Source organism: Aquabacter albus (assembly GCF_040049275.1).
In the GTDB taxonomy this organism is placed as follows: Bacteria; Pseudomonadota; Alphaproteobacteria; order Rhizobiales; family Xanthobacteraceae; genus Aquabacter.
Genome location: NZ_JBDZDT010000007.1, coordinates 340,708 through 398,211 on the forward strand (window position 1 = coordinate 340,708; position 57,504 = coordinate 398,211).

At 66.5% G+C, this 57,504-nt stretch carries 51 protein-coding genes (2 of these 51 cut by a window edge); 39 read left to right on the forward strand and 12 right to left on the reverse strand.

Annotated features, from left to right (window positions below):
• From ABLE91_RS19655 to ABLE91_RS19705, 11 genes are all read left to right on the forward strand, one after another.
• Positions 1-283 carry the 3' portion of an acetolactate synthase 3 large subunit gene (locus ABLE91_RS19655; protein WP_348933560.1) on the forward strand. It extends 1,478 nt beyond the left edge of the window, so only the last 283 of its 1,761 coding nucleotides appear in the window; its start codon lies off the left edge, out of view; it ends in the stop codon at positions 281-283.
• 124 nt (positions 284-407) lie between these two features.
• Positions 408-923, forward strand: a complete 516-nt coding sequence (ilvN, locus tag ABLE91_RS19660) for an acetolactate synthase small subunit (protein WP_348933562.1) — start codon at positions 408-410, stop codon at positions 921-923.
• A gap of 62 nt (positions 924-985) precedes the next feature.
• Entirely contained in the window at positions 986-1,309 is a 324-nt protein-coding gene (locus ABLE91_RS19665) for an AbrB/MazE/SpoVT family DNA-binding domain-containing protein (RefSeq protein WP_348933564.1), read from the forward strand.
• On the forward strand, positions 1,290-1,631 hold the full coding sequence (locus tag ABLE91_RS19670) for a type II toxin-antitoxin system PemK/MazF family toxin (RefSeq protein ID WP_348933566.1): 342 nt from the start codon (positions 1,290-1,292) through the stop codon (positions 1,629-1,631). Before ABLE91_RS19665 ends, ABLE91_RS19670 begins: the two co-directional genes overlap by 20 nt.
• 40 nt (positions 1,632-1,671) lie before the next feature.
• The gene (gene ilvC, locus ABLE91_RS19675) at positions 1,672-2,691 is read left to right on the forward strand and encodes a ketol-acid reductoisomerase (protein WP_348933567.1); all 1,020 of its coding nucleotides are present in this window, start codon (positions 1,672-1,674) and stop codon (positions 2,689-2,691) included.
• Positions 2,692-3,223: 532 nt separating this feature from the next.
• Positions 3,224-4,732, forward strand: coding sequence for a UbiA family prenyltransferase (locus ABLE91_RS19680; RefSeq protein ID WP_348933569.1), 1,509 nt, complete (start codon positions 3,224-3,226; stop codon positions 4,730-4,732).
• Between the two features lie 56 nt (positions 4,733-4,788).
• Complete coding sequence (locus ABLE91_RS19685; RefSeq protein ID WP_348933571.1) at positions 4,789-6,090, forward strand: FAD-binding oxidoreductase; 1,302 nt, start codon at positions 4,789-4,791, stop codon at positions 6,088-6,090.
• A complete protein-coding gene (locus ABLE91_RS19690; protein ID WP_348933572.1) occupies positions 6,087-6,839 on the forward strand; it encodes an SDR family oxidoreductase in 753 nt (250 codons plus the stop codon). The genes ABLE91_RS19685 and ABLE91_RS19690 overlap by 4 nt, the downstream gene beginning before the upstream one ends.
• Positions 6,840-6,846: 7 nt before the next feature.
• Positions 6,847-7,773 carry an NAD-dependent epimerase/dehydratase family protein gene (locus ABLE91_RS19695; RefSeq protein WP_348933574.1) on the forward strand — a complete coding sequence of 309 codons (927 nt, stop codon included), beginning with the start codon at positions 6,847-6,849 and terminating at the stop codon, positions 7,771-7,773.
• Between the two features lie 4 nt (positions 7,774-7,777).
• Positions 7,778-9,064 carry an NAD(P)/FAD-dependent oxidoreductase gene (locus ABLE91_RS19700; protein WP_348933575.1) on the forward strand — a complete coding sequence of 429 codons (1,287 nt, stop codon included), beginning with the start codon at positions 7,778-7,780 and terminating at the stop codon, positions 9,062-9,064.
• A gap of 1 nt (position 9,065) precedes the next feature.
• Positions 9,066-9,470 (forward strand): GtrA family protein, encoded by a 405-nt coding sequence (locus tag ABLE91_RS19705; protein ID WP_348933576.1) that lies wholly within the window; start codon positions 9,066-9,068, stop codon positions 9,468-9,470.
• A gap of 22 nt (positions 9,471-9,492) precedes the next feature.
• Here the strand turns inward: ABLE91_RS19705 and ABLE91_RS19710 are convergent, their stop codons facing one another.
• From ABLE91_RS19710 to ABLE91_RS19720, 3 genes are all read right to left on the reverse strand, one after another.
• Positions 9,493-11,226 carry a hypothetical protein gene (locus ABLE91_RS19710; RefSeq protein ID WP_348933577.1) on the reverse strand — a complete coding sequence of 578 codons (1,734 nt, stop codon included), beginning with the start codon at positions 11,224-11,226 and terminating at the stop codon, positions 9,493-9,495.
• A gap of 166 nt (positions 11,227-11,392) precedes the next feature.
• On the reverse strand, positions 11,393-13,741 hold the full coding sequence (locus tag ABLE91_RS19715) for a hypothetical protein (RefSeq protein ID WP_348933578.1): 2,349 nt from the start codon (positions 13,739-13,741) through the stop codon (positions 11,393-11,395).
• Positions 13,742-13,843: 102 nt separating this feature from the next.
• On the reverse strand, positions 13,844-14,368 hold the full coding sequence (locus ABLE91_RS19720; RefSeq protein ID WP_348933579.1) for a DedA family protein: 525 nt from the start codon (positions 14,366-14,368) through the stop codon (positions 13,844-13,846).
• 382 nt (positions 14,369-14,750) lie between these two features.
• On the opposite strand from ABLE91_RS19720, the gene ABLE91_RS19725 reads away from it, so the two are divergent.
• Both ABLE91_RS19725 and infA read left to right on the forward strand, forming a co-directional pair.
• Positions 14,751-16,328, forward strand: coding sequence for a DEAD/DEAH box helicase (locus tag ABLE91_RS19725; RefSeq protein WP_348933580.1), 1,578 nt, complete (start codon positions 14,751-14,753; stop codon positions 16,326-16,328).
• Positions 16,329-16,463: 135 nt separating this feature from the next.
• The gene (gene infA / locus ABLE91_RS19730) at positions 16,464-16,739 is read left to right on the forward strand and encodes a translation initiation factor IF-1 (RefSeq protein ID WP_127089831.1); all 276 of its coding nucleotides are present in this window, start codon (positions 16,464-16,466) and stop codon (positions 16,737-16,739) included.
• 199 nt (positions 16,740-16,938) lie between these two features.
• Here infA and ABLE91_RS19735 read toward each other — a convergent pair whose 3' ends face one another.
• Positions 16,939-17,262, reverse strand: coding sequence for a hypothetical protein (locus ABLE91_RS19735; protein WP_348933581.1), 324 nt, complete (start codon positions 17,260-17,262; stop codon positions 16,939-16,941).
• Between the two features lie 234 nt (positions 17,263-17,496).
• Here ABLE91_RS19735 and ABLE91_RS19740 point away from each other — a divergent pair, with 234 nt between their 5' ends.
• The 3 genes from ABLE91_RS19740 to ABLE91_RS19750 are packed head-to-tail and all read left to right on the forward strand — an operon-like array spanning position 17,497 to position 20,193.
• Positions 17,497-18,342 (forward strand): ABC transporter ATP-binding protein, encoded by an 846-nt coding sequence (locus ABLE91_RS19740; RefSeq protein ID WP_348933583.1) that lies wholly within the window; start codon positions 17,497-17,499, stop codon positions 18,340-18,342.
• Entirely contained in the window at positions 18,339-19,151 is an 813-nt protein-coding gene (locus ABLE91_RS19745; RefSeq protein ID WP_348933585.1) for an ABC transporter permease, read from the forward strand. The genes ABLE91_RS19740 and ABLE91_RS19745 overlap by 4 nt, the downstream gene beginning before the upstream one ends.
• A gap of 19 nt (positions 19,152-19,170) precedes the next feature.
• Positions 19,171-20,193, forward strand: coding sequence for an ABC transporter substrate-binding protein (locus tag ABLE91_RS19750; RefSeq protein ID WP_348933587.1), 1,023 nt, complete (start codon positions 19,171-19,173; stop codon positions 20,191-20,193).
• 450 nt (positions 20,194-20,643) lie between these two features.
• On the opposite strand, the gene ABLE91_RS19755 is transcribed toward ABLE91_RS19750, so the two are convergent.
• Together ABLE91_RS19755 and ABLE91_RS19760 are read right to left on the reverse strand one after the other, a co-directional pair.
• Positions 20,644-21,135 carry a CinA family protein gene (locus tag ABLE91_RS19755; RefSeq protein ID WP_348933589.1) on the reverse strand — a complete coding sequence of 164 codons (492 nt, stop codon included), beginning with the start codon at positions 21,133-21,135 and terminating at the stop codon, positions 20,644-20,646.
• Positions 21,132-22,310: a bifunctional 2-C-methyl-D-erythritol 4-phosphate cytidylyltransferase/2-C-methyl-D-erythritol 2,4-cyclodiphosphate synthase gene (locus ABLE91_RS19760; RefSeq protein WP_348933591.1), complete on the reverse strand. Its 1,179-nt coding sequence runs from the start codon at positions 22,308-22,310 to the stop codon at positions 21,132-21,134. The genes ABLE91_RS19755 and ABLE91_RS19760 overlap by 4 nt, the downstream gene beginning before the upstream one ends.
• 215 nt (positions 22,311-22,525) lie before the next feature.
• Here ABLE91_RS19760 and dusB point away from each other — a divergent pair, with 215 nt between their 5' ends.
• The 18 genes from dusB to lpdA all read left to right on the forward strand — a co-directional run bounded on the left by dusB (position 22,526) and on the right by lpdA (position 44,834).
• A complete protein-coding gene (dusB, locus tag ABLE91_RS19765) occupies positions 22,526-23,581 on the forward strand; it encodes a tRNA dihydrouridine synthase DusB (protein ID WP_348933592.1) in 1,056 nt (351 codons plus the stop codon).
• A complete protein-coding gene (locus ABLE91_RS19770) occupies positions 23,578-24,702 on the forward strand; it encodes a two-component system sensor histidine kinase NtrB (RefSeq protein WP_348933594.1) in 1,125 nt (374 codons plus the stop codon). Before dusB ends, ABLE91_RS19770 begins: the two co-directional genes overlap by 4 nt.
• 7 nt (positions 24,703-24,709) lie before the next feature.
• Entirely contained in the window at positions 24,710-26,152 is a 1,443-nt protein-coding gene (gene ntrC / locus ABLE91_RS19775; protein WP_348933595.1) for a nitrogen regulation protein NR(I), read from the forward strand.
• Between the two features lie 79 nt (positions 26,153-26,231).
• Entirely contained in the window at positions 26,232-28,433 is a 2,202-nt protein-coding gene (locus ABLE91_RS19780; RefSeq protein ID WP_348933597.1) for a putative bifunctional diguanylate cyclase/phosphodiesterase, read from the forward strand.
• Between the two features lie 179 nt (positions 28,434-28,612).
• The gene (locus ABLE91_RS19785; RefSeq protein WP_348933599.1) at positions 28,613-30,832 is read left to right on the forward strand and encodes a sensor histidine kinase NtrY-like; all 2,220 of its coding nucleotides are present in this window, start codon (positions 28,613-28,615) and stop codon (positions 30,830-30,832) included.
• A 4-nt stretch (positions 30,833-30,836) separates the two neighbouring features.
• Positions 30,837-32,198, forward strand: a complete 1,362-nt coding sequence (gene ntrX, locus ABLE91_RS19790) for a nitrogen assimilation response regulator NtrX (RefSeq protein ID WP_348933600.1) — start codon at positions 30,837-30,839, stop codon at positions 32,196-32,198.
• Positions 32,199-32,424: 226 nt separating this feature from the next.
• The gene (trkA, locus tag ABLE91_RS19795) at positions 32,425-33,801 is read left to right on the forward strand and encodes a Trk system potassium transporter TrkA (protein ID WP_348933602.1); all 1,377 of its coding nucleotides are present in this window, start codon (positions 32,425-32,427) and stop codon (positions 33,799-33,801) included.
• A gap of 10 nt (positions 33,802-33,811) precedes the next feature.
• Positions 33,812-35,230 (forward strand): hypothetical protein, encoded by a 1,419-nt coding sequence (locus ABLE91_RS19800; RefSeq protein WP_348933604.1) that lies wholly within the window; start codon positions 33,812-33,814, stop codon positions 35,228-35,230.
• A gap of 14 nt (positions 35,231-35,244) precedes the next feature.
• Positions 35,245-36,105 (forward strand): D-amino-acid transaminase, encoded by an 861-nt coding sequence (locus tag ABLE91_RS19805; RefSeq protein WP_348933606.1) that lies wholly within the window; start codon positions 35,245-35,247, stop codon positions 36,103-36,105.
• A gap of 145 nt (positions 36,106-36,250) precedes the next feature.
• A complete protein-coding gene (gene hfq, locus ABLE91_RS19810; RefSeq protein WP_348933607.1) occupies positions 36,251-36,508 on the forward strand; it encodes an RNA chaperone Hfq in 258 nt (85 codons plus the stop codon).
• A gap of 6 nt (positions 36,509-36,514) precedes the next feature.
• A complete protein-coding gene (hflX, locus tag ABLE91_RS19815; protein WP_348933609.1) occupies positions 36,515-37,903 on the forward strand; it encodes a GTPase HflX in 1,389 nt (462 codons plus the stop codon).
• A 268-nt stretch (positions 37,904-38,171) separates the two neighbouring features.
• The gene (locus ABLE91_RS19820) at positions 38,172-38,489 is read left to right on the forward strand and encodes an FtsB family cell division protein (protein WP_348933611.1); all 318 of its coding nucleotides are present in this window, start codon (positions 38,172-38,174) and stop codon (positions 38,487-38,489) included.
• A 166-nt stretch (positions 38,490-38,655) separates the two neighbouring features.
• Complete coding sequence (gene pdhA, locus ABLE91_RS19825) at positions 38,656-39,681, forward strand: pyruvate dehydrogenase (acetyl-transferring) E1 component subunit alpha (RefSeq protein WP_348933613.1); 1,026 nt, start codon at positions 38,656-38,658, stop codon at positions 39,679-39,681.
• A 31-nt stretch (positions 39,682-39,712) separates the two neighbouring features.
• Positions 39,713-40,042, forward strand: coding sequence for a hypothetical protein (locus ABLE91_RS19830; RefSeq protein ID WP_348933614.1), 330 nt, complete (start codon positions 39,713-39,715; stop codon positions 40,040-40,042).
• 5 nt (positions 40,043-40,047) lie between these two features.
• Positions 40,048-41,445, forward strand: coding sequence for a pyruvate dehydrogenase complex E1 component subunit beta (locus ABLE91_RS19835; RefSeq protein ID WP_348933616.1), 1,398 nt, complete (start codon positions 40,048-40,050; stop codon positions 41,443-41,445).
• 12 nt (positions 41,446-41,457) lie between these two features.
• Positions 41,458-42,825 (forward strand): pyruvate dehydrogenase complex dihydrolipoamide acetyltransferase, encoded by a 1,368-nt coding sequence (locus tag ABLE91_RS19840; RefSeq protein WP_348933618.1) that lies wholly within the window; start codon positions 41,458-41,460, stop codon positions 42,823-42,825.
• Between the two features lie 19 nt (positions 42,826-42,844).
• Positions 42,845-43,426: a nucleoside 2-deoxyribosyltransferase gene (locus ABLE91_RS19845; protein WP_348933619.1), complete on the forward strand. Its 582-nt coding sequence runs from the start codon at positions 42,845-42,847 to the stop codon at positions 43,424-43,426.
• Positions 43,419-44,834 (forward strand): dihydrolipoyl dehydrogenase, encoded by a 1,416-nt coding sequence (gene lpdA, locus ABLE91_RS19850; protein ID WP_348933620.1) that lies wholly within the window; start codon positions 43,419-43,421, stop codon positions 44,832-44,834. Before ABLE91_RS19845 ends, lpdA begins: the two co-directional genes overlap by 8 nt.
• Positions 44,835-45,003: 169 nt before the next feature.
• Here the strand turns inward: lpdA and ABLE91_RS19855 are convergent, their stop codons facing one another.
• Together ABLE91_RS19855 and pabB are read right to left on the reverse strand one after the other, a co-directional pair.
• Entirely contained in the window at positions 45,004-45,789 is a 786-nt protein-coding gene (locus ABLE91_RS19855) for an aminotransferase class IV (RefSeq protein WP_348933622.1), read from the reverse strand.
• Positions 45,786-47,177 carry an aminodeoxychorismate synthase component I gene (gene pabB / locus ABLE91_RS19860; protein ID WP_348933624.1) on the reverse strand — a complete coding sequence of 464 codons (1,392 nt, stop codon included), beginning with the start codon at positions 47,175-47,177 and terminating at the stop codon, positions 45,786-45,788. Before pabB ends, ABLE91_RS19855 begins: the two co-directional genes overlap by 4 nt.
• A 181-nt stretch (positions 47,178-47,358) precedes the next feature.
• On the opposite strand from pabB, the gene ABLE91_RS19865 reads away from it, so the two are divergent.
• Together ABLE91_RS19865 and ABLE91_RS19870 are read left to right on the forward strand one after the other, a co-directional pair.
• A complete protein-coding gene (locus ABLE91_RS19865) occupies positions 47,359-48,126 on the forward strand; it encodes an AzlC family ABC transporter permease (protein ID WP_348933626.1) in 768 nt (255 codons plus the stop codon).
• Positions 48,123-48,467, forward strand: coding sequence for an AzlD domain-containing protein (locus ABLE91_RS19870; RefSeq protein WP_348933628.1), 345 nt, complete (start codon positions 48,123-48,125; stop codon positions 48,465-48,467). The genes ABLE91_RS19865 and ABLE91_RS19870 overlap by 4 nt, the downstream gene beginning before the upstream one ends.
• 36 nt (positions 48,468-48,503) lie before the next feature.
• Here the strand turns inward: ABLE91_RS19870 and ABLE91_RS19875 are convergent, their stop codons facing one another.
• Positions 48,504-50,489, reverse strand: coding sequence for a PhoX family protein (locus tag ABLE91_RS19875; protein ID WP_510181976.1), 1,986 nt, complete (start codon positions 50,487-50,489; stop codon positions 48,504-48,506).
• 440 nt (positions 50,490-50,929) lie between these two features.
• Between ABLE91_RS19875 and ABLE91_RS19880 the strand changes: the two genes are divergently transcribed.
• Positions 50,930-51,475, forward strand: coding sequence for a tripartite tricarboxylate transporter TctB family protein (locus ABLE91_RS19880; RefSeq protein WP_348933630.1), 546 nt, complete (start codon positions 50,930-50,932; stop codon positions 51,473-51,475).
• Positions 51,476-51,484: 9 nt separating this feature from the next.
• Complete coding sequence (locus tag ABLE91_RS19885; RefSeq protein WP_348933631.1) at positions 51,485-53,020, forward strand: tripartite tricarboxylate transporter permease; 1,536 nt, start codon at positions 51,485-51,487, stop codon at positions 53,018-53,020.
• An 89-nt stretch (positions 53,021-53,109) separates the two neighbouring features.
• Here the strand turns inward: ABLE91_RS19885 and glnA are convergent, their stop codons facing one another.
• Positions 53,110-54,519 (reverse strand): type I glutamate--ammonia ligase, encoded by a 1,410-nt coding sequence (glnA, locus tag ABLE91_RS19890; protein WP_348933633.1) that lies wholly within the window; start codon positions 54,517-54,519, stop codon positions 53,110-53,112.
• Positions 54,520-54,566: 47 nt separating this feature from the next.
• Positions 54,567-54,905, reverse strand: coding sequence for a P-II family nitrogen regulator (locus ABLE91_RS19895; protein WP_127089799.1), 339 nt, complete (start codon positions 54,903-54,905; stop codon positions 54,567-54,569).
• A 210-nt stretch (positions 54,906-55,115) separates the two neighbouring features.
• Between ABLE91_RS19895 and ABLE91_RS19900 the strand changes: the two genes are divergently transcribed.
• Positions 55,116-56,609, forward strand: a complete 1,494-nt coding sequence (locus ABLE91_RS19900; protein ID WP_348933634.1) for an NAD(P)H-hydrate dehydratase — start codon at positions 55,116-55,118, stop codon at positions 56,607-56,609.
• 243 nt (positions 56,610-56,852) lie between these two features.
• On the opposite strand, the gene ABLE91_RS19905 is transcribed toward ABLE91_RS19900, so the two are convergent.
• Positions 56,853-57,504 carry the 3' portion of a multicopper oxidase family protein gene (locus ABLE91_RS19905; protein ID WP_348933636.1) on the reverse strand. 617 nt of this gene lie beyond the right edge of the window, so only the last 652 of its 1,269 coding nucleotides appear in the window; the start codon falls outside the window, past its right edge — the gene reads right to left on this strand; its stop codon occupies positions 56,853-56,855.

A 57,504-nucleotide genomic window follows, 5' to 3' on the forward strand; every position in this document is an offset into this window, starting at 1 on the left:
GCGCTACTCCCACTCCTATTCGGAGGCGCTGCCGGACTTCGTGAAGCTGGCGGAGGCCTATGGCGGGGTTGGCATGCGCTGCGAGAAGCCGGGCGACCTCGACGCGGCGATCGCGGAGATGATCGACGTGAAGCGCCCCGTGATCTTCGACTGCATCGTGGACCAGCAGGAGAACTGCTTCCCCATGATCCCGTCGGGCCGCGCCCATAACGAGATGATCCTCGGCGACATGGCGGTGGATCTCGACGAGGCCATCACCGACGAAGGCAAGATGCTGGTGTGAACCGGCTGAGGCTTTTTTGAGCCGTCATCCCCGGGCCCGACCCGGGGATCTCCCCGCAACGGAGGGAGATGGCCGGGTCAAGCCCGGCCATGACGATCTTCCTGATCCCTTCCAGAGACCTCCCATGTCCCATCCCCCTGAACGCATCGAACGGCACACGCTCTCGGTCCTGGTGGACAACGAGCCGGGCGTGCTCGCCCGCGTCATCGGCCTGTTCTCCGGCCGCGGCTACAATATCGACAGCCTCACCGTGTCCGAGGTGAGCCACGAGGGACACCTCTCGCGCATCACCATCGTCACCACGGGCACGCCCATGGTGATCGAGCAGATCCGCAACCAGCTCGACCGCCTCGTGCCCGTGCATCGCGTGAGCGACCTCACCGTGGACGGCACCTCCGTGGAGCGCGAGCTGGCCATGGTGAAGGTGCGCGGCACCGGCGATGCCCGCAGCGAGGCGCTGCGCCTTGCCGAGGCCTTCCGCGCCCGGGTGATCGACGCGACCACCGAGAGCTTCGTGTTCGAGATCACCGGCAAGTCCGACAAGATCGACCAGTTCGCTGTGTTGATGACGCCGCTCGGCCTCGTGGAGGTCTCACGCACCGGCGTGGTCGCCATTTCCCGTGGCCCGGAGGCCATGTGAGGCTTGCGCCGGCAAACAGGCGCGGATATACCGCCGGATATACATTGGATGAGGTCCGGACCGTGAAGGTCAAGGTCGCGAAATGGGGCAACAGTGTCGCCGTACGGATTCCGAAATCCGTGGCGGACGACCTCGGCTTGCGCCCGGGTTCGATCGTGGACCTTGAGCGCGAGGGCACCACCGTCGCCATCCGGGCCGAGCCCGAGGTCAAGATCCCGCGCTATCGCCTTGAGGATCTCGTCGCCGAAATGAAGAGGCTGGGGCCCGAGAACGAGCCCGAGACCCTTGAGTGGGGGCCTGATCGCGGTGATGAAATCATCGATGACGACTATTCGCGTGGCTCCCTAAAGCCGCCCAAAGACGATAATGCCACTCGCCGCCGGTGATATTGCTTGGGTCGAGCTTGACCCAGTTCTTGGAACTGAGCAGGCGGGCCGGCGGCCCGCTCTGATCGTCTCCATGAATCTCTACAATGAGATATCGCGCCGGGTTTTGGTTTGTCCGATCTCATCCCGGTTGAGGGACTGGCCTTACAACGTTGCACTGCCAGAAGGCATCCGAACCAAGGGTGCGGTCCTTGTCGATCAGTTGAGGACGGTTGATCACGCAGTCCGCGTGTTCGGTGTCATCGAGCGGGCACCGCCATCGGTGCTCGCCGAAGTTCAGGGACGCCTCGCCACCATCCTCGGCATCCCCGTTTCACCCTGATTTCCACCCTCTGAAGAAAAACGCCCAACAGGAGAGAATGATGCGCGTTTACTATGATCGCGACGCCGACCTGAACCTCATCAAGGGGAAGAAAGTGGCCGTCGTCGGCTATGGCAGCCAGGGCCACGCCCATGCGCTCAACATGCGCGACAGCGGCGTGAAGGACGTGGTCGTGGCGCTGCGCCCCGGCTCCGCCACCGCCAAGAAGGCCGAGGCCGAAGGCTTCAAGGTGATGAGCCCGGCGGATGCCGCCAAGTGGGCCGACGTGGTGATGATGCTCACCCCGGACGAGCTCCAGGCCGACATCTACAAGGAGAGCCTGCACGACAACATGAAGAACGGCGCCGCGCTGCTGTTCGCCCATGGCCTGAACGTGCACTTCAACCTCATCGAGGCCCGCAAGGATCTCGACGTGCTGATGATCGCTCCCAAGGGCCCCGGCCACACGGTGCGCTCGGAATATCAGCGCGGCGGCGGCGTGCCGACCCTCATCGCCATCGCCCAGGATTCCTCCGGCAATGCCCATGACCTCGGCCTCTCCTATGCCAGCGCCATCGGCGGCGGCCGCGCCGGCATCATCGAGACCACCTTCAAGGAAGAGTGCGAGACCGACCTGTTCGGCGAGCAGGTGGTGCTCTGCGGCGGCCTCGTGGAGCTGATCCGCGCCGGCTTCGAGACCCTGGTCGAGGCGGGCTATGCCCCCGAAATGGCCTATTTCGAGTGCCTGCACGAAGTGAAGCTGATCGTCGACCTCATCTATGAGGGCGGCATCGCCAACATGAACTACTCCATCTCCAACACCGCCGAATATGGCGAGTACGTCACTGGCCCGCGCATCATCACGCCGGAGACCAAGGCGGAGATGAAGCGCGTGCTCGGCGACATCCAGTCCGGCAAGTTCACCCGCGACTGGATGCTGGAGAACAAGGTCAGCCAGACCTCGTTCAAGGCCACCCGCGCCAAGGCGAACGCCCACCAGATCGAAGAAGTGGGCGAGAAGCTCCGCGAGATGATGCCCTGGATCAAGGCCAAGGCGCTGGTGGACAAGACGAAGAACTGAGCGACGTCCGATACCAGAGCCCAGCCGCCTGCCAGCGGCTGGGCTTTTTCTATTTGGGCTGAACCCCCTGATCACCACCCGGAGAGCCCGGCGGTGGGATGACGGGCGTGGTGCCGGTATCTGGAGCCGGCTTCGTCATCCCGGGATCGAGGTTTTGCGTTGGTGGAATGACACCGTCATTTCGCTTGAGGCTGTCGCTGAGGCTGTCGCCGGGGCGAGAATTGGGGACAGTCGGGCCGGGAGCGTTCGGCGGTCTCGTTTCCGTGCCGACCTGTGCCTGCGCGGAAAGCGGCACGATCAAAGCGAGGGTGGCGATTACAGCTGCGGCGTGGACACGTGTCATTGTCGACCTTCCTCGGACGCTTTTTCGGGACTGTCTTTCCCCCGTTGAGCCAACCCCTCGGTTCCACTGTGGTTCCAACCCGGCCGGACATCCCGCGCCGAGGTGGTGTACCCGCTCGCCTTGTGCCGTCAGGGCCGCGGTGCAATAAGCGCCCTGCGGCAGGGGGCGTCGCGCAGAAATGGAAGTGCCGTGGATCGCTTGACTTCTGAGGTTGGCGGGCATGCTGGCGCGGGGGCAGACCATTCCCGCCGTGCGCAGCAGGATCCTGCCGCGATCATGTCTGATCCTCCTCTGGCGGTGGACCTCGACGGTACGCTTACGCCTTCCGACACGCTGCATGAGGGTTTCCTCGCCTGCATGAAGGGGCCGTCGCGGGAGATGCTGGGGCTTTGGGAGCCCCTGCGCGCCGGGAAGGCGGCCTTCAAGCGGACGGTGGCGGGGCGTGTCGACTTCGATGCGGCGCTGCTCCCGTACAATGAGGAATTGCTCGCCTGGCTTCGTGCCGAGAAGCGGCGCGGGCGGCGCATCGCCCTCATCACCGCAGCGGACCAGTCGATCGCCGAAGCGGTCGCCGCCCACCTCGGGCTGTTCGACGAGGTGCGCGGCTCCGAGGGCGAGATCAACCTCTCGGGTGTCCGCAAGCTTGCCATGATCAAGGCCGTCCTGGGGGAGCGCTTCGCCTATGCGGGCGACGGGTCCGTGGACCGGCCCATCTTCGCCGCGGCCGAGAAGGTCGTGCTCGTGGGGGATGTGGCGCGGCTTGAGCGGATGCTCCCCGCTGGCAAGGCCATCGAGCGTCGCTTCCCGACCCGGCGCGCGGGCCTGCGGACTTGGCTCCACGCCTTCCGCATCCAGCATTGGGCGAAGAACAGCCTGGTTTTCCTCGCTCCCATTCTCGGCTTCCAGCACGCCACGTCCTGGACGGCTGTGCAAGCGGTGATCCTGTTTCTGGCCATGGGCGTTCTCGCCTCGGCCACTTATGTGGTCAACGACCTCCTGGATCTGAGCGCCGACCGGCAGCACCCGCGCAAACGGTTCCGGCCGTTCGCTTCGGGGGCCATCCCGCCCCGGGACGGCGTGCTGGCGGTGGTGGCGCTCATGCTCCTCGCCGCCGGCCTTGCGACCCTGCTGCCCGTCGCGGCGAGCGGGGCGCTCGCGGCCTATGCCGTCGTCACGCTGCTCTATTCCTTCCTGCTGAAGCGGCAGCCGATCATCGACGTGTTCATCCTTGCGGGGCTGTTCACGATCCGGGTGTTGGCGGGCAGCCTGCTCCTCGCCGCAGCCGTCTCTCCCTGGCTGCTCACCTTCTCCATGCTCTTCTTCCTCGGCCTCGCCATGGTGAAGCGCTATGCGGAGCTGAACCGCGTAGTGCAGGCGGGGGGCGTGGAGGTCGTGGCGCGGGGCTATACGGCGCGGGACCTTCCGCTGCTGCTGGCAGCGGGCGTCGCGTCCAGCTTCGCAGCCATCGTGATCTTCATGATCTATTTGATCAATGAGCAGTATCCGAGCGGGATTTATCGCCATCCCGCCATGCTGTGGGCCATGATGCCCGTTGCCCTGATCTGGGTTCTAAGGGTGTGGCATCTGACGGTGCATGGGCGCATGAGCGAGGATCCTGTGGTTTTCGCACTGAAGGATCGCGTTTCGCTGGCCCTCGCCGCAGTGGCCTTCACCGCGCTGTTGCTGGCATGGATGTGAGCACGGTCAAAAAAACTTACGGGTCGTGGGGCGGAGTGCTCCGTGCCGAGCATGACGTGCTTTTGCCCGCGACGCCGGATCGGGCCGCCGCCGTTTTGCCCGGGCTCCCGCTGAGGAGCGCCATCGCGCACGGCTGCGGCCGGTCCTATGGCGACGTGGCACTCAATCCCGGCGGCACGCTCATCGACATGCGCAGCCTCGACCGCTTCGTCGCCTTCGATGCCGGCACGGGCCTCCTGACGTGCGAGACAGGCGTCACGCTTGCCGACATCCTCGCCGCCATCTCCAGGCCGGCACCGGACGGCTCTGGCTGGCTCCTGCCCGTCATGCCGGGGACGCGCTTCGTCACCGTCGGCGGCGCCATCGCCAATGACGTGCATGGCAAGAACGCCCACCATCTCGGAAGCTTCGGGTGCCATGTGGAGGCATTGGAGCTGGCCCGCAGCGATGGCGCGCGCCTGTGGTGCTCGCGCACGGAAAATTCGGATCTGTTCGCCGCCACCATCGGCGGCCTCGGCCTTACCGGGCTCATTCTCACGGCCACGCTACGCCTGCGGCATGTGGCGGGCCTGGGTGTCGAGACCGAGGACATCCGCTTCGCCCGGCTCGATGATTTCTTCACGCTCGACGCCGAGAGCGCGGATGGATGGGAATATACGGCGGCCTGGATCGACTGCCTCGCCAGTGGCGACGATCTCGGACGGGGCCTCTACATGCGCGCGCGCCACGCGCCGGGCGTTTCCGCCGCGCCGCCATCGCGCACGCCGAAGCTCTCGGTGCCGGTGACCCCGCCGCTTTCCCTCGTGAACGGCCTTTCCGTCCGCGCCTTCAATGCAATGTACTGGCGCAAGCTCGGGCCGAGTGGCCGGAAGTCCGGCGTCGGCAGCTATGAGAAGGTGTTCTTTCCGCTGGACGCCATAGGCGGCTGGAACCGGCTTTACGGCCCGGCGGGCTTCTACCAGTTTCAGGCGGTGGTCCCGCCCCGGGATGCGCGCGCCGTCACGGCTGCGCTGCTCTCCGCCATCGCGGCGGCGGGGCAGGGGTCCATGCTGGTGGTGCTGAAACGGTTCGGGGATGTCCGTTCACCGGGGCTCATGTCGTTCCCCATGCCGGGGATCACGCTGGCGCTCGACTTTCCGAACCGCGACGCGGCAACGCTCGGCTTGCTCTCGCGCCTCGATGCCATCGTGATGGAGGCTGGCGGGCGCATCTACCCCGCCAAGGATTTCAGCATGTCCCGCGGGAGCTTCACCCAGGGCTATCCGGCCCTGAGCGTCTTCGAGCGGCATCTTGACCCCGTCATGTCGTCCGCATTCGCGCGGCGGATGGGGATTACAGAGGGGGAGGGGATCTCTTGAGCAACAGCCAGCGCCGCGTGGCGATCTTTGGCGCGACGTCCGACATTGCTGCCGCCTATGCCCGCCGGTGCGCGGAGGCGCGCGCGCGGCTTGTTCTGGTCGGCCGCGACATGGCGGGCCTGGAACGACTGGCGGCAGACCTGAAGGTGCGCGGTGCGCCGGAGGTGATCGTGCGGGGGGCGGATTTCACCGAGACGGGCCAGCTCGCCGATGTGGCGGAAGGCGCCTGGAGCGCGTTCGGCGGTCTCGATGTGGTGCTCATCGCCTATGGCTCGCTGCCGGTGCAGGAGCGGCTGAATAGCGACCCCGCCGAGGCCGAGGCGGCGCTGAAGCTCAACTTCGTCAGCCCCGCCTTGCTCGCCAATCTCTTGGCCGCGCGCTTCGAGGCTGCCCGCGCAGGCACCATCGCCGTCATCACGTCGGTTGCGGGCGACCGTGGGCGGCAGAGCAATTACGGCTACGGCGCGGCGAAGGCCGGGCTCCAGACCTTCCTCGAGGGCCTGCGCCACCGCCTCTACGCCTCCGGGGTGAACGTGCTCGACATCCGCCCCGGCTTCGTCGCCACCAAGATGACGGCCCATCTGCCGCAGGGCGGCCCGCTTTGGGCGGCGCCGGAGAAGGTCGCGGCCGACATCGCGGCGGCGGTGGAGAAGCGGGCGGCGGTGCTTTATACGCCCTGGTTCTGGAAGGGCATCATGACAATCGTGAGAGGGCTGCCCCGGCCCATCTTCCATCGCAGCAAGCTTTGAGGCCGGAATGAAGATCGTCGTAACCGGGGCTGCCGGGCTGGTCGGGCAAAATCTCGTGCCCCGCCTGAAGGCGCGGGGGCACCAGATCGTCGGCATCGACAAGCACGCCGCCAATGTCCGCATCCTGCGCCAGCTGCATCCCGACATCACGGTGATTGAGGCCGACCTTGCGAGCGAGGACGGTTGGCAGGGTGCGCTCGATGGTGCCGACGTGGTGGTGGTGGGCCATGCGCAGATCGGCGGCCTGGTGGAGGCGGAGTTCACGCGCAACAACCAGACCGCCACCGAGCGCCTCGTCGAGGCGATAAAGGCGCGCGGCGGCTGCCGGCTCGTCCACATTTCTTCCTCGGTCGTCAACTCGGCGGCGGTGGACTGGTACACGGAGACGAAGAAGGCCCAGGAAGCCTATGTGCTGGCCTCCGGCCTGCCCACCGTCGTCCTGCGGCCGACCCTGATGTTCGGCTGGTTCGACCGCAAGCACCTGGGCTGGCTCGCGCGCTTCATGCAGAAGACGCCCGTCTTCCCCATTCCCGGCGATGGCCGCTATGCGCGACAGCCCCTCTATGAAGGCGATTTCTGCGACATCATTGCCGCCTGCGTCGAGCGTGATTTCTCGGGCGGCGTGTACAATATCAGCGGGCAGGAGCGGATCGACTACATCGACCTGATCCGCCTCATCAAGCAGGTCACGGATGCGCGCAGCCAGATCGTCACCATCCCGGTGGCGCTGTTCGGCCTGTTGCTGCGGACTTATGGCCTCGTGGACAAGAACCCACCGTTCACCGCGAAGCAGCTCAAGGCCCTGGTGACGCCGGACATCTTCGAGGTGATCGACTGGCCGGGCATCTTCGGGGTCCGCGCGACCCCGCTCCGCGAGGCCATGACCGAGACCTTCCGCGATCCCCGCTACTCTTCCATCGTCCTGGAGTTTTGATCCGATGGCGCGCGTCGTTGTTCTGGGGGCAGGGGCCATGGGTCTGGCGGCTGCCTACCGGGCCTTGTGCGAAGGCCATCAGGTGACGCTCATCGAGGCGGCGCCCGAGGCTGGCGGCATGGCGGCCCATTTCGACTTCGCCGGCCTGTCGATCGAGCGGTTCTACCATTTCGTCTGCAAGTCCGATCACCCGACCTTCGCGCTGATGGAGGAGCTGGGCATCGGCGACAAGATGCGCTGGCGCAGCACCTCCATGGGCTACTTCACCAAGGGCGAGCTGAACCCGTGGGGCGATCCGGTGGCGCTGCTGCGCTTTCCGCATCTCTCGCTGATTGAGAAGTTCCGCTACGGCCTGCTTGCCTTCGTCTCCACCCGCAAGGACCGCTGGGACGAACTGGAGCATGTGTCCGCGAAGGCATGGATCGAGCGCTGGTGCGGCAAGTCGGTGTACGACAAGCTCTGGCGGCCGCTGTTCGCGCTGAAATTCTATGAATATGCCGACAACGTCTCCGCCTCCTGGATCTGGACCCGCGTGCGCCGCATCGGCCGCTCGCGCCGCTCGCTGATGCAGGAGGAACTGGGCCATATCGAAAACGGGTCGCAGACCCTGGTGGACGCGCTGATGGCTGCCATCGCTGCAAAGGGCGGCGTGGTGCGTCTCGGCGAGCTCGCGGTGAAGGTGGAGACCGCGGAGGGGCGGGTGACGGGTGTCACCACCGTGCGCGACCATTATCCGGCGGACGCCGTGATCTCGACGGTGCCGACACCTCTCGTGTCGGACCTCGTGCCGGACCTGCCGGCGGAGAGCAAGGCCGCCTATGACGCCATTCTCAATATCGGCGTCGTCTGCGTTCTGCTGAAGCTGAAGCGGCCGGTGACACCGCATTTCTGGGTGAATGTGGTGGAGCCGGACATGCCGATCCCCGGCATCATCGAATTCTCCAATCTCAGGCCGATGCCGGGTGGGGAGAGCGTCGTCTACGTGCCCTATTACATGCCGGTGACGAACCCACTGTGGAGCCGCCCCAACGAGGCCTTCACCCGCGAGGCCTTCGCCTGCATTCGCCGCATCAATCCGGATATTCAGCCCGAAGACCTGCTGGTGGCGCAGGCGGGGCGCCTGAGCCACGCGCAGCCCGTCTGCCCGCCGGGTTTTGCCGCCATGATCCCGCCTGTCGAGACACCCATCGCCGGGCTGCAGGTGGCGGACACCTGCTTCTATTATCCAGAGGACCGCGGCATCGCCGAGAGCATCAGGCTCGGCGAGGCCATGGCGCGGGCGGTCAACTGACGTGAGCCGCCAGTTCGTCCTGTTCGTCGCCATTGGCGGGTTCGCGGCGGGGGTCAACCTCGTTACCCGGATCCTGCTGAATTTCTTCATGGATTTTGAACTGGCGGTGGTCGTCGCCTATCCGGTGGGAATGACCGTCGCCTTCCTTCTGAACCGCCGCTATGTGTTCGATGCCGAAGGCGGCCATGCCGGGGGGCAATACGCCCGCTTCTTCCTGGTGAATTTGGTCGCGCTGGCGCAGATCTGGGTGGTGAGCGTGGGCCTCGCCTTATGGCTGTTTCCGGCCATCGGCTTCACCTGGAACGCCGATACGGTCGCCCATGGCATTGGCCTCGCGAGCCCGATCGTGACGAGCTATCTCGCGCACAAGCACTTCTCGTTCCGGCCGAAGCGCGCGCAGGGCTGATGCGGCCTTTGAAGACCGGGATTTACGGGAAGGTTTTCGTGCCGATGAGGCAGGCGGACCGCGCATCCGATGACAAGGCATACGCCCGCACTTCGCCCGGATGCTCCATCTTCAGGTGGCCGCGCCAACCCGTGAAATTGCTGCGCACTGCTGGAATGACGACGCGTACATCCGGCCGGTAGCTGTCCGTCAGACCGTACCCAACCACAAGCCCCTGGGCGTCGGTGAGAAGTATCCATTCGGGCGCGGCTTTGTCATAGATGTCCCATGCCCAGCCGGTCGATCGATAGCCGGAGCCGTCTGCAGAGGCGGAGATCGGCGTGATTTGGTCGACACTGCCGATGCAGACAAAGCCTGATCGTATGTGCACCTGAGACTGCAGTGGCTTGCCCATCCAATCGGACCAGGGAAGCGAAAAGATCGCGAGACGGTCTTTCCGCAAGACTTCGGCTCTTTGCGCAACGAAATCGGGATGGGGGAAGACCTTTTCGAACTCGGGTTCGTCGCGCACACCCGCCAGAAGGGCAGTGGCGGCACCGTCGCGCCTTTCCCTTACAGCGCGCGTCTCACGAGCCACAAAGTCGCTGGCCTGGAGCATGAGCAGAAGCGAAACAGTCGCCGACACCGGAACCAGCAGACGGAGCGGAGAAGGGAGAAGCGACCAAAGCAGAAAGATGAACGCGACCCAGAAGACCAGAGCGGGCGTCAGATAGCGGCTGGACATAGCCTGATCGAGGCCAAAATTAACTCTCCCAAGGGCCGTGACAAATGCGGTCGCCGTGATGAAGAGGATCACGGAAATGAGTACCAGCCTCGCCGGGGTCGCGAGCGAACGCCATACGGCCAACGTGGCCACTACGCATAGCGTCGATGCCAAACCAGCCGCACCGAAGGCGATGGCGACCGTCTGCGGATAAGCCAATTTCCCCGCCATCGCCTCACGCAACAGCACAGTGGCCGGGCTGCCGACATAAGTCAGCATATAAGCCAGTATCTGCTCAGGATTCTGGAGAGAGCGAAATGGGTGGCCATGTCCGCCGGGCGTTTGATAGCCGACGAGATAGCAAGCGATCACGGCAACGCCGACAAGGGTCAAGGCACCAACCTGCAACCAGGAGCGCCGAAGACCAATCGCAAGAACCGGCAGCAGCACGGGCACCAGCACGCCGTTCGACATGAAGCCAACAGCCGCAATGGCAGCGAGAAGTGCGGCGCTGACGCCGATCCAGGATCGAAGTCCCGCCAGCGCCACGAAAGCCAAGGTCCCGCAAGCATAGACGCCGAAGAATTGGGTTTGAAAACCCCAGAAGAGGTTCTCTCCCTGCCCCGCCCAGAAGAGGTAGCCAAATGCAATGGCAGTGGCCCAGAGAACTTCATAGATCCGCTTCAGGCCCGCACAATAGGCCGTGGCGATAAGAAGGCCGGCGTGAAGAATTTGCAGCAGCAGACTTACAGAAAAATTTACCTTGTAGGTGCCGGAAGCAAAATAATTGTCCAACACGCTGATAAGCTTGAACGCAATGAGGCGATGCTCGTTGTGCTGATGAAACAGCATTTCGAGATTTTCCCCCGTTGTGAGGGCGCCCCATTGATCCCAGTAGGGCAAGGGCAAGTATGCGCCCCTCATCGCTTTAACGGTGGCGATCACAACGGCAGTCGCGCAAATGACGGCAGATATCACAAGCGCCCAGCGCACGACGCGATCAATCTTCGTCAAATTGAATGTGACAACGACCAGCCGATCCTCAGTTGCCACTGCGGGCCTCCCCCATGGCTGGCGGGAGCGCCATCTGCTCCGACAACAACCATCCCATCGCGTGGGCATGTCTTATAGGCGTCGAGCACCGGGCGCGAGGGCAAACGCCTTTAAGTGTCCTGTATTCCACCGGCGGGCAGGTCGCGCCTTCTGCCGGTGGAAATGCCTACTCAAAGCGCGCCTTGGACCAGTACGACCAGTCGAAAGAGCAATCATCCCGGCATGCAGTCTCCAATCGGATGGACGCCATGCCGGCGGGAAGCGAGATTTCAGCGGTCTGAACCCCTCGATCGGCCGGCTGCGCCATGGGATCGAGGCAGCGATCGAAGAGCGGTTCCGAGCCGTTTTCCGGAAGCGCGCGGAAGCAGACGCCATTGGTTCGATTGGTTCCTGCATAAGCGGCGGCATCGATCCCGAACCCCAGCAGAAGCCGTGAGTGCCCGCCTGTCTTTGCGACCAGCATCGACGGCGGATGGGCGAATACGCCCTCGGACGTCATCCTGAGCATGGGGGGATTCATGGAATTGGACTCAACGATAGCCGAGACGTCCATCATGTGCGGGAAGGCATTCGCCGGTGCGAATGGGATATCCAAGTTCTGGATGCTCACCGGAATGTTGGCGTCGTAGTAGAAGCTCGCCATCGAGCCCGCCATGAGCTCGATGGACGTGATTTTAGGCAGCCGGCTCCTTGCTTCGGGATCGCCGAGCAGCATCTGCATGTCAGTCGACGACTGCACCAGCGGGGAAAGGAGAAAACCTTCGCGCGCGATCTCGGGGATGAGCCTGAAGGTCAGCGTCTCTCCGCGCGAAGTGGTGACCTTCATCATCACCCGCGGCAGCTTGTAGGCCATGCTCACCAGTGAGCCGATGGCGGTTCTGCGAATGTCCAGTTTCACGAAAAGGGGGCCGTCCCCCTGTATGGGAACAGGCTGCCTGAAGCGCGCAATACTGACCGTGGGGGGGCCGAGAAGATCCGGAAGTGGAACGGCACGGCGCACCAGCCAGATGTGGCCATCCAGCTCGCCCTTGATCTCATACAGCCTGAAAAAATCCGGCCAGAGCGGACCTTCAGCAGTGGATGGATAGCGCGTGTCGATGGTCTCGGGCTTCAGCAGGAGGTTCTTGGGCGCGTTCTCGCCGAGGAAGAAGGCCCGGTTGGCGGCGATCGCCTGAGGTGTGTAGGTCGTATACTCCTGGATCGTCGGACGGGGCGTAAAGTCGGACCCGTTGGCGATCAGCTTCCCTTGCTCCGACGCGATCATGTCGACGCCGCCTTCGAACTGCGGATAGGCGATGGTGGCCTTTAGCGTCGCGCGTGCCTGCTCTCGGTGTGCAAGCTGGGCATCCCACCAGCCATGGGGGTCCGTTGCCGCGGCGTAGGTTGATTTGGCCTCCGCCCATGCCGCTTCGAGCTTGGCGACAGGCCCGAGTGGGCCCTGACCTGCTGCGCGCAACGTAAATACCGGCGTGGCAAGCGAAGCCACGAGCGCCACAGCCACAAGGATGGCGACACGAGGTGATGCCCCGCCTTGTGCGGTCGGCCAACGGATGCACAAGAAGGCGCACGTGGCCCAGGTCAGGCCCGACCAGGCGAACAATTCATGCAAGTCTTGACGAACAAAGCCAGATTTGAAGGTCAAGAAGATAAAGCCGACGAAAATCAGGAAGACGGAAAGTTCGACGAAGGCGGAGGCCGAGCCGCGCAAGTTCCGCACCATGGTCGCCGCAAGCGCGAAAACGAAGAGTGCGATAGCGACCAGATAGATCGCCAGCCGGAGCGGGTTTCCCGTCATGCTCATGGCATCGGAATAGCCGGCCGAGGTGTTCAAGCTCATCGCGAGGTAGAGCGGAAAGGTCGAGGCTTCGCTGCCGGTCAGCACATGGATCGCGAAAAGGAAGCCGAACAGGAGGAGGGTGTTGGCGGGGATGCTGCGTTTTGAAAGCGCATTCAGATCCATCACGACCGCGCTGAGCAAAGCGAGCGGCAGGATGGAAAATTTGCAGGCGACAAGCGCAGCGGCTGCGAAGGCGAAAATGAACCCGTTCAATACATGGTTGGAACGCGGCGCCTGAAGCTGCGCAAGCGCAAACAACATCGGAAATGCCATGAAGGTGGCATCGGGCTGCAGGGTCTGTGTGAGAAGCGGAACAAGAAGCAAGACAGAAACGAGGGTGGGGCGCGTCTTCTCTGCGATGGCGCAGGCGACGAACACAAAACTGGCCCAGACGACGGCTGAGAAGACGATGATCAGCGGTGCCAACTGGGGCTGAAAATATCGCGTGTAAAGAGAAGAGAGGGGCCCGCCGGTGAAGATCAGGTCTCGTCCCTGGCTGGCACCGGCGGCCGTCATCTCAGCAAGCGTGGCCGCCCAGGAGGGGTCGAGGTGGGCTAGATTGAAATGAAATCTTGTGATGGGAACGTCTGGCAGAAGTAGAAACGCAAAAAGTATAGTAATAAGAACGACAATGATTGTCTTGGAAAACCGGTTGGAAGCCAAAGCCGTTGCGTTCATGTCTGGCTCGTCGCCCGATGCTCAGGGGAATCCAGCGCTTCTGCACCAATGACAAAGCCTTGGCAAGCTGACGGAAGCCGGTGCAGCGCGGGGGTGATCCCCCTACTGCCCCATCAGCTTCAGCATCGCCGCGCCGGGCGCGAGCATGGCGAAGGCCCACAATGCGGCGCTGGCGACGTTCGCCACCTGGAAGGGGATCTGCCGCATGGCGAGGATGCCGGCGATGAGCGGCACCACGGCGCGGACCGGGCCGAAGAAGCGGCCGATGGCGACGCTCCATACGCCGAAGCGGTGGAAGAAGACTTCAGCCTTCTCCACCATGTCCGGCCGGCGCGAGAGGGGCCAGAAGCCGCGCGCGCGGTCCTTGTAGTGGAAGCCGATCCAATAGGAGATCGCGTCTCCCAGCGTCGCGCCGACGGTGGCGGCGAGCCAGATGGGGCCGAGGGGAAGGCCGCTCGCCTCGATCAGCGCGCCGATGGCGAGCAGCAGGACGGTGGCCGGGATGAGGAACGACACCAGGGCTATGGATTCCCCGAAGGCCAAGGCGAAGACGAGGACGGGAGCCCACGATTCGTTGGCGCGCACAAACTCGGTGGTGGCGGTCACGAGAGATGAGACGTCGAACATGGATCCTCCGGCGGCCTCATTTCGGCGAGGCGACGCCGCAACGCAAGGGGGAGAGGGACAAAAGAGGCGTTCCACGAGGCAAATGGCACGCGCTTGTGAGGGGCGGGAAAAGGCCTGGCTGAGGCTTTGTCTTGAAAACTCCATGGATTTGCGCCATATGACGCCTCGCAGCAATCGGCAGCGCCCCTCGGGCCGGAGCGATTGCTCTCGGGCCGCGTAGCGGAAGCGGTGGAGTGCCAGGAGGCGTTCCCGTCGGTTTTGCCCGATTTTCAATGATTGTATGCGACAGCCCAGGCCACGCGGGGTGTCATCTCCCCTCGCGAATGCGTGGTGCGCGGATGATCCGGCGCGCCGGAGACGTTCGCCGCATGAAAGACAGAGCTTGACCTCTTTTTCGGAACTCGGCCTTGCCGAGCCCATCGTCCGCGCCCTCACTGAAGAGCGCCATGTTACGCCGACGCCCATCCAGGCACAGGCAATCCCCCAGATCCTCGCCGGCCGCGACCTCATCGGCATCGCCCAGACCGGCACCGGCAAGACCGCAGCGTTCGCGCTCCCCATCCTCGATCATCTGGCGCGCCATCCCGGCCGCCCCGCGCCGAAGACGGCCAAGGTGCTGATCCTCTCGCCGACTCGCGAGCTGTCCGGCCAGATCACGGAGAATTTCGAGAAGTTCGGCCGCCATACTGGCGTGACCGTGACCCTCGCCATCGGCGGCGTGCCCATGGGCCGCCAGATCCGCGCCTTGCATCCCGGCGTCGATGTGCTGGTGGCTACCCCCGGCCGCCTCATGGACCTCGTCGAGAACCACGCGGTGAAGCTCGACGCGGTGCAGGTGCTCGTCCTCGACGAGGCGGACCAGATGCTGGACATGGGCTTCATCCATGCCATCCGCGCCATCGTCCGCCGCCTGCCGGCCAAGCGCCACACCCTGTTCTTCTCGGCCACCATGCCGGGCGCCATCGCCGAACTGGCGAATTCCATGCTGCGCAATCCCGTCACCGTCTCGGTGACGCCGGCCGCCAAGACGGCGGACCGGGTGGAGCAGCGCGTGCTGCTGGTGGACAAGCAGAGCAAGCCAGCGCTGCTGGCCGAGCTGCTGGCCGCCGAGCCCATCGACCGCGCCCTCGTCTTCACCCGCACCAAGCACGGCGCGGACAAGGTGGTGCGCGCTCTGGAGAAGGCCGGCCTCGGGGCCGAGGCCATCCACGGCAACAAGTCGCAGAACCAGCGCGACCGCGTGCTTGCCGGCTTCCGTGATGGTTCCGTGCGCACCCTCGTCGCCACCGACATCGCCGCCCGCGGCATCGACGTGACCGGGGTGAGCCACGTCTTCAATTATGACCTGCCGAACGTGCCGGAATCCTACGTGCACCGCATCGGGCGCACCGCCCGCGCCGGCCGCGAGGGGATCGCGATCTCCTTCTGTGACGGCGAGGAGCGGGCCTATCTGAAGTCCATCGAGAAGCTCATCCGCATGCAGCTTCCCACGGTGGACCGCCGGATGGCGTCGGGCACCGCCCCGGCGGCGCTCCCGGCGGACCCGGATGGCGGCCGCCGCAGCCGCGACGGCGCCCATGAGGGGCAGCGCCGGCAGGGTGGCCGGCCGCACAATGGCGGCCGCTCCCAGGAGGCGCGCTCGCATGAAGGCCGCTCCGAGAAGCGCCCCCAGGAAAAGCGCACCCACGAAGGTCGTCCCCATGAAGGCCGCTCTCATGAGGGGCGTGCAAACGAGGGTCGCCAGGACGGGCGTCCCCAGGGCCGTCCCGAAGGTCGCCACGGCGCGGCTGGCGCGGGCCGCCATGGTGATGCGCGCCAGGGTGCGCGGCACCAGGAACAGCGTGCGGGTGGCGGCAATGCCGCCCCTGCGAATGGTGGTGGCATCGGCGCCGTGGGTTTCCTGCGGAATGCTCCTGCGCGTGGCGCCAAGCCGGGCGCCGGCTCGCGCCGCCCTCGCTAGAATACGTTCCGCCCGGCGTGCAGTGCAGGCCGGGCGGAAGAACGTTCTTTGATGTTGAATTGAGACGGACGTACCGACCGGGTGTGAGCATCGGGTCGGGTCCGGCTCCGAGTTTGGGAAGCTGGAGAAGATTATATGGCGAAGGAAGAACTGCTGGAGTTTGAGGGAACGGTCACGGAAGTGCTGCCGGACGGCAACTTCCGCGTGCGGCTCGACAATGATCATCAGATCCTGGCCTACGCGGCCGGCAAGATGAAGAAGAACCGCATCCGGACCATTGAAGGCGACCGCGTGGTGGTCGAGATGTCTCCTTATGACCTCGACCGCGGCCGCATCAATTTCCGCCACAAGGCGGAAGGCTCCATGCCCCCGCCCGGCGCCCGCCGCCAGCAGAACTTCCGCCGTCGCTGATATCTCCGCGCGTCGTTGACGCGGGCAGGCCAACAGTACGTCCGTCATGCCCGGGCTTGACCCGGGCATCCGCGGGGTTCGGCCAGGAAAGTCCTGCAAGGTCTCGTGCCAGCGCAGAAGCGTGGATGCCCGGGTCAGGCCCGGGCATGACGATGCGCCGAAGGTTGGGGTTGATCGCCCCTTTCAGGGCTCGCCGGCCTCAGAGGCTCTGCGCTACGTCCAGCACGATTTCGAGCGTGCTCTCCCGCGCATCCACCACCAGACGCCGGCGCATCACATAGAGGTCGAGATTGGTCGCGTCCGACAGGGCGACCCGGTCTCCCGCCAGCAAGATGCGCTCGAACTGCGTCGCGTGCTCCATCAGCACGGCAAGGCGAGGGCGCAGGCCGTTGCGCACCACATGGTTCTGCGCGGCGCTGGTGAGGCTGATATGCGCCCGGATGCGCGGCTGCATCACCGGCGACGGATCGGAAGGCTGGGGCGCGGGAACGGGGCCCGAGCGACCGCGAAGGTAGGGGTTCATTGTCATTGTCAGGCTGTCTGCGCGGCTCACGTCGACCCTGACGACGTGCAAGGCGGATGCCCCCTTGTGTGATGCCCCGCGTCCAATTGCAATGCGGGATGACGGTTCTTCGACAGCCTGCCGCGAACACCCCTTCCTCCAATAAGACGCCGTGATCCGGGTCTTTGCCTTGCGCCCGCGGACCGCTAACCTCGCTGCCGAACAGGCCGTTCGAAACGGCCGATGGGAGGAGAGATGGGAGCGAGCGCCGCGCACCCCCTAGTGGGGGATGCCGCCAGCGTCCGAGCGGTTGCGCTTACGGGTTTGCGCATCACCTTTGCGGGGCAGGGGCCGGACAGCTTCACCGCGGTCGAGGGGGTGGACCTGCACGTGGCCGACGGCGAGTTCGTGGCCATTGTCGGCCCCACGGGCTGCGGCAAGTCCACCTTGCTCAACGCCGCGGCGGGCCTCCTTATTCCTAGCGCCGGCAGCGTCACCATCTTCGGTGAGCCGCTCGTGGGACTGAACCGGCGGGCCGGATACCTGTTCCAGGCCGAGGCCCTGTTCCCCTGGAAGACCGCCATCGAGAATGTCGCCATCGGCCTTGAGGTCGCGGGCATCTCCACGGCCGAGGCGCAGGAGCGGGCGCGCGGCTGGCTCGGCCGCGTGGGCCTTGCGGCCTTTGCGGGGCGCTATCCCCACCAGCTTTCCGGCGGGCAGAGGAAGCGCGTGGGCCTTGCCCAGGTACTGATCCGCGATCCCAAGATCCTGCTCATGGACGAGCCCTTCGGACCGCTCGACGCCCAGACGCGGCAGATCATGGGCAATCTGCTGCTCGATCTCTGGAACGCCGAGCGCAAGGCGGTGATGTTCGTGACCCACGATCTGGAAGAGGCCATCGCGCTGGCCGACCGCGTGGTGATCATGGGCGCGGGGCCGGCCTCGCGCATCATCGGTGAGTGGCGCGTGAACCTGCCGCGCCCGCGCGACATCTCCGAGGTGCGCCTCGACCACGCCTTCCACGCGCTGCACCGGGAGATCTGGTCGAAGCTGCGGGACGAGGTGGTGAAGGGCTATCAGCAGGCGGAGGGCACGGCATGAAGAAGCGCTTGAGGCTCCTCTTCCTCCAGGTGCTGGTGGCCGTGGTGCTCATAGGCATCTGGCACTTCGGCTCCACCATCAAGGTCCCGGCGGGCGTCTTCACGCAGAAGGCGTTCTACCCGCTCGACCCCTTCTTCTTCTCGAATCCCATCGCGGTGTTCGAGCGCACGTGGCGCGACTTTGCCACCGGGGTCATCTGGTATCACCTCGGCATCACGCTCCTGGAGACCGCGCTCGCCTTCATTATCGGCGCGGCGGGCGGGGTGCTCGTCGGCTTCTGGTTCGCGCGCCAACAGCTCGTGGCGGAGGTGTTCGACCCTTATGTGAAGATGACCAATGCGCTGCCCCGCGTGGTGCTGGCGCCCATCTTCGCGCTGTGGCTGGGCCTCGGCATCTGGTCGAAGGTGGCGCTGGGGGTGACGCTGGTCTTCTTCATCGTTTTCTTCAATGTCTATCAGGGCGTGAAGGAAGTGAGCCCCACCGTGCTCTCCAATGCCCGCATGCTGGGCATGAGCGAGCGCCAGCTCATGCGCCATGTCTACTGGCCCTCGGCGCTCTCCTGGATGTTCTCCTCCCTGCACACGGCAGTGGGCTTTGCCCTCGTAGGCGCGGTGGTGGGGGAATATCTCGGCTCGGCGGCGGGGCTCGGCTATCGCATCCATCAGGCGGAGGGCGTGTTCGACACGACCGGCGTGTTTTCCGGCATGCTGGTCTTGGCCGTCTTCGTCATCATCATCGACACGGGCGTCACCGCCATCGAGAACCGGCTCATGGTCTGGCGCCCGGCGCCGGCGGCGAGCCAGGCATGATCATAAAAGGAGGAAACCCATGAAGATGTTCGCAAAGGCGGCCATGCTCGCCGTCCTCGGCGCGCTCGCCGTGACCCCCGCACTGGCGCAGAAGGCGGAGAAGCCGAGCCTGACGCTGGGCGTCGGCGGCAAGCCGCTGCTCTATTATCTCCCCCTCACCATCGCCGAGCGGAACGGCTATTTCAAAGACGAAGGGCTCGACGTCACCATCAACGATTTCGGCGGCGGCGCGAAATCGCTCCAGGCGCTGATCGGCGGCTCCATCGACGTGGTGACGGGCGCCTACGAGCACACCATCCGCATGCAGGCCAAGGGCCAGGACATCGTCTCCACCATCGAGCTCGGCCGCTATCCCGGCATCGTCCTGGTGGTGAAGAAGGACAAGGAAGACAAGTATAAGTCCATCAAGGATTTGAAGGGCGCCAAGATCGGTGTCACCGCGCCGGGCTCCTCCACCAATTTCTTCGTCAACTTCCTCCTCGCAAAGAACGGCCTGAAGCCCGAGGACGTGTCCTTCGTGGGCGTCGGCGGCGGCGCCTCCGCCGTGGCGCAGATGAAGCGCGGGGAGATCGACGCCATGTCGAACCTCGACCCGGTCATCACCAAGCTGGAGAGCGACGGGGATGCGGTGGTGCTGGCCGACAGCCGCACCGAGGCGGGCAACAACGCCATCTTCGGCGGCACCAACCCCGCCGCCGTGCTCTACATGAAGACCGACTTCGTGAAGGAAAACCCCATCACCACCCAGAAGCTCACCAACGCCTTCTACAAGGCGCTGAAATGGCTTCAGACTGCGACCCCCGAGGACGTGGCGAAGGTGGTGCCGGAGGAATATCTCCTGGGCGACAAGGCGCTCTATATCGCTGCCGTAAAGGCATCCAAGCCGATCTATTCCATCACCGGCGTGATCCCCGAGAGCGGCATGAAGAACGCGTTGGGCATGCTTGTGGAGTTCGACCCTGAGCTGAAGGGCGCGAAGATCGACCTTGCCAAGACCTTCGACGGCCGCTTCGTCGCGAAGTCGGCCGCAACCATCAAATAGTTCCGCTCACGCCCTTGTTTGGGCGCGATTGGTTCTTATCTAGTTTCTCAACCCAGCCGACGTTGTGCGCCATGCGCACGCGGGAGACGGACGGATGTACTCCGATCCCGCACCGGCGCCGACGGGACCTTCGCTTCAGAAGTTGAAGGTCCATGCTCCGGAAGGAGCAGGGGGAACCGGGAAGGCGAGGCGGCCGAAAGGTCTGTCCGCCCCGGTTCCAGGCTGGGGCTTTTCAACATCCAGTGCAGACAGAGCCTGCCCAATGCAGCAGAGAGCCGTCATGGCCGGACTTGATCCGGCCATCCACATGGCTCCGCAGCGGCGGCTTTGACGGATGGCCGTGGATCCCCGGATCAGGTCCGGGGATGACGGTTGTTCTGGGTGGTTGTCCTGGACAAGCGACGGCAAAACCGGCGTGCTGAGCCGGGGCACGGCGGCGCTACGCGGCATTCACCCCGCCATCTCTTCCAGCATCTCCAGCGCCACCAGCACGGAGCGCTTGCGGATTTCGTCGCGTGGCAGATCCCCGAACCGCATCTCCCGGTGCCGCATCTCCCCGTCCTCGCGCGCCACGCCGAAATGCACCAGCCCGACGGGCTTCTCCACAGAGCCGCCGCCCGGGCCCGCGACTCCCGTGATGGACACCGCAAGGCCGGTCCCCGCCACTCGCAAGGCGCCTGCCGCCATGGCGCGCGCCGTCTCCTCGCTCACCGCGCCGAAGCGGGCGAGCGTCTCTTCCGGCACGCCCAGCATGGCCGTCTTGGCGGCGTTGGAATAGGTGACGAAGCCCCGGTCCACCACGTCGGAGGAGCCGGGAATGGCGGTCAGCGCCCCCGCCACGAGGCCGCCGGTGCAGGATTCCGCCGTGGCGATGGTGAAGCCCGCCTCGCGGCAGGCATGCAGCACATGGCGGGCGCGCTCATAGACATCGGCATCGATCATTGCGGGTCTTCCTCCGGCAGGCGCACCGTGGCGGAGGCCATAGCAGCGATGCCCTCGCGGCGCCCGGTGAAGCCGAGGCGTTCCGTCGTCGTGGCTTTCACGCTGATGCGGTCCAAGGGCATGCCGACGATCTCGGCGATGCGGGCGCGGATGGCATCGCGATGGGGGCCGACCTTCGGCGCCTCGCAGATCAGCGTCAGGTCGAGATGGGCGATGATTCCGCCGCGCGCCCGCACCCGCTCTGCCGCGAAGGCGAGGAAGCGGTCGGAGGTGGCGCCCTTCCATTGGGGATCGGAGGGCGGAAAGTGTGCGCCGATATCGCCGTCGCACAGGGCGCCGAGCACCGCGTCGGTGAGCGCATGGAGGCCCACATCGGCATCCGAATGCCCGTCCAGCCCGCGCTCGAAGGGAATGGCGATCCCGCCCAGCATCACATGGTCGCCCGGCCCGAAGGCATGGACGTCGAAGCCGGTGCCGGTGCGCACATCGTTCAGCGGCGGGCGCAAAGCGCGTTCGGCGCGGGCCATGTCGGCCGGATGGGTGAGTTTCAAATTGTCCGCCTCGCCTTCAAAGACCGCCACCTTGTGCCCCGCCCATTCCATGACCGCCGCATCGTCCGTGAGGCCCGCAGCGCCCGCCGCATGGGCCTTGGCGTGCGCCATGCGCAGCGGCCAATAGCGGAAGGCCTGCGGCGTCTGCACCGCCCGCAACCGCGCCCGCTCCGGTGTTTCCACCACCATTCCCGTCTCGTCCACCAGCTTGACCGTGTCGGTCACCGCCACGCCCGGCACGGCGGCGCCGTGCTCGGCGGCGGCGGCGATGGCGCGCGCCACCAATTCGGGGGAGGCGAAAGGCCGCGCCGCATCGTGCACGAGCACCAGATCCGGCGCGCGGCGCGCCAGCGCATCGAGGCCCGCCTTCACGGAGCCCTGCCGGTCCGCGCCGCCGGCAATGGGGGCGAGGAGCTTGGGCAGGCCGGCACCGGCCTGTGCGAACAGGTCCTTGTCGTCTGGATGGATCACCACCTGCACCGCGTCGATGCCAGGATGCTCCGCGAACAGCCGCAGTGTGCGGCGCAGCACGCTTTCGCCACCGATCACGCGATATTGTTTCGGCACGGCGCCGCCGGTGCGGCTGCCGCGCCCCGCTGCCACCACGATGACGGCACACTGCATCGCTTCAGGTCCACCTTGCCATTTGCGCCCCCTTGAAGCCCGCCTGCGCTGGCGGAGCAAGGGGCGGCGGGGCCGCGGGAAACCCGCTTATCCACCCCTGGGTATGGCAATAAGGCATTGCCGGAATGTCGCAATATCGGTGCGTCAGCGAAAACGACTAGGGATCGTTCAACGTGCCCTTGCGCGGGCATTCTGAATGTCTAGAATGTAGGCAAATGACAGGTGGCCTAATTTCTGTGCAGGAACATTTCTTTCCTTTGCGTTCCCCGCCACGAATCGGCGGACACACGCTGCCCAATCCGGTGCTGCTCGCCCCCATGGCGGGCATCACCGATGCGCCCGTGCGCCGGATGGCGGTGCGCTATGGCGCCGGATTGGTCATCTCCGAAATGGTGGCGAGCGAGGCCCTGCTGAGCGGCCACGCCGAGATGACCCTGCGCGCCGAGCGGCCCGGCGCCCCTCTGCATGCGGTCCAGCTCGCCGGCAACGAGCCGGGTCTGATGGCCGAGGCGGCGCGCTTTGCCGAAGCTGGAGGCGCCGACATCATTGACATCAATATGGGCTGCCCGGCCAAGCGCGTGACCACGGGCGCCGCCGGTGCGGCCCTGCTGCGCGACCTGCCGCTGGCGACCCGCATCCTGGAGGCGGTGCGGGCGGCCGTGCGGCTTCCGGTCACGCTGAAGACCCGGCTCGGCTGGGATGCCGGCGCGCCGGTGGCCCCCGAGCTCGCGGCGATCGCGGAGGCGGCCGGCATCAGCCTTATCACCGTGCACGGGCGGACCCGCTGCCAGTTCTATACCGGCGTGGCCGATTGGAGCGCCGTGCGGGCGGTGAAGGAGCGCGTGTCCATCCCCGTGGTGGTCAATGGCGACCTCACCGAGTGCGCCCACGCCGCTGCCATGCTGGACGCCTCCGGCGCGGACGCGGTGATGATCGGCCGGGGCGCGCAGGGGCGGCCCTGGTTCCCCGGACAGGTGGCACGCTTCGTCGCCACGGGCACGGTTCCTGCCGTGCCGGGGCCGCAGGAACAGCGGGACGTGCTGCTGGAAATGTATGAGGGCTGGCTGTCGCTGTACGGTGCCGCCCTCGGCATGCGGCAGGCCCGCAAGCATGTGGGCTGGGCGCTGGAGGCGGCAGCCGCCGCCACGGGGCGCAGCGAAGAGTGGGTGAAGGGATGGCGCGGGCGCCTTCTCACCCTGGAAGAGCCATCCAAGGTTCAGGCCGGCATCCGCGATGCATTCGACGATCTGAGCTGGAGGGCAGCGGCATGAAGGCCGAAATCAAGCGCCGGCCCGAGCCGGAGGCGACCTTCACCCGGGCGATCCTCGACGCGGTGCCCCATCCCGTTGTGACCCTGTCCGAAACGGGACAGATCGTCGATGCGAACGTGGCGGCGGAAGCCTTCTTCGAGATGAGCCTGCCCATGCTGCGGCGGCGCGCCTTCTCGGAGTTCGTGCCGTTCGGCACGCCGTTGCTGGGGCTCATCGACCAGGTGCGGGCGCGGGGCGCGGCGGTGAATGAATATCGCGTCGACCTCGGCACGCCGCGCAATGGCAGCGAGCGGGTGGTGGACATCCATGTGGCCCCGGTGGCCGAGCGTCACGGCCATGTGGTGGTGATGCTCCAGGAACGCACCATCGCCGACAAGATGGACCGCCAGCTCACCCATCGCGGCGCTGCCCGTTCCGTGAGCGCGCTCGCCTCCATGCTGGCGCACGAAATCAAGAATCCGCTCTCCGGCATCCGGGGGGCAGCGCAGCTTCTGGAACAGTCCGCGGGCGATGAGGACCGGGCGCTCACCCGCCTCATCTGCGACGAGGCGGACCGCATCGTGAAGCTGGTGGACCGCATGGAGGTGTTCTCCGACGAGCGGCCCATCGAGCGCGAGCCGGTCAACATCCATGCCGTGCTGGAGCATGTGCGGACCCTCGCCGCGTCAGGCTTCGCGCGGCATGTGCGGTTCGTGGAGGAGTACGATCCCTCCCTGCCGCCGGTGTTCGCCAACCGGGATCAGCTGATCCAGGTCTTCCTCAATCTGGTGAAGAATGCGGCAGAAGCCATCGACGGCGATGATGGCGAGATCCAGCTCACCACCGCATTCCGGCCCGGCGTGCGGCTCACGGTGCCAGGCACGTCGAGCCGCGTTTCCCTGCCGTTGGAGTTCTGCGTGAAGGACAACGGCAAGGGGGTGCCCGAGGACCTTCTGCCTCACCTGTTCGATCCCTTCGTGACCACCAAGCCCACCGGAACTGGCCTCGGCCTTGCATTGGTGGCGAAGCTCATAGGGGACCATGGCGGCATCGTCGAATGCGACAGCCAGCCCCGTCGAACCACCTTCCGGGTGCTCCTGCCCATGTATCGCGGCAAGCGCGCCGCAGCCGAGGACAACTGAGGTATCCATGCCCACGGGAAGCATCCTGGTCGCCGACGACGATGCCGCGATCCGCACCGTGCTCAACCAGGCCCTGTCACGGGCCGGGTATGAAGTGCGCTCATGCGGGAATGCGGCCACCCTCTGGCGCTGGGTGAGCCAGGGCGACGGCGACCTCGTCATCACCGATGTGGTGATGCCTGATGAGAACGCCTTCGACCTGCTGCCGCGCATCAAGAAGGCGCGGCCGGATTTGCCGGTCATCGTCATGAGCGCGCAGAACACGTTCATGACCGCCATCCGTGCCTCCGAGCGCGGCGCCTATGAATATCTGCCGAAGCCTTTCGACCTGAAGGAGCTGATCTCCATCGTCGGCCGCGCCCTCGCCGAGCCGAAGAAGGCCGATGTCCGGTCCATGGGCGGGGACGAGCAGGACAATATCCCGCTGGTGGGCCGCTCGCCCGCCATGCAGGAAATCTACCGCCTCCTCGCCCGCCTCATGCAGACCGACCTCACTGTGATGATCGCGGGCGAGAGCGGCACCGGCAAGGAGCTGGTGGCGCGCGCACTGCATGATTACGGCAAGCGCCGGAACGGGCCGTTCGTCGCCATCAACATGGCGGCGATCCCCCGCGACCTCATCGAGAGCGAGCTGTTCGGCCACGAGAAGGGCTCGTTCACCGGTGCCACCACCCGCAATGCCGGCCGTTTCGAGCAGGCCGAGGGCGGCACGCTGTTCCTGGACGAGATCGGCGACATGCCCATGGAGGCCCAGACCCGCCTCCTGCGCGTGCTCCAGCAGGGCGAATACACGACGGTGGGCGGGCGCACGGCCATCAAGACCGACGTGCGCATCATCGCCGCCACCAACAAGGACCTGCGCACCCTGATCCAGCAGGGCCTGTTCCGCGAGGACTTGTTCTTCCGCCTCAACGTGGTGCCCCTGCGGCTGCCGCCCCTTCGGGAGCGTGCTGAGGATGTCCCCGATTTGATCCGCCACTTCTTCCTCCAGGCGGAACGGGAAGGGCTGCCGGCCAAGCAGATCGACACGGCCGCCCTCGACCGGCTGAAGCGCTATCGCTGGCCGGGCAATGTGCGCGAGCTTGAGAACCTAGTGCGGCGCCTCGCGGCGCTCTATCCGCAGGAGATCATCACCCCCGGCATCATCGAGGCGGAACTGTCCGAGCCGGCGCCGAGTGCGCTGTCCGAAGACGGCCCGGGCGATGCCACCCTCGGTGCCTCCGTGGAGCGGCATCTGAACCTGTATTTCGGCGGCTTCGGCGAGGATCTGCCGCCGCCGGGGCTCTATCACCGCATCTTGCGGGATGTGGAGTATCCGCTGCTCTCCGCTGCACTCGCGGCGACGCGGGGCAACCAGATCAAGGCCGCGGAGCTCCTGGGGCTCAATCGCAACACCCTGCGCAAGAAGATCCGGGACCTGGATATCCAGGTGATCCGCACGAATCGGTAAGCGGTTAGCCCACAGTTGCGATTGTAGTTTTTACGACGCGGCGCATAATTTAGGTGATGTGCGCCGAGAGGTCGTATCCGTGGGCGGAAGCGGGGAAGCGTCGGACCGACTTCTCGAGGTGCTGAACGCCTTCATCGGCGCTCTCGCCACCCGGAAGGATTGGTCCGCCGCGGTCCCCGATCTTTTTGCCGCCATGGGCGCGCATCTGGGATACGACCGGGTCGCCCTGTTCTGTGTGCACGAGGCCACCGATATCGGGCTCGGCGTCACATGTCGTGCGGAATGGGCGCGCCCGGGCCTCGGCCCCCTCACCGTCAACGCCCACCCGCCTATTCGCCCGTTGGGCGGCGGCGATTCCACCCAGCTGGAATGGGCTGCGCGCCGCACGCGCGGCGAGATCATCGAGGGCGTTTCAGACGATCTGCCGGGCTATCTCGGTCGCTACTTCCGCGAGAACGGGGTCATCCGATACCTGACCGTGCCGGTCATGGTGGGAGGGCGCTGGTGGGGGCATCTCGCCGTCTGTGTTCCCGACCGCACCCATGTCTGGAGCGATGCGGAACTGAACATGCTGAAGGCGGTGGCCGGCGCCATCGCCTTGTCGGTGGAGGGCTCGCAGTCCGAACAGCACATCAACAATGCCAGTCGTGTGGCCATGCTGAACTCTGCGCTGGACGGCATCATCTCCATCAATGAGGCGGGCCTTATCACCGAATTCAACCCGGCGGCGGAGCAGATGTTCGGCTATCTCAGGGAGGAGGTGATCGGCCGCCTGCTGGGCGACACCGTTATTCCCCCGCAGCATTCCGACTCCCATAAGGAGGGCATGGCCCGCTACCTCATCGGGGGCGCCTCCAGAATCCTGGGCCGCCGGGTGGAGATCGAAGGCAAGCGCGCGAACGGAGAGATGTTCCCGATCGAGCTGACGGTGACGGAGGTGCGGGCGGAGAACCGGCGTCTCTTCACCGCCTATCTGCGCGATATCTCCGAACACCGGGCGGCACAGGCAGCGCTGGAGCGGCTGGCCTTCGAGGATGCCGCGACAACGCTGCCCAACCGGGCCGGGCTCCTGCGGACGGTGGCGGGCCGGGAGGATCTCGCCGGCGCGGTTGTCCTGCGGCTGCCGGATCTTGCCATTCTCGCAGCGAGCCTCGGCGAAGATTTCATCGAGCCTTTGATCACCGCCATGGCCCAGCGGCTGCGTGCCTTGCTGCCCCAGGGAGCCATCCTGGCGCGAACCGGCGAATCCGAATTTGCGGCGCTGTTCTTCCACGAGGGCGCGCTGAACGTTGCAGCGCGGCTTCTTGAAGAGGCCGTGCAAGCGCCCATCGAGACCGAGGGGCGGCGCTTCTATGTGCGCGGAAAAATCGGCATCGCGAAGGGCGGCGGCCCGGTCGAGCGGATTCTCAGGGACGCCGAGATGGCTTCGCGGGCAGACCGGGACGGGCAGCGTATCTTCGACGATTCCCTGCGCGCCAGCCATCAGCGGCGGCTTGATCTCGAGACCGCGCTGCGCGAGGCGCTCCTGCAGCGCTCGGAGGAAGTATTCCCGGTCTTCCAGCCGATCCGCGAAGTGGCGACGGGGCGCATCGCCGGCTTTGAGGCGCTCGCGCGCTGGCGCCATCCGGAACGCGAGATCATATTGCCCAGCGAGTTCATTCCCCTGGCTGAAGAGGCGGGGCTTGCGGACACGCTCGGCGAACTGATCCTCGACCGGGCCTCACGCGCCTGCGCCCAATGGAACCGTGCGCGAGCCGAGCGGGGCCTCCCCCCGCGCTATGTCTCGGTCAACCTCTCGGGGGTGCAGCTTTCGGCGCCGGACCTCGTGCCGCGCATCGTCGCCATCCTCGAACGCAATGCATTGATCGGCGACCATGTGCGGTTCGAATTGACGGAGAGCGCGATCCTCTCCCATCCCGTTCTGGCAAACCGGACGCTGCAACGGCTGCGCGACCTCGGCTGCGGCATCGCCATCGATGATTTCGGCACCGGCTATTCGAGCCTCTCTTATCTGCAGGATCTGCCCGCTGACGTGCTCAAGTTCGACCCGTCTTTCGTACAAGGGCTGGAGCGCGACCTGCGCACCCGGAAGATCGTTTCCGTCATGGCGGACCTTGCCCATGCGCTGGGCATGACGGTGGTGGCTGAAGGGGTGGAGAACTTTTCCACTTTGCGCGAGATCCGTCGCGCGGGCTGCGACTTCGCCCAGGGCTTCCTGCTGGGACGTCCCATGCCGGCCCACGACGCCGCATTGCTGGAAGATACGCACTTATATTCGTGAGCGGTAGGGTGGTGGTGCCGTGCCCGGCCCGACGCTCGAATCCGAGGTCCGCGCTAACCTTCCCTTTAGGGAAGCTTGCATATTCCCGCGCCTGGCGGTTCCCGCTGTCACATTTTTGCACCAGTGTCGTTACACTGCATCATGTGGCTGCGACTCGGATGCATGCCTGGGTATAGGGAATGAATGTAACAACCCTGGATCGTTCTGAGGGCAGCCCTGCCGGCGGTGGGCGCATGGGTGGCCTCGGCTGGTTCGCACCTCTTATGGTGGTGGTGGCGCTCGCCTCCGCCTTGACCACCTTCCTGATCCTGATGGGCCTGACGCCCGTGGTCCCCACCCATGAGGTGGTGATCGGGCTCCTGGCGGGGAATGCCTTCGCCGTCCTCGTCCTGTCCGCCATGGTGGGGCGCGAGGTCTGGCGCATCGCCCGGGCGCGGGCGCGCGGGCGCGCCGCAGCGCGGCTTCATGTGCGCATCGTGGGCCTGTTCGCGGTGGTTGCCGTGGTGCCCGCCATATTGGTGGCGGTGGTGGCGAGCCTCACCCTCGATCGCGGCCTCGACCGCTGGTTTTCCATCCGCACCCGGGAGATCGTCGCGAGCGCGGTGCAGGTCGCCCAGACCTATGTGCGCGAGCACGCGCTCAACATTCGCGGCGACGTGCTCGCCATGAGCAACGACCTCACCCGCCTGAAGCCCATGTATGACACCGACCGGGCGCGGTTCCAGCAGGTGCTGACCGCCCAGGCGGCGCTGCGCAACCTTCCGGCTTCGCTCATCATCCGCCACGACCTCACCGTGGTGGAGCGGGCGCAGGTGAATATCGGCCGCGAATTTCTGGTGCCGGCCAACATCGCCATCAACGATGCCACCACCGAGCAGCCCATCATCTATTTGCCCACCGATGCGGACTTCGTAGGCGCGCTGGTGAAGCTGAAGGATTATGACGACCTCTACCTCTACGTGGCGCGCCCCATCGACCCGCGCGTCATCGGCTATCTGAAGACCACGCGCGAGACGCTCGCCGACTATCAGAGCCTGGAGGACCGCCGCTTCGGCGTGCAGGTGGCGTTCGCGCTCATGTACGCGGTGATCACCCTCATCGTGCTGCTCTCGGCGGTCTGGCTCGGCATCAATTTCTCCAAATGGCTGGTGGCGCCCATCCGCCGGCTGATCTCGGCGGCGAACCATGTGGCGGCGGGAAATCTCGACGTGCAGGTGCCCATCTATCGCTCCGAGGGTGACCTTGCTGCGCTGGGCGAGACCTTCAACAAGATGACCGCGGAGCTGCGGGCCCAGCACGACGACCTCCTGCGCGCCAACGACCAGATCGACAGCCGCCGCCGGTTCACCGAGGCCGTGCTCTCGGGCGTGGGCGCCGGGGTGATCGGCCTCGACCCCGAGGCGCGCGTGACCATCCTCAACCGCTCCGCCGAACCGCTATTGGGCGTGAAGGAGGGCGATGTGCTTGGCCGTCCCCTCGCCGAGGTGGTGCCCGAGACCGCCGCCTTGCTGAAGGAAGCCGAGACGGCGCGCCAGCGCGTCGTCCAGGGCAACATCACGCTGAACCGCGACGGGCGCGAGCGCATCTTTGCGGTGCGGGTCACCACCGAGCAGTCGGGGGAGGGGGAACATGGCTGGGTCGTCACCCTCGACGACATCACCGCGCTCATCTCCGCCCAGCGCACCTCGGCGTGGGCGGACGTGGCGCGGCGCATCGCCCACGAGATCAAGAACCCGCTGACCCCCATCCAGCTTTCCGCCGAGCGGCTGAAGCGCAAATACGGCAAGCTCATCACCCAGGATCGCGACGTGTTCGATCAATGCACCGACACCATCATCCGGCAGGTGGGCGATATCGGCCGCATGGTGGACGAATTCTCCTCGTTCGCCCGCATGCCGAAGCCCGTGGTGGACAGCCAGGACCTTGCCGAGACGCTGCGTCAAAGCGTCTTCCTCATGCGGGTCGGCCATCCTGAGGTCACGTTCGAGGCGGAGATCCCTCCCTCCCTCCCCGCCCGGTTCGATCGGCGCCTCATTTCGCAAGCCTTGACCAACATCCTGAAGAATGCCGCCGAGGCCATTGAGGCCGTTCCGGCGGAGCAACGTGGGCAGGGGCGCATCCGTGTCATCGCGGAACGCTCCGGAGACGATTTGGTGGTGGACGTGATCGACAACGGACTTGGCCTTCCGCAAGAGAACCGGAACCGGCTCCTAGAGCCCTACGTCACCACCCGCGAGAAGGGCACGGGGCTGGGCCTTGCCATCGTCGGCAAGATCATGGAGGAGCACGGCGGCGGCATCGAGCTGTACGACGCCCCGGAAGAACGCGGCGCGTGGATCCGCCTGAGGATCCGTGCCGACGGCCCGCTCGTCGCGGCCGAAGCCGCGCTGGGAGCCTGAGCCCATGGCGCACGACATCCTGATCGTCGACGACGAAGCCGACATCCGCGACCTTGTGGCGGGCATCCTGGAGGATGAGGGCTATTCCGCCCGCACCGCGCGGGACGCCGATACGGCCCTCTCCGCCATCGCCTCCCGCAGGCCCAGCCTGATCTTCCTGGACATCTGGCTCCAGGGCAGCCGCATGGACGGGCTGGAGCTGCTGGACGTCATCAAAAGCGAGCACCCGGACGTGCCGGTGGTGATGATTTCCGGCCACGGCAACATCGAAACGGCGGTGGCCGCCATCAAGCGCGGCGCCTACGACTTCGTGGAAAAGCCGTTCAACGCTGACCGCCTGTTGATGATCGCCCAGCGTGCGCTGGAAACCCTGCGCCTGCGCCGCGAGGTGAAGGAGCTGAAGCAGCACACCCCGCACAAGCTGGTGGGCCGTTCCGGTGCCGTCCAGCAATTGCGCTCCACGGTGGATCGCGTCGGCCCCACCAATTCGCGCATCCTCATCATCGGCCCGTCCGGCTCCGGCAAGGAGCTGACCGCGCGCATGATCCACACCTCCTCGAACCGCGCCAACGGCCCGTTCGTGGTGATCAATGCGGCGGCCATCACCCCCGAGCGCCTGGAGTTCGAGCTGTTCGGCGTCGAGGCGGGGGACGGGCGCGAGCAGCGGCGTGGCGCCCTGGAGGAGGCCCATGGCGGCACGCTCTTCCTCGACGAGATCGCCGACATGCCGCGCGAGACCCAGAACCGGGTGCTGCGCGTGCTGGTGGAGCAGACCTTCACCCGTATCGGCGGCACCGAGAAGGTGAGCGTGGACGTGCGCATCATCTCCTCCACGGGCCGGAACCTGGAGGACGAGATCGCCAAGGGCCGCTTCCGCGAGGATCTCTACCACCGCCTCTCCGTCGTGCCGATCCGCGTGCCGCCTCTGGCGGAGCGGCGCGAGGACATTCCGGACCTCGTGGACTTCTTCATCGAGCTCATCTCCCAGACCACGGGCCTCGCGCGCCGGCACATCGCCGAGGACGCCATGGCGGTGCTCCAGTCCCACGACTGGCCGGGCAATGTCCGCCAGCTCCGCAACAATGTGGAGCGGGTGCTGATCCTGGCCGGCGGCGATCCCGACGCCATCGTCACCGCCTCCATGCTGCCGCCGGACGTGGGCGCGCTGGTGCCGAACCTGCCTAACGGCAATGGTGGCGAGCACCTGATGGGCCTACCGCTGCGTGAGGCGCGCGAGGTGTTCGAGCGGGAATATCTGGCGGCGCAGATCAACCGTTTCGGCGGCAACATCTCACGTACCGCCGAGTTCGTCGGCATGGAGCGCTCGGCGCTGCACCGCAAGCTGAAGGCCCTCGGGGTGGGGTGAGGGCTGGTGCTTCCAACCCCCCTCTCCCACTTGCGGGGGAGGGTCGGGGAGGGGGGCACGTGAAGCCGTGGAACGTTGCGAGGTGTGGGGCGGCCGCCATTCCCCCTTCCTACTCCTCCCCCGCAAGCGGGAGAGGGGACGGACTGGGCAAGGGAGAAATGAAGCCACTGCCATAGGCGTTGCACGGACGAGAGGTTAAGGTCCCAAAAGGCTGGGGGAATCGCTGATGAAGGTCGTGATCTGCGGAGCGGGGCAGGTGGGGTTCGGCATCGCCGAGCGCCTTGCGGGCGAGCAGAACGACGTGTCCATCGTCGATGCCGATCCGCGCCGCATCCAGATCGCCACCGAGCAGCTCGACGTGCGCGGCGTGGTGGGCCACGGCTCCCACCCGGACGTGCTCGCCAAAGCGGGCATCGAGCAGGCGGACATGCTCATCGCGGTCACCTTGTCAGACGAGGTGAACATGGTGGCCTGCCAGGTGGGCCATTCCCTGTTCAACGTCCCCACCAAGGTCGCCCGCATCCGCGCCCAGACCTATCTCCAGCCGGAATGGCGCGAGATGCTCTCGCGCGATCATCTCCCCGTGGACGTGGTGATCTCCCCCGAGGTGGAAGTGGGCGAGATGGTGCTCCGCCGCCTCTCGCTGCCCGGCGCGGTCGACACGGTGACCTTCGCGGACGGGGCCGTGGTGGTGGCCGGCGTTTTCTGCGGTGAGGACTGCCCGGTGGTCGGCGCGCCGCTGCGCGAATTGACCCAGCTTTTTCCCGATCTCCAGGCCACCATCGTCGCCGTGCTGCGGGACGGAAAGCCGGTGGTGCTGAAGAGCACCGATGCCATGCTGGCGGGTGACGTCGCCTATTTCGTTGCCCAGGCGAGCCAGGTGAAGCGCACCCTCTCCATCTTCGGCCACGACGAGATCCCCGGCCAGCGCATCGTCATCGCCGGCGGCGGCAATATCGGCTTCTACGTGGCCCAGCAGCTGGAGCAGCGGAACGCGGCCGCCAAGATCAAGATCATCGAGGCCTCGCGCGACCGCGCGCAGATCATCGCCGAGACGCTCCAGCGCACCGTGGTGCTCCATGGCGATGCGCTCGCCCGCGACCTCCTGGATGAAGCCGGCGTGCCCGACGCCGACACCATGCTGTCGCTGACCAATGACGACCGCATCAACATTCTGTCCTGCCTTCTCGCCAAGCAGATCGGCGCGCGCCGCATCCTCTCTCTGGTGAACGAGCAGGGCTATGCCGCCTTTGCCCAAGGGCTCGGCATCGACGCCCATGTGAACCCGCGCCAGATCACCGTCTCCAAGATCCTCCAGCACGTGCGCCGGGGCCGCATCCACCGGGTGCATTCCCTGCTGGACGGGACGGGCGAGGTGATCGAGGCGGAGGCGCTGGAAACCTCGCCCCTCGTAGGCCGCCCGCTGCGCGACATCGACCTCTTGGACGGGCTGCGCATCGGCGCCATCGTCCGCGGTGGGCAGGTGATCCTGCCCACGGGCGATACGGTGGTGCGAGCCCAGGACCGGGTGATCCTGTTCGCCTTGGCAGAGCGCATCAAGCGCGTGGAGCAGTTGTTCCGCGTCAGCCTCGAATTCTTCTGAGCCGCCATCCATGGCGTCCATCGTTCGCCTTCTCGCTCTCGCGCTGGCCTGGACCGGCATCGCCGCGCTGCTGCCGGCTCTGGTCTCGGCGCGGTGGGGGGAGGGGACGGCGCCGGCCTTCCTCGGCACGGCATTGGGCTGCATCTTCCTGGCGGGCGCCATGCGCTTCTCCAGCGCCGGCCTCGGCGGGCGTATCCGCCGCTTCCAGGTGTTCGGCGCGCTGGCCGCGCTATGGATCATCGTGCCCGTGGTGGCGGCCCCCGCCATCGCCTATGCCACGGGCCTCACCTTGTGGCGCGCCTGGTTCGAGGCGCTCTCCGCCTTCACCACCACGGGCTTCACGGCGGTGAAGGATGGGCCACAGAGCCTGTTTGTCTGGTTCGCCCTGCTGCAATGGAGCGGCGGGCTCCTCACCATCATCTCCGGCGTTGCAGTGCTCGCCCCCGCCGGCATCGGCGGCCTGCCGAACCGCGTCGTCTATCATCTGGACGAGCTGGATGCGGTGGATACGGCAGGCGTGGTGAAGGACGTGACGCCCATCTACGCGGCTGCCACTTTCCTCGCCTTCGTCGTGATGCTGGCGGACCGCAACGGCCTCTATTCCGCCTTCTGCCTCGCCACCGCCGTCGCCTCCGCGGGCGCCCACTTGCCGCCCGAGGCCAAGGCGGCGCTGGAGACGGGGATCGCCACGCGCTGGCTGCTGCTGCCCTTCCTGCTCTGGGCGGCCACCAGCGTGCGCTGGCACAAGGCGCTGGTGAGCCGGCGCATCCATGCCGCGCCCGAGCAGCCGGAAAGCCTTGTCCTTCTGGCCTACTGGCTGATGGTGGGCCTCGTCTTCTCGGTCATCCTGTTCCGCCTGCCCTCGGACATTCCGGTGAGCCAGTCTTTGTCGCAGGGCATGTTCGCCGCCGCCTCGCTCATCTCCACCAGCGGCATGCCGCCGGCGGCCGACACCTTCGCCAGCCTGCCGGCGGGGCTGTTGCTGGTGGTGGCGCTCATCGGCGGCGGCGCGCTCTCGGTGGCGGGCGGCCTGAAGATCCTGCGGGTGCGGGCCATGCTGGCGCGGGCGCGGGGCGATCTCATGCGCCTCATCTCGCCCCACATCGTCCAGCCCGCGCGCACCGGGGAGGGCGGCATCGGCTCGGCCATGCGCGGAGTATGGGTGGGCCTGGTCGCGGTGTTCGCAACCCTTGCCGCCACTCTGATCGCCATCGGCGCGGGGGCGCCCAGCTTCGATGCGGCGCTGACCGGCGCCGTGGCCGCCATCACCAATACCGGCCCGCTCTATGACGAGGCCACCACCGGCTGGCCGGCCATCTCCTCGTTGCCGCCGCTTTCCGTGCTCGGCGCGGCGTTCGCCATGATCGCCGGGCGGCTGGAGACGGTCGGCGCCTTCGTGCTCATCCATCTCGCCTTCTGGCGCACCTGAGGTTCCGGTCGTCCATGTCGCGCATCGCCTATGTCAACGGTCTCTATGTCCCGCACCGGGACGCGGGCATCCATGTGGAGGATCGCGGCTTCCAGTTCGCCGACGGCGTCTATGAGGTGTGCGAGGTCCGGGGCGGAAAGCTGATCGACGCGCGGCGGCACCTCGACCGGCTGGATCGTTCCTTGAGCGAGCTGGGCATCCGGCCGCCCATGTCCCGCGCGGCGTTGCTGGTGGTGCTGCGCGAGACCGTGCGGCGGAACCTCGTGCGCGACGGCCTCGTCTATCTCCAGGTGACCCGCGGCATCGCCAGGCGCGACCACGCCTTTCCCGCAGCCTCGACACCGCCTTCGGTTGTGGTGACGGCGCGCGCCATGGATTTCGCCGCCATGGACGCGACGGCCGCGGCCGGCGTCTCGGTCATCACCGTGCCGGACAATCGCTGGGAGCGGGTGGACATCAAGTCGGTGGGGCTTCTGCCCAACGTGCTGGCGAAGCAGCAGGCCAAGGAGGCGGGCGCCCGCGAAGCCTGGTTCGTGGATGAAGCCGGAAACATCACGGAAGGCTCCTCCACCAATGCCTGGATCGTCAGTGCCGAGGGCGCGCTGGTGACGCGGCAGGCGGACATGGGCATCCTGCGCGGCATCACCCGCACCGTGCTCATGGAGGTGGCGGAGGCCGAGGGCCTCGCCATCGAGGAGCGGCCCTTCAGCCGCGCGGAGGCGCTTCGCGCACGGGAAGCCTTCATCTCCTCCGCCACCGGGGTCGCGCTGCCCGTGATCAGGATCGATGGCCACAAGGTGGGGGATGGCACCGTCGGGCCGGTGGCGCGACGCTTGCGCGCACGCTTTCATGATTTTACGGAAGTCGGCTCCTGACGCAGTGCAGCGCAGAATGCTGCGAAGCAAAATATCCTTGCACGTTCTGCGCGCTGTGCCATCTTATCAAGTCTAACTCCCGCCTCGCCGGGCGCTTTGCGCGTGGCGGAGGACGGGGCAACGCCGAAACAAACGGAATACGAAAATGGCGGCGGAACGCACACAAAATCTCCAGGACACGTTCCTGAACCACGTCCGCAAGAGCAAGGTCCCCCTCACCATTTTTCTCGTGAACGGGGTGAAGCTTCAGGGCGTCGTCACCTGGTTTGACAATTTCTGCGTGCTGTTGCGGCGCGATGGGCATTCCCAGCTCGTGTACAAGCACGCCATTTCCACCATCATGCCGGGCCATCCCGTGCAGCTGTTCGATCCCACGGACGAGGTGGTGGCGGAGAAGGCGTAACCGTACATGGAGCGCCCGAGCGCCAAAGGCGCGAGGAAGGGTAGCCCTGGCGCGGGGCTTCAAGGCATCGACCGTCTCGCCCCGCCCACCCGCTGCGCCGTCATCACGCCCACCCTTACCAAGCGCGCGGCGCGTAGCGCCGAAGAGCGCCGCTCGCCCGAGGCTCGCCTCGAGGAGGCGGCGGGGCTTGCTCTCGCCATCGACCTCGACGTGGTCTATCGCGGGCTGGTTCCGCTCTCTGAAGTAAAGCCGGCGACCTATCTCGGATCCGGGAAGGTGGAGGAGATTGCCGGCATCGTCCTCGCGGAGGAGGTGGGCCTCGTCTTCGTGGACGCGGCGCTCTCCCCCGTGCAGCAGCGCAATCTCGAAAAGGCCTGGGCCACCAAGGTGGTGGACCGCACGGCGCTGATTCTCGAGATCTTCGGCCGGCGCGCCCGCACCAAGGAGGGCGCGCTCCAGGTGGAGCTGGCCCACCTCACCTATCAGCGCTCGCGCCTCGTGCGCTCCTGGACCCATCTTGAGCGCCAGCGCGGCGGCTTCGGCTTCCTCGGTGGCCCCGGCGAGACGCAGATCGAGGCGGACCGCCGGCAGATCGGCGAGCGCATCATCCGCATCGAAAAGGACCTGGAGCAGGTGAAGCGCACCCGCGCCCTCCACCGCACCAGCCGCAAGCGCGTGCCTTATCCCGTGGTGGCGCTGGTGGGCTACACCAATGCCGGCAAGTCCACCTTGTTCAACCGCCTCACCCGTTCCGAGGTGATGGCGCAGGATCTCCTGTTCGCGACGCTCGACCCGACGCTGCGCAGTGTGGACCTGCCGCACGGCACCCGCATCATCCTCTCCGACACGGTGGGCTTCATTTCCGAATTGCCTACCCAGCTCGTCGCCGCCTTCCGCGCCACGCTGGAAGAGGTAATCGAGGCGGACGTGGTGCTGCATGTGCGGGACATGTCCCACCCCGACACGGACGCCCAGGCGCAGGACGTGCGCGACGTGCTCACCGATCTCGGCATCGATGTGGAGCCGGGCGGGCGCATGGTGGAGGTGTGGAACAAGATCGACCTCTTGCCACCGGACGCGCGCGAACAGCTTACCAACACCGCCGAGCGCATCGATCTCGCCGACCGGCCGGTCCTCGTCTCCGCCTTGACCGGAGAGGGGACGGACGACCTCCTCGACGTCATGGAGCGCCTCATCACCGCCGGCCGCGTGACGCTGGACGTGACCGTGGCGGCGGAGGACGGCGAGGGCCTCGGCTGGCTCTACCGCCATGGCGAGGTGCTGGAGCGCCGCGTCGATCCGGAAGGGGCGATGCACGTGGCGCTGCGCGTTCTGCCCGAGCGCACCGCCCTGGTGAAGCGCCGCTTCGGCGCGTCGCGGGTGCAGCAGGCGTAAGGCTGGCACGCCTTTGTCCGGGACAAGCGAGCGCATAGCGCGAGCGCAGATCCGGGACCCAGCGCAAGACTCCGGCGAAGTCGGCAATGAGCGACCAGCGTGAAAGCGCCATCGCCGCGTGGCGGCGCCGGCGAGTTGAAGCACCTTCGGTGGAGGCTTGCGCTGGGTCCCGGATCTGCGTTCGAGCTGCGCTCTCTCTTGTCCAGGACAAAACGGCGCGACATGGACCCTTAACGGCCCGGCAACTTGCAGCCCCTACAAAGAGCGCATGCAGACTCGCTCGCGTCTCCGCTCCATCTTCACCGCTCTGGCGCTCTATGCGGTTGCCGGCGGCGTCATCGCCTATTTCGCCTATCACGCCTATAGCGGCGATCATGGCATCATGGCCAAGCGCAGCTACGAGCAGGACGCGGCGCAGCTGGAAGCGGAGCTGGCAAAGCTCAAAGCCACACGCATCGCCATCGAGCACAAGGTCTCCCTTCTCGATGCCCGGCGGCTCGATCCCGATCTGCTCGATGAAGAGGGGCGGCGACAGCTGGATTTTGTCCACCAGAAGGATCTGGTGCTGCTGAAACCGACCCGATGAACTGAGTTTGAGTTTATGTCACACATGAACTGAAACTAAGTTCAACTCAACAATATCAAGCATTTGCAACATGTTGCGGTGCAGCAGAGCGCAAATGGCGCTTTGAGCCTCGTTTCAGGTGCGCTAGAGCTTCCTCAGGTTCGAGCGTTTCCTGAGGACGACGACGATGGCTACCAAACGACCCGCCGCCAAGGCGGCAGCCCGCGCCGAAGCGGTACCCGGTGAGGTACCGACCTTCTCCAAAGACCAGGAACTTGAAGCCTATCGGGAGATGCTCCTGATCCGCCGCTTCGAGGAGAAGGCGGGCCAGATGTACGGCATGGGCCTCATCGGCGGCTTCTGTCATCTCTATATCGGCCAGGAAGCGGTCGTGGTCGGCATGCAGCTCGCCATGAAGCCCGGCGACCAGGTGATCACCGGCTATCGCGACCACGGACACATGCTCGCCACGGGCATGGAGGCGAAGGGCGTCATGGCCGAGCTGACCGGCCGGCGCGGCGGCTATTCCAAGGGCAAGGGCGGCTCGATGCACATGTTCAGCATCGAGAAGCAGTTCTTCGGCGGCCACGGCATCGTCGGCGCCCAGGTGCCGCTCGGCACCGGCCTCGCCTTCGCGAACCATTATCGCGAGAACGGCTCGGTCTCCGTCACCTATTTCGGCGACGGCGCGGCCAATCAGGGCCAAGTCTATGAGAGCTTCAACATGGCGGAGCTTTGGAAGCTGCCCGTCGTGTACGTGATCGAGAACAACAAGTACGCCATGGGCACCGCGGTGAACCGCGCCTCCGCCCAGACCGACTTCTCCAAGCGCGGCGCCTCCTTCAACATCCCCGGCGAGCAGGTGGATGGCATGGACGTGCGCGCAGTGAAGGCGGCCGGCGAGCGCGCGCTCGCTTTCGCCCGTGAGGGCAATGGCCCCTATATCCTGGAAATGCAGACCTACCGCTATCGCGGCCACTCCATGTCCGATCCGGCGAAGTACCGGTCGAAGGAGGAGGTCCAGAAGATGCGGACCGAGCACGACCCCATCGAGCAGGTGCGTGCCCGGCTGCTGGAAGGCAACCTCGCCACCGAGGACGATCTGAAGAAGGTGGACGCGCAGATCCGCGACATCGTCAACGAGGCGGCGGACTTCGCGAGCCACGATCCCGAGCCCGACGTCTCGGAGCTCTACACGGATATCCTGCGCTAGGCCGGCGGGCATCCCGCGAAGGGGAACCCCCATGGCAATGATCGCCCTTATCCTGGTCCTCCTCTCCATCATCGGCATCGCCGCGAGCTGGGGCGTCGCGGTCTATGAAGGCACGCTGGCGGAGGAGGCCACGGGCCCGGTGAGCTTCTCGCGCCGGGCCCAGATCATCATCTGGCCGTTCGCCTCGAAGGGACGGCAGGACCCGGGCAATGTCCACGGGCGGCGGGCCGGCAAGGCCCAGATCGCCCTCATCGCTTCCGTCATGGTCGCGGTCGCCGCGGCCTCCGTCTACACCAATCTCACACATGAGCGTCCCGCCAAGGCTGCGTCAGCGGCCAGGACGACGCCGAGCCAGAGCTGACAACCATGCCCATCGACATCCTCATGCCGGCGCTCTCTCCCACCATGGAGAAGGGCAACCTCACCAAATGGGTGAAGAAGGAAGGCGACGCGGTGAAATCCGGCGACGTGATCGCCGAGATCGAGACCGACAAGGCCACCATGGAAGTGGAAGCGGTGGACGAGGGCGTGCTCGGCAAGATCCTGGTGCCCGAAGGCACGCAGGACGTGGCCGTGAACACCCCCATCGCCACCATCCTGGCCGATGGCGAGGATGCGAGCGCGGCCCCCGCGCCGCAGCAGAAGGCGGCGGAAAGCGCGCCTCAGCCCTCGCCCGCCGCAGCGTCCGCGCCTGAGCCGCAGAAGGCGCCCGCCGCCTCCGCCGTCGCTGCGCCTCCCCAGGTCCAGGTGCAGCCGGACCCGGACGTGCCCGCCGGCACCGAGATGGTGACCATGACCGTGCGCGAGGCCCTGCGCGATGCCATGGCGGAAGAGATGCGCCGCGACGGCGATGTGTTCGTCATGGGTGAGGAGGTCGCCGAATATCAGGGCGCCTACAAGATCACCCAGGGGCTGCTCCAGGAGTTCGGCGCCAGGCGCGTGGTGGACACCCCCATCACCGAGCACGGCTTTGCCGGCCTCGGCGTGGGCGCGGCCATGGCGGGCCTGAAGCCCATCGTGGAGTTCATGACCTTCAACTTCGCCATGCAGGCCATCGACCAGATCATCAATTCGGCGGCCAAGACCCTCTATATGTCCGGCGGGCAGGTGCAGTGCTCCATCGTGTTCCGCGGCCCGAACGGCGCGGCCGCCCGCGTCGCCGCCCAGCACAGCCAGGACTACACCTCCTGGTACAGCCACATCCCCGGCCTCAAGGTGGTCTCGCCTTATACGGCGGCGGACGCCAAGGGCCTCTTGAAGGCCGCCATCCGTGATCCGAACCCGGTGATCTTCCTGGAGAACGAGATCCTCTACGGCCACTCCTTCGAGGTGCCGAAGCTGGACGATTATGTTCTGCCCATCGGCAAGGCGCGCATCGCCCGCCCCGGCAAGGACGTGACCTTGGTGGCCTGGTCCATCGGCATGACCTATGCGCTCAAAGCCGCTGAGGAGCTGGCGAAGCAGGGCATCGAGGCGGAGGTCATCGACCTGCGCACTATCCGCCCCATGGACGTGCCGGCCATCGTCGCCTCGGTGAAGAAGACCGGCCGCTGCGTGACGGTGGAAGAGGGCTGGCCCCAGTCCGGCGTCGGCGCCGAGATCGTGGCGCGGCTGATGTCCGACGCCTTCGACTATCTCGACGCCCCGGTGCTGCGGGTGACGGGCAAGGACGTGCCCATGCCTTACGCCGCCAACCTTGAGAAGCTGGCCCTGCCTTCGGTCGCGGACGTGATCGAGGCCGTGAAGGCCGTCACCTATCGCTGAGGGACGAGACACATGCCCATCGAGATCCTCATGCCGGCCCTCTCTCCCACCATGGAGAAGGGCAACCTCGCCAAGTGGCTCAAGAAGGAAGGCGACAGCGTCAAGTCCGGTGACGTGCTCGCCGAGATCGAGACCGACAAGGCCACCATGGAAGTGGAGGCCGTGGACGAAGGCGTGCTCGCCAAGATCGTCGTCCCCGAGGGCACGCAGGACGTGCCCGTCAACCAGCTCATCGCCGTGCTCGCCGGTGAAGGCGAGGACGTGAAGGCGGCCGCCTCCGGCGCCGGTGGCGGCAAGGCCCCGGCCGCCGCGCCCGCTCCGGCCCCTGCACCTGCGGCTGCTGCCCCGGCTCCTGCTGCCGCCCCCGCTCCGGCGGCGCCGGCTCCCGCGCCTGCCGCCGCCGCGCCGGCCTCGAACGGGCAGGGCGGCCGCGTGTTCGCCTCGCCGCTCGCCCGTCGCATCGCCAAGGAGAAGGGCGTCGATCTCGCCGCGCTTTCCGGCTCCGGCCCGCACGGCCGCATCGTCGCGCGCGACCTGGAAGGCGCGCAGCCCGGCGCCAAGCCGGCGGCTGCGCCCGCCGCTGCTGCCGCACCCACTGCTGCCCCGGCCGCCACGCCGAAGGCAGTGGTCGCGACTGCCCCCGGCGCCGAGCAGGTGAAGGCGCTGTACGAGCCCGGCACCTATGAGGAAGTCCAACTCGACGGCATGCGCAAGACCATCGCCAAGCGGTTGGTGGAAAGCGAGCAGGTCACCCCCACCTTCACCCTCACGGTGGATTGCGACCTCGACGAGCTGATGAAGCTGCGCGAGACGGTGAACGCCACCGCGCCCAAGGACAAGGACGGCAAGCCGACCTTCCGCGTCTCGGTGAACGACTTCATCATCAAGGCCATGGCGCTGGCGCTCCAGAAGGTGCCCACCGCCAATGCGGTGTGGGCCGAGGACCGCGTCCTGCGCATGAAGCATTCGGACGTGGGCGTCGCGGTGGCCATCGACGGCGGGCTCTATGCGCCCATCATCAAGAAGGCCGAGACCAAGACGCTGTCCGCCATCTCCAACGAGATGCGCGACCTCGCGGGCCGGGCGCGCACCAAGAAGCTGAAGCCGGAGGAATATTCCGGCGGCGCCACCTCCATCTCCAACCTGGGCATGATGGGGATCCGCAATTTCACGGCGATCATCAACGCCCCGCAATCCTCCATCGTCGCCATCGGCGCCTCGGAGCAGCGCGCCGTGGTGCGCGGCGGCGAGGTGAAGATCGTCACCCAGATGACCGCCACCATCACCTGCGACCACCGGGTGATGGACGGGGCGCTGGGCGCGGAGCTTCTCGGCGCGTTCAAGGACTATGTGGAGAAGCCGTTCGCCATGCTGGTGTGACGGGCGGGGATGCGGGCCAATGAAGATCTATCTCGCAGGCCCCGAAGTGTTCCTGGACGACGCGACCGAGATCAGCCGGCGCAAGGTGGAAGCCTGCGCCCGCCACGGCTTCCATGGGCTCTCCCCCATGGATGGCGGCGTCGATGTGAACGCGCCCGAGGCGAGCCGGCTGATCTTCGAGAAGAATGTGGAGATGATGCGCGCCTCCGACGCCATCATCGCCAATCTCACCCCGTTCCGGGGCGTGAGCGCGGACCCTGGCACAGTGTTCGAGCTTGGCTTCTGCTTCGCGCTCGGCAAGGCCGTGATGGGCTATAGCGGCCACCCGGAGAATCTGGTGGCGCGCACCCGCCGCGCGCTCGGGCACGATGCGGCGCATAGCGGGGTGCTCTCGGACGGCTTGCACGTGGAGGATTTCGATCTTCCCGACAACCTCATGATGGCCGAGGCGATCAACGCCGCCGGCTGGTCCATGATCCTGCCCGACGCGCCCGTGGCGGATCCTTGGCGCGATCTGACCTTGTTCGAAGCGGCGCTCAAGGCGCTGAAATTCTCGACTGCCATCCCGCGCGCCGCGCGGCAAGGAGACGGCAATGGCTGACACCTATGACGTGATCATCATCGGCGGCGGGCCCGGCGGCTATGTGGCCGCCATCCGCTCCGCCCAGCTCGGCTTCAAGACGGCGGTGGTGGAGAAGGCCCATCTCGGCGGCATCTGCCTCAACTGGGGCTGCATCCCCACCAAGGCGCTGCTGCGCTCGGCCGAGATCTATCATTACATGCAGCACGCCAAGGATTACGGCCTCTCCGCCGACAACGTCTCGTTCGACGCGGCGGCGGTGGTGAAGCGCTCGCGGGGGGTCTCCCAGCAGCTGAACACCGGCGTCGGCTTCCTGATGAAGAAGAACAAGGTGGACGTGATCTGGGGCACGGCGACGATCACCGGGCCGGGCAAGATCTCCGTCACCGCTGCCGAGAACCCGCCCAAGGGCGCGCTGGGCGGGGGCGGTTACAACGCAAAGAACATCATCGTCGCCACCGGCGCCCGCCCGCGCGCGCTGCCGGGCCTGGAGCCGGACAAGAAGCTCATCTGGACCTATTTCGAGGCCATGGTGCCCGAGAAGATGCCGAAGACCCTGCTGGTGCTGGGTTCGGGCGCCATCGGCATCGAGTTCGCCTCTTTCTACAAGACCATGGGCGTCGACGTGACCGTGGTGGAAGTGCTGCCCCAGATCCTCCCCGTGGAGGATGAGGAGATCGCCGCCCACGCCCGCAAGCGCTTCGAGAAGCAGGGCATGAAGATCATGACCGGCGCGAAGGTGACCGGCGTCACCAAGCACGCCGATAGCCTCACCGCGCATGTGGAGGACGCCAAGGGCGGGAAGCTCGACCTCACCGTGGACCGCATGATCTCGGCGGTGGGCGTGGTGGGCAATGTGGACGGCCTGGGCCTGGAAGCCATCGGCGTGAAGATCGAGCGCGGCATCATCGTGACCGACGGCGTCGGGCGCACTAACGTTCCCGGCGTGTGGGCCATCGGCGACGTGGCCGGGCCGCCCATGCTGGCGCACAAGGCGGAGCATGAGGGCGTGATCTGCGTGGAGACCATCAAGGGCCTCCACACCCACGCCATGGACAAGAACAAGATCCCCGGCTGCACCTATTGCACGCCCCAGATCGCTTCCGTGGGCCTCACCGAGAAGAAGGCCAAGGAGCAGGGCCGCGAGATCCGCGTCGGCCGCTTCCCCTTCGTCGGCAACGGCAAGGCCATCGCGCTTGGGGAGCCTGAAGGCTTGGTGAAAACCATCTTCGACAAGAAGACCGGCGAGCTCCTGGGTGCGCACATGGTGGGCGCGGAAGTCACCGAGCTGATCCAGGGCTTCGTCATCGCCATGAATCTGGAGACCACGGAAGAGGAACTGATCCACGCCGTGTTCCCGCACCCGACCCTGTCGGAGATGATGCACGAGAGCGTGCTCGATGCGTATGGCCGGGTGATCCACACCTGAGGCGCCGCCGCTCGCTCCCTCTCCCGCGTGCGGGGGAGGGCCGGGGAGGGGGCCGGCCGAAGGCCGGTCTGCCTGCTCCTGGCAACGCTTCCCATGCGGAGAGGGCGCTTTTCCCCCTCCCTAACCCTCCCCCGCAAGCGGGAGAGGGGATCATTCTGCACTTGCCCGCTCACCCCAGCTTCGCCCGCATCGCGTCTGCCGTCGCAAAGTCGGAGAGCGAGCGCCCCTCCATCTCGCCCACCGAGCGGATGCCGAGGCTGCTGGTCAGGAAGATTTCCTCCGCCCGTACAAGATCCTCTGGCATCAGAGCCCGCTCCACCGCCCCCAGCCGCAGCACCTCCGCGCGCATGACTCCGGGCAGGGAGCCCTCGCCCAAAGGTGGCGTCAGCATCTCTCCGCCGCACACCACGAATAGATTGGCAATAGTGGTCTCCGCCACGCGCCCCTGCGTGTTCAAGAGCACCGCATCATCCGCCCCGCGTGCCGCCGCTTCCTGGCGGGCGAGGATATTGTCCAGATAGTTCAGCGATTTGATGCCTGAAAGCGGCGAGAACTCGTTGCGCCGGGTGATCTGGGCGATGACCAGCCGCGCGGGCGGGGCGGGCGCCGCGAGGGGGGCGGCCGTGATGAGCACAGTCGGGACAGGCGCGGCCGGCGGCAGCACCCCGCGCGGGCCGGAACCGCGCGTCACGGTGAGCCGCAGCACCCCCGATGCAAGCCCGTTCGCAGCGAGCGTCGCGGCAAGCGCCGCCGGGAAATCGACGGCGGGCAAGTTCAGGTCGATCACCGCCGCGCTGCGCGCGAGCCGCGCCAGATGGGCATCGAGCCGCAGCACCACGCCATCCCGCGCCTGCATGGTCTCGAACAGGCCGTCGCCCAAAGTGAAGCCCCGGTCCCCCGGCGCGATGCACGCCGCGTCCGCATCCAGGACGGCGCCGTTCAGCCAGACCTTCATGGCGCGTCCCCCGTCAGCGCGCGCAGCAGCGGCGCGATCTTCACCATGCTCTCCTCATACTCCTCGGCCGGGTCCGAATCCGCCACGATCCCGCCCCCGGCCTGCGCCAGCAGCGTCTCGCCGGAACGGGTGATGGTGCGGATGACGATGGACGAATCCATCGCCCCGTCGAGGCCGATCCAGGCGATGGCGCCGCAATAGGCCCCGCGGGGCCTCGGCTCCAGCTCGTGGATGACCTCCATGGCGCGGATCTTCGGCGCGCCGGTCACCGAGCCGCCGGGAAAGCAGGCGCGCAGCAGGTCCACCGGCCCGAGGCCTGCGCGCAGGCGGCTCTCCACCACCGAGACGAGATGATGGACCGAGGCGAAGGTCTCCAGCCCGTTGAGCACCGGCACCTTCACGCTCCCCAGCTCCGACACGCGGCCAAGATCGTTGCGCATCAGATCGACGATCATCAAATTCTCGGCCCGGTCCTTCGGGCTCGCCAGAAGCTCGGCGGCGAGCGCCGCGTCCCGCGCCGGGTCGGCATGGCGGGGGCGCGTGCCCTTGATGGGCCGTGTCTCCACCTCGCCCGCCGGAGAGAGGCGCAGGAAGCGCTCGGGAGACGCGCTGATCACGGCGGCGTCCGGTCCGCATGCGAGAAGCGCCGCAAAGGGGGAGGGGCTCAGCGCCCGCAGACGCAGATAGAGCTGAAGATCAGAAAGGCCGGCCGGCCGGGCCGCCCGCATGCGCTGGGTGATGTTGGCCTGGAAGATGTCGCCTGCTTGGATGTAGGCAATGGTGCGTGCGATGGCGGCTTCCACGCCCGCCCGAGGCTGCTCCTTCTCCCACGAGCCCCGCAGGCTCCAGTCCGGGGCGGGCGCATCGCCCACCACGCCGAGCCGGGCCATGACATGGGCGGCCCGCGCCTCCGCCCGCAGCGCCCGCGCTTGCGGCGCATTCTCGGGCGCGCCGCTCGACAGGAGATAGCCCGCCTGCGCCTCGTGATCGAAGGCGATCACCGTGTCGTAGAGGCCGATCACCATGTCCGGCACGCGCGCATCGTCTGGCCTGGGGAGCGGCAGCCGCTCCACATGGCGGCCCAGCCCGTAGCCGAGAAAACCCACCGCGCCGGTGCGGAACGGCACGGGGCAGGGCCCCTCTGCCGGCGGCAGCGCGGCCAGTTCCCGCACCAGCACCGAGAATGGGTCCTCCGGCACGAGCCTGCCGTCCACCCGCACGCCGTCCGCCTCCGCCGAGATCACCCGGAAGGGCTCGACGGCCACATAGGAATAGCGGGCGCGCGCACCGTCCCGCGCGGCGCTCTCCAGCAGCGCGGCCACGGGGTCGGTGCTGAACGGCGCGAAGGCCGCGGCCGGGTCGCAATAGGGGACGGGGATGATGCGCAAGGATCGGCTCTGGCGAACGCGGAAGGCTGCCTTCTACGACCATATGATGCCCAAACGAAAGCTGCGCGCGCCCGCGCATGGAACCGGGCTCAGCTCTGCGTCGGCGGCGGGTACTGCGGGCGGGGTGATTTGATAGGTTCCAGCCAGACGGCGCCCGAATGCGCCTTGCGAGCGAGTCCCCGTGCCTCCCCCAAGTCCCACCCCACATCCGTCCCCGGAACAGCCCTACGCCTATCACCCCCGCAGCACGTTCCTGTGGTTTGTCGCCGGCCTCCGCGAATCCCTCTCCGTGCCCGGCTTCGTGCTTTTCGCGGGCTATATCGGGTATGGCGGCCTGCTCCAGGGCATGAACTTCCCGTTCTTTGCGGGCCTTCTCTCCACCTTCCTCGTCTGGGCGCTTCCGGCGCAGATCATCCTTGTGGGCGGACTCGCCAGCGGCGTCGGCCTCCTGCCCATCGCGCTGGCCGTGGGGCTGTCCTCCATGCGGCTCCTGCCCATGGTGGTGTCGCTCGCGCCCTACATGCGCAGCACCCACAACGCCTTGTGGAAGGACCTCATCAACGCCCATTTCGTCGCCATGACCATGTGGGCGGAGGGACAACGCCTCCTGCCGAAGCTGCCGCCGTCCGGCCGGTTCACCTTCACCATGGGGCTCGGCATCGGCCTCCTGCTCATCTCCATCTCGGCCACCGCCATCGGCTACCAGATGGCCGGCGAGCTGCCCCCTGCCATGTCCGTCGGCCTGCAGTTCCTCACCGCCATCTCCTTCACCCTGCTGATGATCCGCGGCGCGGAAGGCGTGACCGACTGGTGCGCCCTTGCCTTCGGCTTCCTCACCACTCCGTTCGTGGCCGGCTTGAGCGGCGGGGCGGACCTGATGATCAGCGGCCTCGGCGGCGGCACGCTCGCCTATCTCATCGGCCGGGCCATGCGGAGGAAGCGGGCATGATCCATCTCGACGAATGGAGCGCCATCCTCATCGTGATCCTGGTGGGCTTCCTGCCCACGGAGATGTGGCGTTCCCTGGCGGTGATCGCCGGGCGGCGCGTTCAGGAGGGCAGCGAACTGCTGCTCTGGGTGCGGTCGGTGGCCGCCGCCCTTCTCGCCGCCATCGTGGCGCGGCTGATCTTCGTGCCCACGGGCCCGCTGGTGGATATCCCGCTCTGGCTGCGCCTCGTCTGCATCCTGTGCGGCATCGGCGCGTTTCTCGCCATCCGCCGCTCGGTCTTTGCCGGCGTGGTGGTGGGGGAGCTGGTGCTCATCGGCGGCGCGTGGTGGCTACTGCACTGAAGACGTTTTTCGCGCAGCCGATACGCCGGCTGCGCCTCAGGTCCCCACCCGGCCTCCCCCCACCTTCGTGATCGCCACCACGGACGGCCGCGGCGGCATGCCGGGCTGGAAGTCCGGCCAGCGGGTCGAAGGGTCGTCGAAGGAGGAGACGCGCCCGTCCTCGCTCTCGCCGGGATGCTGGACAGCGACGAAGAAGGTGGTGTCGTCAGGCGTGAAATAGGGGCCGCACATCTCCGCGCCGATGGGCACGGAGAAGAAGCGCTTGGCGGTGGCGCGGCCCGCGCCTTCGGTCTCGACGCCCCAGATGCCATCCGTGCGGCCGGTGCTTTTCGCCGAATTGCCGTCGGTGGCGACCCAGAGGCGGCCGGCGCTGTCCACCGCACAATTGTCCGGGTTCGCGAACCAGCCATAGCCGGTGGTGGCGGAAGAGAAGGTGGCGCCCACGTCGGCAACGGAGGGATCGCCGCACTTCACCAGGATCTCCCAGGTGAAGCGGTCCGCCGCATGGTCCCCGCCAGCGGGCGTGATCTCGACGATGTGGCCGAACACATTCTTCGCGCGGGGATTGGCGGCGTTGGTCTCGTCTTCCTTGCGGGCGTCGTTGGAGGTGAGCATCACATAGACCTTATTGGTCTTCGGGTTGACCTCCACATCCTCCGGCCGGTCCATCTTGGTGGCGCCGAGCGCATCGCCCGCAAGGCGCGTCTCGATGAGCACCTGCGCCTGGCTGGCGAAACCCTTCTCCAGCGTCAGCGGGCCCTGGCCGAACACAAGCGGCCGCCACTCGCCGCTGCCGTCCGCATGGAAGACGGCCACCGATAGGGTGCCGGTATCCAGCAAATCGCGATTGGCGGCGCGGTTGGCGGGGTCGTAAGGGCGCTCGGTCACGAAGCGATAGACATAGTCCATGCGCTGGTCGTCGCCCTGATAGACCACGAAGCGGCCGTCCCCGTTCACCACATTGGCTGCGCCCTCATGCTTGAAGCGGCCCATGGCGGTGCGCTTCTTGGGCGTCGAGGCGGGGTCGAGCGGGTCGATCTCCACCACCCAGCCGAAGCGGTTCGGCTCGTTGGGCGTCTTCTCGATGTCGAAGCGGTCGTGGAACAGGCCCCAGGCAAAATAGGCCGCGGGAACGCCATAGCGGCGCAGCGCCGTGCGGCGGGGATGCGCGTCCGGCTTGCCGAGGAAATAGAGGTTGAAGTTCTCCTCGCAGGTCAGCCACGTCCCCCAGGGCGTGACGCCGCCGGCGCAATTGTTGACCATGCCGAGCACCGCCCGGCCGGTGGGGTCCGCGGCGGTCTTCAGGAGATCATCACCCGCCGCAGGGCCGGAAAGCTCCATGGGCGTCGTCGCGGTGATCCGCCGGGCCTCGGGTGCGCCGGGCACCACGCGCCAGCGACCGTTCTCGCGCGCCACCTCGATCACCGAGCCGCCATGGGCGGCCATCTCGATGTCCACGCGCTCGCGCGTCATGCCGGGAAAGCCGTCCTTGGCGCGCTGGGGGGCGATGCCGGGGAACATCAATTCGGGGCTGGTATATTCGTGGTTCACCACCATCAGCCCGCGCGCGGCCGGGTCCGCGCCGGGGCGGGGGATGTAGCCCACGAAGTCGTTGTTGTAGCCGAACTGCATGGCCTGGGCGGCCGGCGTCTGGTTTGCCGGGTCGAAGGCCGGCGCGTCGGGCAGCACGGGGTCGCCCCAGCGCACGAGCACGTGGGCCTCGTGGCCCTCCGCCACATGGATGGTCTCATCCGGCGCAGCGGTAAGCTCGGGGAAGGGAAAGCGGCTGGCATCGCCGGGGGCGGGGGCGGCGGGTGTATCCGCCTTCGCCGCATCCACTGCGAGGGGAGAAAGCGTCGCGCCGATGGCGGCGACACCGAGCAGTCCCTTCAAGAGGTCACGCCGGCCGAAACGCGCAGCGACCACATCGCCGAGGGTGGGGCTGGTGGAGGGATTGGTGGGGGCATCCTCGTGCGCCTCGCGGGCGACCGCCATCGGCTCGGAATCGAAATTCTGGGTCATGGGTTTCGCTCGCAATGGCCATCCCGACAGAAGAGCCATCTTACCTAGCGAAAGACCGGGGCGTGTGACAGCGCCTTCGCGCGGGCCGCGCTACGCGTCTGGATCAGGCGCTTGAGGACGCATGTGCGCAGCATGCTGACGCTCTGTTGCACTGCAAATAAAGTTTCCTTTGCATTTTAAATTCCCCCGGACATAAGAATACGTCGCTGGATATATTTAACGTACCCAGAAGGCATAAATATTACGCAAGGTAATAAATGCCGATACGTCATCTCGTCGAGAGGGAAAACTGGTAAATTACGTAGGGAAAACTTACCTAACGCCAGTTTATTTCGACGAGAGACATGCCTTACGGGCAACATGGCGGCGAAGCACAGCTTCCGCCGCGGATCTAAAACAAGAAGGCCGGCGCAGATCGGCATGTGGAGGAAGTGAGACGAATGCCGTCACCCAGCATGGGCCGGGACTCTCTTGGTGTGCCCGGCACACCCCCTAAAGGCAGCGCGCGGCGCGACGCCCTGATCCACCATTTTCTATCCTGGCGGGACGTCTATGGCGGTTCGCTCCTGGCCGCGATCGGTGTCGGGACCGTCTGCATCGGGAGCACGCATTCGATCGGCACCCTCTTTCACATGGGTGCGGGCTATTTCCCCATCATCCTCGGCGTGCTGCTTACCGGGCTTGGATGCGCCATCGCCGTCTCAGCATTCCTGAAGGGCAGCGGCCCGGTGGAGATGGAGCCGGGCGAGACCTTCCATCTGCCTGATATCCGGGGCTGCTCCGCCATCATCGCGGGCATGCTCTCCTTCGTCCTCTTCGCGGCCTATGTGGGCTTCGCCCCGGCCACCTTCTCGCTGGTGTTCATCTCCGCCATGGGCGACCGCACCATGTCGTGGAAAGGTGCGCTGGGCCTCGCCTGCCTCATGACCGGCATCCTCATCGGGCTGTTCTGGTACGCCCTTCAAATTCCCCTGCAGTTGTGGTGAGGGCCCGCCGTGCTGACCGCGCTCAATGATCTCTGGGGTGGCTTCGGTGTCGCCCTCCAGCCGGAAAACCTCTTCTGGTGCTTCGTCGGCGTCCTCTTCGGGAACCTGGTGGGCGTCCTGCCCGGAATGGGCGTGATGGCGGCCATTTCGGTGCTGCTGCCGCTCACCTTCGCCATGAAGCCGGTGGCCGCCATCCTGATGCTCGCGGGCATCTATTATGGCGCCCAGTATGGCGGCGCCATCTGCTCCATCCTCCTCAACCTGCCATGTCATCCGCCCCATGCGGTGACCTGCCTCGACGGCTATCCGCTGACGCAGCAAGGCAGGGGCGGCGTCGCCTTGGGCGTCACCGTCATCTCCTCCTTCGTCGGCGCCTCCTTCGGCATCGTGGAGATGATCTTCTTCGCGCCGGTTCTGGTGGCCATCGCGCTGAAGTTCGGGCCGGCGGACATCTGTTCGCTCATGCTTCTCGGCCTGCTCGCCGGCGCGACCCTGGCGAAGGGATCGCCGCTGAAGGGCATCGCCATGACGGTGCTCGGCCTTCTGCTGGGCCTTGTGGGCACGGACATCAATTCCGGCGAGCCGCGCTTCACCTTCGGCATCCCCGAACTGATGGACGGAATTGAGATCGTCGCCCTCGCGCTCGGCATCTTCGGCGTCGCCGAGTTCCTGAAGAGCGTGAACAACGTCAAGAAGATCTCCACCGAGCACAGCAGGGTGAGCATCGCGGACATGCGGCCCACCAAGGCGGACCTGAAGCTCGCCTTTCCGGCCATGATCCGCGGCACGCTCATCGGCTCGCTGTGCGCGCTGATCCCCGGCACCGGGCCGACCATCGCCTCCTTCGTCGCCTATTCCACGGAGAAGAAGATCTCGAAGACGCCCCACCGGTTCGGGCGGGGCGCCATCGAGGGGGTGGCGTGCCCCGAGGCGGCCACCCACTCCTCGGTCCAGGGAGACTTCATCCCCACCATGAGCCTCGGTATTCCGGGCGATGCGGTGATGGCGCTCATCCTCGGCGCCCTGATCATCCAGGGCATCACGCCGGGGCCGCAGCTCATCACGGAGCACCCGGACATCTTCTGGGGCCTCGTGGCGAGCTTCTGGATCGGCAACATCATCCTGGTGGTGCTCAACGTGCCCATGATCGGCATCTGGGTGAAGCTGCTCACCATTCCCTATCGCTATCTCTATCCGAGTGCGCTGTTCTTCATCTGTATCGGGGTCTACAGCGCCAATAACGACCTCTTCACCGTGGCCCAGACCCTGGCGGTCGGCATTGCGGGCTATGTCCTCCTCCAGCTCGGGTTCCACCCGGCGCCCATCATGCTGGGCTTCGTGCTCGGCCCGCGCTTCGAGGAGACGTTCCGGCGGGCGATGCTCATCTCCCGCGGCGACCTGATGACCTTCCTGGAGCGGCCCATCAGCGCCGCTTTCCTGTTCCTGGTGGTGGTGCTGATCACGGTGCAGGTGTTCCTCCGGCTGCGAAAATCCGGGAACCCCCTGGTGCCGCCGACCCCGCAGCCGATCGGCGAACTGGACTGAGGGCCAGCTGCCGGTCCCGCAAAAACAAAAGGGGCGCCCCGAAGGGCGCCCCAGTTGGGAGAGACTGTTGTCTCGGTGTGCCGTCCGGCTCAGACCGAGTAGTACATCTCGAACTCGACCGGGTGCGGGGTCATTTCAAACCGCATCACCTCGGTCATCTTCAGGTCGATATAGGACTCGATGAAGTCGGGAGCGAACACGCCGCCCTTGGTCAGGTAGGCATTGTCCTCCTCGAGGGACTTCAGCGCCTCGCGGAGCGAGCCGCACACGGTCGGGATCTGCTTCAGCTCCGCCGGGGGCAGGTCGTACAGGTCCTTGTCCATGGCCTGGCCGGGATCGATCCGGTTCAGGATGCCGTCCATGCCGGCCATGAAGAGGGCCGAGAAGGCGAGGTAGGGGTTCGCGCCCGGATCGGGGAAGCGGACCTCGACGCGCTTGGCCTTCGGGTTGTTGGTGTAGGGGATGCGGCAGGAGGCCGAGCGGTTGCGCGCCGAATAGGCGAGCAGCACGGGCGCCTCATAACCCGGGACCAGACGCTTGTAGGAGTTGGTCAGCGGGTTGGTGAAGGCGTTCAGCGACTTCGCATGCTTGATGATGCCGCCGATGTACCACAGGCATTCCTGGGAGAGGTCGGCATACTTGTCGCCGGCGAAGAGCGGCTTGCCGTCCTTCCAGATGGACTGGTGGACGTGCATGCCCGAGCCGTTGTCGCCGAACACCGGCTTCGGCATGAAGGTCGCCGTCTTGCCGTAGATATTGGCCACCTGGTGGATGCAGTACTTATAGATCTGCAGGTGGTCGGCCATGGTGACGAGGGGGCCGAACTTCAGGCCGAGCTCGTGCTGGGCAGAGGCCACCTCGTGGTGGTGCTTCTCGACGCGGGCGCCCATCTTGGCCATGGCGCCGAGCATCTCGGAGCGCATGTCCTGCGCGCTGTCGATGGGGGGCACGGGGAAGTAGCCGCCCTTGGTCTTCACGCGGTGGCCGAGATTGCCGCCCTCATAGTCCGTGTCGCCGTTGATCGGCAGCTCGATGGAATCGAGCTTGAAGCCGGTATTGTACGGGTCGGCCTTGAAGCGGACGTCGTCGAAAATGAAGAACTCGGCTTCGGGGCCGAAATAGACCGTGTCGCCGACGCCGGTGGACTTGGCGTACGCCTCGGCCTTCTTCGCAATGCCGCGCGGGTCGCGGGCATAGGGCTCGCCCGTGGTCGGCTCCAGCACGTCGCAGACGATGGACATGGTGGTTTCGGAGAAGAACGGATCGATGCACGCCGTGGCCGGGTCCGGCAAAAGCTGCATGTCGGATTCGTTGATGGCCTTCCAGCCGGCGATGGAGGAACCGTCGAAGGCGGTGCCTTCGGAGAACAGCTCCTCATCCACCATGGAGAGGTCGAAAGTGACATGCTGCCACTTGCCGCGCGGATCGGTAAATCGCAGGTCGACGTACTTTACGTCGTTCGCCTTGATGGAATCGAAGACGTCCTTGACCGTTGTCATTTGCAACTGCCTTTCTTGCAGAGACAGGTTGTTTGGTAATTGAAGCGTCAGATGGCGTCGAGGCCGGATTCTCCGGTCCGGATGCGGATCGCCTCTTCGATGCTGGAAACGAAGATTTTTCCGTCCCCGATGCGGCCGGTCTGGGCGGCGCGGCGGATCGCGTCCACGGCCTTCTCGACCATATCATCGGCGAGGACGACCTCGATCTTCACCTTGGGAAGAAAATCGACCACGTATTCGGCACCGCGATACAGTTCCGTGTGGCCCTTCTGGCGCCCGAAGCCCTTTGCTTCCGTGACGGTGATGCCCTGCAATCCAACGTCCTGCAATGCCTCTTTCACTTCGTCGAGCTTGAAGGGTTTGATGATGGCCTCGATCTTCTTCATGCGCTCCGTCTCCCGTGGCCTGGCCTGCCGCCGGCAGGTCACACCGCCCTCCCGTTAAGCAGGATGCGTGCCATGGACGCAAACGCTGGGTCGGGATGACGGCAATCTCGGATGAATGATCAAATAATATGCATAATGGGTGGAAAATAGGCAGAAAAATCCGCGCGGGCGGGATGGCTCTGGGTCAGAATTAGGCAGGAAGGGCTGGGAATGAACGCGTTGCTGGAGCCCGCCGAAATGGCGGAGGCGGATGCGCTGGCCATCGCCGGGGGCACGTCGGGGACCACCCTCATGGACCGCGCGGGAACGGCGGTGGCGGACGTGGTGGCGCGGCGCCCGTTCCCCACCCGGATCGCCATCCTGTGCGGCCCCGGAAACAATGGCGGCGACGGTTTTGTCGCAGCACGCGTGCTCACCCAGCGCGGCTTCAAGGTACGCGTGGCGCTGCTCGGGCGGCGCGATGCGCTCCTCGGCGATGCGGCGGCGGCCGCGAGGCGCTGGAGCGGGCCGGTGGAAAGCGCCGAGGACATCACCTTTGAGGCCGTCGACCTGATCGTCGATGCGCTCTATGGCGCGGGGCTGGGACGGGATCTGGAAGGCCCGCCCCGTGCCTTGGTGGAGCGCATGGCGGCGAGCGGGCGGCCCATCGTCGCGGTGGACCTGCCGTCTGGGCTTGACGGGCTCACCGGGCGCGTCCGCGGCGCCGCCGCACAGGCCGTGGAGACCGTTACCTTCTTCCGCCGCAAGCCCGGCCACCTGCTTTTTCCCGGCAGAGCCCTGTGCGGCAAAGTCCGGGTCGCCGATATCGGCATTCCCAATGGGGTGCTGGATCAGATCGCACCGAAATGCGCGCTGAACGACCCCGGTGCCTGGGGCGGGAGCTTTCCTGTGCCCGCGCAGGGCGGCCACAAATATCGTCGCGGCCACGCTCTGGCGGTGAGCGGCGGCGCCTGGACCGCGGGCGCGGCGCGCCTCGCCGCGCGGGGCGCGCTCCGGGCCGGCGCCGGGCTCGTGACGGTGGCCTGCCCGCCGGATGCCCTGTCCGTCCATACGGCCTCTTACGCGGCCTTGATGGCGCGGCCCGCTTCCGTACCGGAAGAGGTGGCCGCGATTCTCGAAGACCTGCGCTTCACCGCAATCGTGCTCGGGCCGGGCCTTGAGGCCGGGGAGGGCACGCGCCGCATGCTCGATGCCTGCGCCGGCCCCGCGCGCAGCCTCGTGGTGGATGCGGGCGCCCTCACCAGCTTCTCGGGCGCGCCTGAGGCGCTTGCTTCTGCCTTGGCGGGCGCCAAGGCGGCGGTTGTCACCCCCCATGAGGGCGAGTTTTCCCGGCTGTTCGGCGGGGAGAGTGCAGTGATGGATGCGCCGTCCAAGCTGGCCCGCGCCCGCGCGGCGGCACGGCGCCTGGGCGCCGTCGTGGTCCTGAAGGGCCCGGACACGGTGGTCGCGGCGCCGGACGGGCATGCCACCATCGCCGAGAATGCGCCGGCCTACCTTGCCACTGCAGGGGCAGGGGATGTTCTGGCCGGTATCTGCTGCGGCCTCATGGCCCAGGGCATGCCCGCCTTCGAGGCGGCGAGTGCGGCGGTGTGGCTGCATGGCGAGGCGGCACGGGAGGCCGGCCCCGGCCTCATCGCAGATGACTTGCCCGAGGCTCTGCCTCGCATCTATGCCCGGCTGTTCGCGGATCTGGCGGGGAGCTGAGACCCCCTTGGAGCTGTTGTCGTGGGAGCATGGAACGCCGTAGGCGTGGAATGCAACCCGGGACCCAGCGCAAAGACTGCCGAAGGCACTTCAATGAGCCTTCGCTGCTGCGCAGCGGAGGCGTGTTTTAGCGCTGGCCGCGCCATTGCCGACTTTGCCGGAGTCTTGCGCTGGGTCCCGGATCTGCGCTCAGCCTGCGGCTTCGCTTGTCCAGGACAAACGCCCTCGAAGGGCGCTCCGGCGCTACTTCACTTCGTACGAGCGTGCCGCCACCACGGCGCCATCACCGCCCCGGAGGCCGACAATGGCCCATTTGCCCGGAGCATCCGCCACCAGCGCGACACGCACCGTCGCCTTGGGCGCGACGGGGACAGCGTCGTGCCACCAGGGCTTCCAGCCGTCGTCCGCGCCGTCGAGGAGCCGGGCCGGGACGCCATGGAGCTGCACGGCCACGGGCGCCTCGGAGCGGTTGACCAGTGCGAGCACCACCGAGGTCCCGCGCGCGACCGAGCCCACGGATTCGAAGGAGGACAGGCCCACCTTGTCCGGTCCCAGCGGCACTTCGAAGCGCGCCGCCTTCTCCAGCGGTATCTTGTCCGGCAGGCCGTTGGACGGCAGAGCGGCGGGAACGGGCAGAGGCGGCGTGCCCTGCGCGCTGCCGGGGCCCACCGGCGTCACCAGAGCGAGCTGGATGGGAAGCTGGCTGGTCTCCACATTCACCGGAATCGGATCGGCGCTGCCGATATCCACTGCGAGATCGAGGCGTCCGCCGGGGGTCAGCTGCGCGCGGCCGTCCTTCAGGGCGAAGGGCTGCACGGGCTGGCCGTCCACGGCGAGCACATAGCAGGAGGCCATCACCTGCAGGCGCAGGAACTGCGTGCCGGCATTCACCAGC

Bases quoted from the DNA above. Each gene is read 5' to 3' on its own strand.
- ABLE91_RS19840 (WP_348933618.1), top strand. From the start codon at position 41,458: ATGCCCATCGAGATCCTCATGCCGGCCCTCTCTCCCACCATGGAGAAG.
- ntrC (WP_348933595.1), top strand. From the start codon at position 24,710: ATGCCCACGGGAAGCATCCTGGTCGCCGACGACGATGCCGCGATCCGC.
- ilvN (WP_348933562.1), top strand. From the start codon at position 408: ATGTCCCATCCCCCTGAACGCATCGAACGGCACACGCTCTCGGTCCTG.
- ABLE91_RS19895 (WP_127089799.1), bottom strand. From the start codon at position 54,905: ATGAAGAAGATCGAGGCCATCATCAAACCCTTCAAGCTCGACGAAGTG.
- ABLE91_RS19820 (WP_348933611.1), top strand. From the start codon at position 38,172: ATGCAGACTCGCTCGCGTCTCCGCTCCATCTTCACCGCTCTGGCGCTC.
- ABLE91_RS19715 (WP_348933578.1), bottom strand. From the start codon at position 13,741: ATGAACGCAACGGCTTTGGCTTCCAACCGGTTTTCCAAGACAATCATT.
- dusB (WP_348933592.1), top strand. From the start codon at position 22,526: ATGACAGGTGGCCTAATTTCTGTGCAGGAACATTTCTTTCCTTTGCGT.
- ABLE91_RS19700 (WP_348933575.1), top strand. From the start codon at position 7,778: ATGGCGCGCGTCGTTGTTCTGGGGGCAGGGGCCATGGGTCTGGCGGCT.
- ABLE91_RS19870 (WP_348933628.1), top strand. From the start codon at position 48,123: ATGATCCATCTCGACGAATGGAGCGCCATCCTCATCGTGATCCTGGTG.
- ABLE91_RS19735 (WP_348933581.1), bottom strand. From the start codon at position 17,262: ATGAACCCCTACCTTCGCGGTCGCTCGGGCCCCGTTCCCGCGCCCCAG.
- ABLE91_RS19695 (WP_348933574.1), top strand. From the start codon at position 6,847: ATGAAGATCGTCGTAACCGGGGCTGCCGGGCTGGTCGGGCAAAATCTC.
- ABLE91_RS19845 (WP_348933619.1), top strand. From the start codon at position 42,845: ATGAAGATCTATCTCGCAGGCCCCGAAGTGTTCCTGGACGACGCGACC.
- glnA (WP_348933633.1), bottom strand. From the start codon at position 54,519: ATGACAACGGTCAAGGACGTCTTCGATTCCATCAAGGCGAACGACGTA.
- ABLE91_RS19750 (WP_348933587.1), top strand. From the start codon at position 19,171: ATGAAGATGTTCGCAAAGGCGGCCATGCTCGCCGTCCTCGGCGCGCTC.
- ABLE91_RS19760 (WP_348933591.1), bottom strand. From the start codon at position 22,310: ATGCAGTGTGCCGTCATCGTGGTGGCAGCGGGGCGCGGCAGCCGCACC.
- ABLE91_RS19800 (WP_348933604.1), top strand. From the start codon at position 33,812: ATGGCGTCCATCGTTCGCCTTCTCGCTCTCGCGCTGGCCTGGACCGGC.
- ABLE91_RS19805 (WP_348933606.1), top strand. From the start codon at position 35,245: ATGTCGCGCATCGCCTATGTCAACGGTCTCTATGTCCCGCACCGGGAC.
- ABLE91_RS19875 (WP_510181976.1), bottom strand. From the start codon at position 50,489: ATGACCCAGAATTTCGATTCCGAGCCGATGGCGGTCGCCCGCGAGGCG.
- hflX (WP_348933609.1), top strand. From the start codon at position 36,515: ATGGAGCGCCCGAGCGCCAAAGGCGCGAGGAAGGGTAGCCCTGGCGCG.
- ilvC (WP_348933567.1), top strand. From the start codon at position 1,672: ATGCGCGTTTACTATGATCGCGACGCCGACCTGAACCTCATCAAGGGG.
- ABLE91_RS19835 (WP_348933616.1), top strand. From the start codon at position 40,048: ATGCCCATCGACATCCTCATGCCGGCGCTCTCTCCCACCATGGAGAAG.
- ABLE91_RS19880 (WP_348933630.1), top strand. From the start codon at position 50,930: ATGCCGTCACCCAGCATGGGCCGGGACTCTCTTGGTGTGCCCGGCACA.
- lpdA (WP_348933620.1), top strand. From the start codon at position 43,419: ATGGCTGACACCTATGACGTGATCATCATCGGCGGCGGGCCCGGCGGC.
- ABLE91_RS19740 (WP_348933583.1), top strand. From the start codon at position 17,497: ATGGGAGCGAGCGCCGCGCACCCCCTAGTGGGGGATGCCGCCAGCGTC.
- ABLE91_RS19745 (WP_348933585.1), top strand. From the start codon at position 18,339: ATGAAGAAGCGCTTGAGGCTCCTCTTCCTCCAGGTGCTGGTGGCCGTG.
- infA (WP_127089831.1), top strand. From the start codon at position 16,464: ATGGCGAAGGAAGAACTGCTGGAGTTTGAGGGAACGGTCACGGAAGTG.
- ABLE91_RS19785 (WP_348933599.1), top strand. From the start codon at position 28,613: ATGAATGTAACAACCCTGGATCGTTCTGAGGGCAGCCCTGCCGGCGGT.
- trkA (WP_348933602.1), top strand. From the start codon at position 32,425: ATGAAGGTCGTGATCTGCGGAGCGGGGCAGGTGGGGTTCGGCATCGCC.
- pdhA (WP_348933613.1), top strand. From the start codon at position 38,656: ATGGCTACCAAACGACCCGCCGCCAAGGCGGCAGCCCGCGCCGAAGCG.
- ABLE91_RS19755 (WP_348933589.1), bottom strand. From the start codon at position 21,135: ATGATCGATGCCGATGTCTATGAGCGCGCCCGCCATGTGCTGCATGCC.
- ntrX (WP_348933600.1), top strand. From the start codon at position 30,837: ATGGCGCACGACATCCTGATCGTCGACGACGAAGCCGACATCCGCGAC.
- ABLE91_RS19830 (WP_348933614.1), top strand. From the start codon at position 39,713: ATGGCAATGATCGCCCTTATCCTGGTCCTCCTCTCCATCATCGGCATC.
- ABLE91_RS19855 (WP_348933622.1), bottom strand. From the start codon at position 45,789: ATGAAGGTCTGGCTGAACGGCGCCGTCCTGGATGCGGACGCGGCGTGC.
- hfq (WP_348933607.1), top strand. From the start codon at position 36,251: ATGGCGGCGGAACGCACACAAAATCTCCAGGACACGTTCCTGAACCAC.
- ABLE91_RS19900 (WP_348933634.1), top strand. From the start codon at position 55,116: ATGAACGCGTTGCTGGAGCCCGCCGAAATGGCGGAGGCGGATGCGCTG.
- ABLE91_RS19720 (WP_348933579.1), bottom strand. From the start codon at position 14,368: ATGTTCGACGTCTCATCTCTCGTGACCGCCACCACCGAGTTTGTGCGC.
- ABLE91_RS19770 (WP_348933594.1), top strand. From the start codon at position 23,578: ATGAAGGCCGAAATCAAGCGCCGGCCCGAGCCGGAGGCGACCTTCACC.
- ABLE91_RS19670 (WP_348933566.1), top strand. From the start codon at position 1,290: ATGCCACTCGCCGCCGGTGATATTGCTTGGGTCGAGCTTGACCCAGTT.